The organism is Erwinia sp. Leaf53, assembly GCF_001422605.1.
In the GTDB taxonomy this organism is placed as follows: Bacteria; Pseudomonadota; Gammaproteobacteria; order Enterobacterales; family Enterobacteriaceae; genus Erwinia.
In genome coordinates this window covers 456,206-512,674 of the sequence record NZ_LMLK01000012.1, presented here as the reverse complement: position 1 = coordinate 512,674, position 56,469 = coordinate 456,206, and the positions used below count along the sequence as shown (strand labels likewise).

The 56,469-nt window shown below is 59.7% G+C and carries 57 protein-coding genes and 1 pseudogene (1 of these 58 running past the window's edge); 33 read left to right on the top strand and 25 right to left on the bottom strand.

Annotation, left to right across the window (positions count from 1 at the left end):
* Positions 1-180: 180 nt before the first annotated feature.
* From aroP to ASF13_RS11075, 3 genes are all read left to right on the top strand, one after another.
* A complete protein-coding gene (gene aroP / locus ASF13_RS11085; RefSeq protein WP_056236131.1) occupies positions 181-1,536 on the top strand; it encodes an aromatic amino acid transporter AroP in 1,356 nt (451 codons plus the stop codon).
* Positions 1,537-1,706: 170 nt separating this feature from the next.
* Positions 1,707-3,122, top strand: a complete 1,416-nt coding sequence (locus ASF13_RS11080) for a glycoside-pentoside-hexuronide (GPH):cation symporter (RefSeq protein ID WP_056236129.1) — start codon at positions 1,707-1,709, stop codon at positions 3,120-3,122.
* Positions 3,119-4,090 (top strand): family 43 glycosylhydrolase, encoded by a 972-nt coding sequence (locus ASF13_RS11075; protein ID WP_056236127.1) that lies wholly within the window; start codon positions 3,119-3,121, stop codon positions 4,088-4,090. Before ASF13_RS11080 ends, ASF13_RS11075 begins: the two co-directional genes overlap by 4 nt.
* Here the strand turns inward: ASF13_RS11075 and ampE are convergent.
* Together ampE and ampD are read right to left on the bottom strand one after the other, a co-directional pair.
* On the bottom strand, positions 4,064-4,918 hold the full coding sequence (ampE, locus tag ASF13_RS11070; protein ID WP_056236124.1) for a beta-lactamase regulator AmpE: 855 nt from the start codon (positions 4,916-4,918) through the stop codon (positions 4,064-4,066). The genes ASF13_RS11075 and ampE overlap by 27 nt on opposite strands.
* Positions 4,915-5,487: a 1,6-anhydro-N-acetylmuramyl-L-alanine amidase AmpD gene (ampD, locus tag ASF13_RS11065; protein WP_056236121.1), complete on the bottom strand. Its 573-nt coding sequence runs from the start codon at positions 5,485-5,487 to the stop codon at positions 4,915-4,917. The genes ampE and ampD overlap by 4 nt, the downstream gene beginning before the upstream one ends.
* Positions 5,488-5,670: 183 nt before the next feature.
* Here ampD and ASF13_RS11060 point away from each other — a divergent pair, with 183 nt between their 5' ends.
* The 12 genes from ASF13_RS11060 to yacG all read left to right on the top strand — a co-directional run bounded on the left by ASF13_RS11060 (position 5,671) and on the right by yacG (position 14,851).
* A complete protein-coding gene (locus tag ASF13_RS11060; protein ID WP_056236118.1) occupies positions 5,671-6,228 on the top strand; it encodes a fasciclin domain-containing protein in 558 nt (185 codons plus the stop codon).
* Between the two features lie 129 nt (positions 6,229-6,357).
* Entirely contained in the window at positions 6,358-6,906 is a 549-nt protein-coding gene (locus tag ASF13_RS11055; RefSeq protein ID WP_056236114.1) for a sigma-70 family RNA polymerase sigma factor, read from the top strand.
* On the top strand, positions 6,903-7,568 hold the full coding sequence (locus ASF13_RS11050) for an anti-sigma factor domain-containing protein (protein ID WP_056236112.1): 666 nt from the start codon (positions 6,903-6,905) through the stop codon (positions 7,566-7,568). The genes ASF13_RS11055 and ASF13_RS11050 overlap by 4 nt, the downstream gene beginning before the upstream one ends.
* Positions 7,569-7,747: 179 nt before the next feature.
* Positions 7,748-8,638, top strand: coding sequence for a carboxylating nicotinate-nucleotide diphosphorylase (gene nadC / locus ASF13_RS11045; protein WP_056236109.1), 891 nt, complete (start codon positions 7,748-7,750; stop codon positions 8,636-8,638).
* A gap of 324 nt (positions 8,639-8,962) precedes the next feature.
* A complete protein-coding gene (locus tag ASF13_RS11040) occupies positions 8,963-9,223 on the top strand; it encodes a type II toxin-antitoxin system RelE/ParE family toxin (RefSeq protein WP_056236104.1) in 261 nt (86 codons plus the stop codon).
* A 34-nt stretch (positions 9,224-9,257) separates the two neighbouring features.
* On the top strand, positions 9,258-9,623 hold the full coding sequence (locus ASF13_RS11035; RefSeq protein ID WP_056236101.1) for a helix-turn-helix domain-containing protein: 366 nt from the start codon (positions 9,258-9,260) through the stop codon (positions 9,621-9,623).
* Between the two features lie 265 nt (positions 9,624-9,888).
* Positions 9,889-10,335 carry a prepilin peptidase-dependent pilin gene (ppdD, locus tag ASF13_RS11030; protein WP_056236097.1) on the top strand — a complete coding sequence of 149 codons (447 nt, stop codon included), beginning with the start codon at positions 9,889-9,891 and terminating at the stop codon, positions 10,333-10,335.
* Positions 10,332-11,735 (top strand): type II secretion system protein GspE, encoded by a 1,404-nt coding sequence (gene gspE / locus ASF13_RS11025; RefSeq protein ID WP_056236096.1) that lies wholly within the window; start codon positions 10,332-10,334, stop codon positions 11,733-11,735. Before ppdD ends, gspE (ASF13_RS11025) begins: the two co-directional genes overlap by 4 nt.
* Positions 11,736-11,878: 143 nt before the next feature.
* Positions 11,879-13,078 (top strand): protein transport protein HofC, encoded by a 1,200-nt coding sequence (gene hofC / locus ASF13_RS11020; RefSeq protein ID WP_056236093.1) that lies wholly within the window; start codon positions 11,879-11,881, stop codon positions 13,076-13,078.
* A 199-nt stretch (positions 13,079-13,277) separates the two neighbouring features.
* Positions 13,278-13,889 carry a dephospho-CoA kinase gene (gene coaE, locus ASF13_RS11015; protein ID WP_056236090.1) on the top strand — a complete coding sequence of 204 codons (612 nt, stop codon included), beginning with the start codon at positions 13,278-13,280 and terminating at the stop codon, positions 13,887-13,889.
* 4 nt (positions 13,890-13,893) lie between these two features.
* A complete protein-coding gene (gene zapD, locus ASF13_RS11010; protein WP_056236088.1) occupies positions 13,894-14,637 on the top strand; it encodes a cell division protein ZapD in 744 nt (247 codons plus the stop codon).
* A gap of 10 nt (positions 14,638-14,647) precedes the next feature.
* Positions 14,648-14,851 carry a DNA gyrase inhibitor YacG gene (gene yacG, locus ASF13_RS11005; protein ID WP_056236084.1) on the top strand — a complete coding sequence of 68 codons (204 nt, stop codon included), beginning with the start codon at positions 14,648-14,650 and terminating at the stop codon, positions 14,849-14,851.
* Positions 14,852-14,884: 33 nt separating this feature from the next.
* Here yacG and mutT read toward each other — a convergent pair whose 3' ends face one another.
* The gene (gene mutT / locus ASF13_RS11000; protein WP_056236081.1) at positions 14,885-15,277 is read right to left on the bottom strand and encodes an 8-oxo-dGTP diphosphatase MutT; all 393 of its coding nucleotides are present in this window, start codon (positions 15,275-15,277) and stop codon (positions 14,885-14,887) included.
* A 234-nt stretch (positions 15,278-15,511) separates the two neighbouring features.
* Between mutT and ASF13_RS10995 the strand changes: the two genes are divergently transcribed.
* From ASF13_RS10995 to gbpA, 15 genes are all read left to right on the top strand, one after another.
* Positions 15,512-16,021: a cytochrome b gene (locus ASF13_RS10995; protein ID WP_056236079.1), complete on the top strand. Its 510-nt coding sequence runs from the start codon at positions 15,512-15,514 to the stop codon at positions 16,019-16,021.
* Positions 16,022-16,272: 251 nt separating this feature from the next.
* Complete coding sequence (locus ASF13_RS10990) at positions 16,273-16,815, top strand: hypothetical protein (RefSeq protein ID WP_056236076.1); 543 nt, start codon at positions 16,273-16,275, stop codon at positions 16,813-16,815.
* A complete protein-coding gene (locus ASF13_RS10985) occupies positions 16,812-17,345 on the top strand; it encodes a type II secretion system protein N (RefSeq protein WP_082502337.1) in 534 nt (177 codons plus the stop codon). Before ASF13_RS10990 ends, ASF13_RS10985 begins: the two co-directional genes overlap by 4 nt.
* A 23-nt stretch (positions 17,346-17,368) precedes the next feature.
* The gene (gene gspD / locus ASF13_RS10980) at positions 17,369-19,309 is read left to right on the top strand and encodes a type II secretion system secretin GspD (RefSeq protein ID WP_056236392.1); all 1,941 of its coding nucleotides are present in this window, start codon (positions 17,369-17,371) and stop codon (positions 19,307-19,309) included.
* Positions 19,306-20,760 carry a type II secretion system ATPase GspE gene (gene gspE, locus ASF13_RS10975; protein WP_056236070.1) on the top strand — a complete coding sequence of 485 codons (1,455 nt, stop codon included), beginning with the start codon at positions 19,306-19,308 and terminating at the stop codon, positions 20,758-20,760. The genes gspD and gspE (ASF13_RS10975) overlap by 4 nt, the downstream gene beginning before the upstream one ends.
* A gap of 1 nt (position 20,761) precedes the next feature.
* Positions 20,762-21,967, top strand: coding sequence for a type II secretion system inner membrane protein GspF (gene gspF / locus ASF13_RS10970; RefSeq protein WP_056236068.1), 1,206 nt, complete (start codon positions 20,762-20,764; stop codon positions 21,965-21,967).
* Between the two features lie 6 nt (positions 21,968-21,973).
* Positions 21,974-22,441, top strand: coding sequence for a type II secretion system major pseudopilin GspG (gene gspG / locus ASF13_RS10965; protein WP_056236065.1), 468 nt, complete (start codon positions 21,974-21,976; stop codon positions 22,439-22,441).
* A complete protein-coding gene (gene gspH / locus ASF13_RS10960) occupies positions 22,441-22,929 on the top strand; it encodes a type II secretion system minor pseudopilin GspH (protein WP_056236061.1) in 489 nt (162 codons plus the stop codon). The genes gspG and gspH overlap by 1 nt, the downstream gene beginning before the upstream one ends.
* Positions 22,926-23,288 (top strand): type II secretion system minor pseudopilin GspI, encoded by a 363-nt coding sequence (gspI, locus tag ASF13_RS10955; RefSeq protein ID WP_056236057.1) that lies wholly within the window; start codon positions 22,926-22,928, stop codon positions 23,286-23,288. Before gspH ends, gspI begins: the two co-directional genes overlap by 4 nt.
* The gene (gene gspJ / locus ASF13_RS10950; protein ID WP_056236055.1) at positions 23,285-23,851 is read left to right on the top strand and encodes a type II secretion system minor pseudopilin GspJ; all 567 of its coding nucleotides are present in this window, start codon (positions 23,285-23,287) and stop codon (positions 23,849-23,851) included. Before gspI ends, gspJ begins: the two co-directional genes overlap by 4 nt.
* Positions 23,848-24,864, top strand: coding sequence for a type II secretion system protein GspK (locus ASF13_RS10945; protein ID WP_056236052.1), 1,017 nt, complete (start codon positions 23,848-23,850; stop codon positions 24,862-24,864). Before gspJ ends, ASF13_RS10945 begins: the two co-directional genes overlap by 4 nt.
* Before the next feature lie 4 nt (positions 24,865-24,868).
* A complete protein-coding gene (gspL, locus tag ASF13_RS10940; RefSeq protein ID WP_056236048.1) occupies positions 24,869-25,942 on the top strand; it encodes a type II secretion system protein GspL in 1,074 nt (357 codons plus the stop codon).
* Positions 25,939-26,409, top strand: a complete 471-nt coding sequence (gene gspM, locus ASF13_RS10935) for a type II secretion system protein GspM (protein WP_056236045.1) — start codon at positions 25,939-25,941, stop codon at positions 26,407-26,409. Before gspL ends, gspM begins: the two co-directional genes overlap by 4 nt.
* The gene (locus ASF13_RS10930) at positions 26,402-27,190 is read left to right on the top strand and encodes an A24 family peptidase (RefSeq protein WP_056236043.1); all 789 of its coding nucleotides are present in this window, start codon (positions 26,402-26,404) and stop codon (positions 27,188-27,190) included. The genes gspM and ASF13_RS10930 overlap by 8 nt, the downstream gene beginning before the upstream one ends.
* Positions 27,191-27,695: 505 nt before the next feature.
* On the top strand, positions 27,696-29,207 hold the full coding sequence (gbpA, locus tag ASF13_RS10925) for an N-acetylglucosamine-binding protein GbpA (RefSeq protein ID WP_056236039.1): 1,512 nt from the start codon (positions 27,696-27,698) through the stop codon (positions 29,205-29,207).
* Between the two features lie 174 nt (positions 29,208-29,381).
* On the opposite strand, the pseudogene ASF13_RS23485 reads toward gbpA, so the two are convergent.
* From ASF13_RS23485 to secM, 3 genes and pseudogenes are all read right to left on the bottom strand, one after another.
* Positions 29,382-29,659: pseudogene (locus ASF13_RS23485) on the bottom strand (transposase); the annotation flags it as partial.
* Positions 29,660-29,789: 130 nt separating this feature from the next.
* Complete coding sequence (secA, locus tag ASF13_RS10920) at positions 29,790-32,495, bottom strand: preprotein translocase subunit SecA (protein WP_056236036.1); 2,706 nt, start codon at positions 32,493-32,495, stop codon at positions 29,790-29,792.
* 72 nt (positions 32,496-32,567) lie between these two features.
* The gene (gene secM / locus ASF13_RS10915) at positions 32,568-33,071 is read right to left on the bottom strand and encodes a secA translation cis-regulator SecM (protein ID WP_056236032.1); all 504 of its coding nucleotides are present in this window, start codon (positions 33,069-33,071) and stop codon (positions 32,568-32,570) included.
* 21 nt (positions 33,072-33,092) lie between these two features.
* On the opposite strand from secM, the gene ASF13_RS10910 reads away from it, so the two are divergent.
* Positions 33,093-33,602, top strand: coding sequence for a DUF721 domain-containing protein (locus tag ASF13_RS10910; protein ID WP_056236029.1), 510 nt, complete (start codon positions 33,093-33,095; stop codon positions 33,600-33,602).
* Positions 33,603-33,656: 54 nt separating this feature from the next.
* On the opposite strand, the gene lpxC is transcribed toward ASF13_RS10910, so the two are convergent.
* From lpxC to ilvI, 19 genes are all read right to left on the bottom strand, one after another.
* On the bottom strand, positions 33,657-34,574 hold the full coding sequence (lpxC, locus tag ASF13_RS10905; protein ID WP_056236391.1) for a UDP-3-O-acyl-N-acetylglucosamine deacetylase: 918 nt from the start codon (positions 34,572-34,574) through the stop codon (positions 33,657-33,659).
* A gap of 103 nt (positions 34,575-34,677) precedes the next feature.
* Complete coding sequence (gene ftsZ, locus ASF13_RS10900; protein ID WP_056236026.1) at positions 34,678-35,832, bottom strand: cell division protein FtsZ; 1,155 nt, start codon at positions 35,830-35,832, stop codon at positions 34,678-34,680.
* A 73-nt stretch (positions 35,833-35,905) separates the two neighbouring features.
* On the bottom strand, positions 35,906-37,162 hold the full coding sequence (gene ftsA, locus ASF13_RS10895) for a cell division protein FtsA (RefSeq protein ID WP_056236023.1): 1,257 nt from the start codon (positions 37,160-37,162) through the stop codon (positions 35,906-35,908).
* Positions 37,159-38,001, bottom strand: coding sequence for a cell division protein FtsQ (gene ftsQ, locus ASF13_RS10890; RefSeq protein ID WP_056236022.1), 843 nt, complete (start codon positions 37,999-38,001; stop codon positions 37,159-37,161). The genes ftsA and ftsQ overlap by 4 nt, the downstream gene beginning before the upstream one ends.
* A 1-nt stretch (position 38,002) precedes the next feature.
* Positions 38,003-38,923, bottom strand: a complete 921-nt coding sequence (locus ASF13_RS10885) for a D-alanine--D-alanine ligase (RefSeq protein WP_056236018.1) — start codon at positions 38,921-38,923, stop codon at positions 38,003-38,005.
* Positions 38,913-40,376 carry a UDP-N-acetylmuramate--L-alanine ligase gene (gene murC / locus ASF13_RS10880; protein WP_056236015.1) on the bottom strand — a complete coding sequence of 488 codons (1,464 nt, stop codon included), beginning with the start codon at positions 40,374-40,376 and terminating at the stop codon, positions 38,913-38,915. The genes ASF13_RS10885 and murC overlap by 11 nt, the downstream gene beginning before the upstream one ends.
* A gap of 70 nt (positions 40,377-40,446) precedes the next feature.
* A complete protein-coding gene (gene murG, locus ASF13_RS10875; RefSeq protein ID WP_056236013.1) occupies positions 40,447-41,505 on the bottom strand; it encodes an undecaprenyldiphospho-muramoylpentapeptide beta-N-acetylglucosaminyltransferase in 1,059 nt (352 codons plus the stop codon).
* 3 nt (positions 41,506-41,508) lie between these two features.
* Positions 41,509-42,729, bottom strand: a complete 1,221-nt coding sequence (gene ftsW / locus ASF13_RS10870) for a cell division protein FtsW (protein ID WP_056236010.1) — start codon at positions 42,727-42,729, stop codon at positions 41,509-41,511.
* On the bottom strand, positions 42,729-44,045 hold the full coding sequence (gene murD / locus ASF13_RS10865; RefSeq protein ID WP_056236006.1) for a UDP-N-acetylmuramoyl-L-alanine--D-glutamate ligase: 1,317 nt from the start codon (positions 44,043-44,045) through the stop codon (positions 42,729-42,731). The genes ftsW and murD overlap by 1 nt, the downstream gene beginning before the upstream one ends.
* A gap of 2 nt (positions 44,046-44,047) precedes the next feature.
* Positions 44,048-45,130 carry a phospho-N-acetylmuramoyl-pentapeptide-transferase gene (gene mraY, locus ASF13_RS10860; protein WP_056236003.1) on the bottom strand — a complete coding sequence of 361 codons (1,083 nt, stop codon included), beginning with the start codon at positions 45,128-45,130 and terminating at the stop codon, positions 44,048-44,050.
* Positions 45,124-46,485 (bottom strand): UDP-N-acetylmuramoyl-tripeptide--D-alanyl-D-alanine ligase, encoded by a 1,362-nt coding sequence (gene murF / locus ASF13_RS10855; RefSeq protein WP_056236000.1) that lies wholly within the window; start codon positions 46,483-46,485, stop codon positions 45,124-45,126. Before murF ends, mraY begins: the two co-directional genes overlap by 7 nt.
* On the bottom strand, positions 46,482-47,969 hold the full coding sequence (murE, locus tag ASF13_RS10850) for a UDP-N-acetylmuramoyl-L-alanyl-D-glutamate--2,6-diaminopimelate ligase (protein WP_056235995.1): 1,488 nt from the start codon (positions 47,967-47,969) through the stop codon (positions 46,482-46,484). The genes murF and murE overlap by 4 nt, the downstream gene beginning before the upstream one ends.
* The gene (locus tag ASF13_RS10845) at positions 47,956-49,722 is read right to left on the bottom strand and encodes a peptidoglycan glycosyltransferase FtsI (RefSeq protein ID WP_056235992.1); all 1,767 of its coding nucleotides are present in this window, start codon (positions 49,720-49,722) and stop codon (positions 47,956-47,958) included. Before ASF13_RS10845 ends, murE begins: the two co-directional genes overlap by 14 nt.
* A gap of 15 nt (positions 49,723-49,737) precedes the next feature.
* Entirely contained in the window at positions 49,738-50,058 is a 321-nt protein-coding gene (ftsL, locus tag ASF13_RS10840) for a cell division protein FtsL (RefSeq protein WP_056235989.1), read from the bottom strand.
* Positions 50,055-50,996: a 16S rRNA (cytosine(1402)-N(4))-methyltransferase RsmH gene (gene rsmH, locus ASF13_RS10835; protein WP_056235985.1), complete on the bottom strand. Its 942-nt coding sequence runs from the start codon at positions 50,994-50,996 to the stop codon at positions 50,055-50,057. Before rsmH ends, ftsL begins: the two co-directional genes overlap by 4 nt.
* A 2-nt stretch (positions 50,997-50,998) precedes the next feature.
* Positions 50,999-51,457: a division/cell wall cluster transcriptional repressor MraZ gene (gene mraZ / locus ASF13_RS10830; protein WP_056235982.1), complete on the bottom strand. Its 459-nt coding sequence runs from the start codon at positions 51,455-51,457 to the stop codon at positions 50,999-51,001.
* Between the two features lie 553 nt (positions 51,458-52,010).
* Complete coding sequence (gene cra, locus ASF13_RS10825; RefSeq protein ID WP_056235979.1) at positions 52,011-53,030, bottom strand: catabolite repressor/activator; 1,020 nt, start codon at positions 53,028-53,030, stop codon at positions 52,011-52,013.
* A 197-nt stretch (positions 53,031-53,227) separates the two neighbouring features.
* Positions 53,228-53,719: an acetolactate synthase small subunit gene (gene ilvN, locus ASF13_RS10820; protein WP_056235976.1), complete on the bottom strand. Its 492-nt coding sequence runs from the start codon at positions 53,717-53,719 to the stop codon at positions 53,228-53,230.
* 2 nt (positions 53,720-53,721) lie between these two features.
* Complete coding sequence (gene ilvI / locus ASF13_RS10815) at positions 53,722-55,446, bottom strand: acetolactate synthase 3 large subunit (RefSeq protein ID WP_056235973.1); 1,725 nt, start codon at positions 55,444-55,446, stop codon at positions 53,722-53,724.
* Between the two features lie 722 nt (positions 55,447-56,168).
* Between ilvI and leuL the strand changes: the two genes are divergently transcribed.
* The gene (leuL, locus tag ASF13_RS25310) at positions 56,169-56,252 is read left to right on the top strand and encodes a leu operon leader peptide (protein WP_099753877.1); all 84 of its coding nucleotides are present in this window, start codon (positions 56,169-56,171) and stop codon (positions 56,250-56,252) included.
* A gap of 94 nt (positions 56,253-56,346) precedes the next feature.
* Positions 56,347-56,469, top strand: the beginning of a protein-coding gene (leuA, locus tag ASF13_RS10810) for a 2-isopropylmalate synthase (RefSeq protein ID WP_056235966.1). Its footprint extends 1,449 nt past the window's final position; only the first 123 of its 1,572 coding nucleotides appear in the window; it begins with the start codon at positions 56,347-56,349; its stop codon lies off the right edge, out of view.

The following is a 56,469-nucleotide window of genomic DNA, read 5'->3' as shown; positions in this document are numbered from 1 at the left end:
TTTTAGTCGATTATGCGTGGTATGAACAGAAAGCGAGTGCAAAGCACTGGGCATAGCACTATTCTCATGCTGAGGCTATGTTAAGACTCACATTTGCTTACATGACAGCGTAAAGTTTACGATACAGCGGGATAACAGGGCCTGCTGAACACACAATAAGAAAACATCACGAGGTTACACATGGGACAACAGCAGGGCGAAACGCTGCACCGTGGCCTGAAGAACCGCCACATCCAGCTGATCGCATTGGGTGGGGCCGTCGGTACCGGCCTGTTTCTGGGCAGTGCATCGGTTATTCAGTCGGCCGGGCCAGGGGTTATTCTTGGCTACGCCATTGCCGGTTTTATTGCCTTCTTAATTATGCGCCAGCTGGGTGAGATGGTCGTGGAGGAGCCGGTTGCCGGTTCATTCAGCCATTTTGCCTATAAGTACTGGGGTAACTTTGCCGGTTTTGCCTCCGGCTGGAACTACTGGGTGCTCTACGTGCTGGTGGCGATGGCCGAGCTGACCGCGGTCGGCAAATATATTCAGTTCTGGTACCCGGAGATCCCCACCTGGGCCTCTGCCGCCGCCTTCTTTGTGCTGATCAACGCCATCAACCTGACCAACGTCAAAGTGTTCGGTGAGATGGAGTTCTGGTTCGCCATTATCAAAGTAGCAGCGGTAATCGGTATGATCCTGTTCGGCGGCTGGCTGCTGTTCAGCGGCAACGCCGGCCCGCAGGCCACCGTGCGCAACCTGTGGGAACAGGGCGGCTTCCTGCCTCACGGCTTTACCGGGCTGGTGATGATGATGGCGATCATCATGTTCTCCTTTGGTGGCCTGGAGCTGGTCGGTATTACCGCCGCCGAAGCCGATAACCCGGAAACCAGTATCCCGAAAGCCACTAACCAGGTGATCTGGCGCATCCTGATCTTCTATATCGGCTCGCTGGCGGTGCTGCTGTCGCTGCTGCCGTGGACCCGCGTCACCGCCGATACCAGCCCGTTCGTGCTGATCTTCCATGAGCTGGGCGATGCGCTGGTAGCCAACGCGCTGAACGTGGTGATCCTCACCGCCGCGCTGTCGGTGTACAACAGCTGCGTGTACTGCAACAGCCGTATGCTGTTCGGCCTGGCGCAGCAGGGCAACGCCCCGAAAGCGCTGCTGAAAGTTGATGGCCGCGGCGTGCCGGTGCTGTCAATCGCCTTCTCAGCGGTGGCTACCGGGCTCTGCGTGCTGCTCAACTACCTGATGCCGGGTGAGGCCTTTGGCCTGCTGATGGCGCTGGTGGTCTCGGCGCTGGTGATTAACTGGGCGATGATCAGCTTGGCACACATCAAATTCCGTCGTAAGAAAGACCAGCAGGGCGTGAAAACCCGCTTCCCGGCGCTGTTCTACCCGCTGGGTAACTGGATCTGCCTGCTGTTCCTCGCCGGTATCCTGGTGCTGATGGCGATGACCCCGGGGATGGCGATCTCGGTGTGGCTGATCCCGGTGTGGATCGCGATTCTGGCGGTGGGTTACGTGATTAAGAACCGCAGCCAGCGCGCTTAATCATTACCTTTGCTTCTGTTTCGGCCAGCGCCCGCTGGCCGAACTGTTAACTGCTTCACACTTTCCCCCCGGCAGCGGTTTTGTCCATTTCTGCGACGCTTTCCCCCAGCGATACCTCGACGTAAAGCGTAAATACTGTTCTGAACCTTAACAGAGCAGGAGATACGGCCATGCAGGGCGAAAAGCTGTCCGTCAGAGAGAAAATCGGTTACGGCATGGGCGACGCGGGATGCAATATGATCGGCGGCGCAATCATGCTGTTCCTTAACTATTTCTACACCGATGTGTTTGGCCTGGCCCCGGCGCTGGTCGGCATACTGCTGCTGTCGGTGCGGGTGCTGGATGCGGTGACCGATCCGATTATGGGCGCGATTGCCGATCGCACGCAGAGCCGCTGGGGACGTTTCCGCCCCTGGCTGCTGTGGGTCTGCGTGCCCTACGTGCTGTTCAGCGTGCTGATGTTCACCACCCCGGAGTGGAGCTATAACAGCAAGGTGATCTGGGCGTTTGCCACCTACTTCCTGATGTCGCTCACCTATACCGCCATCAACATTCCCTACTGCTCGCTGGGTGGCGTCATCACCAGCGATCCGGGCGAGCGCGTCTCCTGCCAGTCGTACCGCTTTGTGATGGTTGGCGTGGCCACGCTGATCCTGTCGCTGACCCTGCTGCCGCTGGCCGACTGGTTCGGCGGCGACAATAAGGCGCGCGGCTATCAGATGGCGATGGGGGTAATGGCGCTGGTGGCGCTGCTGATGTTCCTGTTCTGCTTTGCCACGGTGCGCGAGCGCATCCGCCCCGCCGCCCCGACCAACGACGATATCAAAAATGACCTGCGCGATGCGTGGAAGAACGACCAGTGGGTGCGCATCCTGCTGCTGACGCTGTGCAACGTCTGCCCCGGCTTTATCCGTATGGCGGCCACCATGTACTACGTCACCTGGGTGATGCAGCAGTCCACCCACTTCGCCACGCTGTTTATCAGCCTTGGCGTGGTGGGCATGATGATCGGCAGCACGCTGGCCAAGGTGCTGACCGACCGCTGGTGCAAGCTGAAAGTGTTCTTCTGGACCAATATCGTGCTGGCGGTATTCTCCTGCGCGTTTTACTTCGTCAATCCGCAGGCGACGATGATGGTGCTGGTGCTCTACTTCCTGCTCAATATCCTGCACCAGATCCCCTCCCCGCTGCACTGGTCGCTGATGGCGGACGTCGACGATTACGGCGAATGGAAAACCGGCAAACGCATCACCGGCATCAGCTTCTCCGGCAACCTGTTCTTCCTTAAGGTCGGGCTGGCGGTGGCCGGGGCGATGGTCGGTTTTCTGCTGTCGTGGTACGGCTACGATGCCGGCGCGAAACAGCAGAGCGCCAGCGCCGTTAACGGCATCGTGCTGCTGTTTACCGTCATTCCCGGCATTGGCTATCTGGTAACCGCCGGTGTGGTACGCCTGCTGAAAGTTGACCGCACGCTGATGCTGCAGATCCAGCGTGACCTGGCACAACGCCGTGCCGATGCCCCGCACGCGGCCCCCGCTGCCGCCCTACAACCACAGGGTACTGACCCGCAAGGAGCCTCCCGATGAGCCACTGGCCAAACCCGTTGATCGAACAGCGCGCCGACCCGTTTATCCTGCGCCACGATAACCACTACTATTTTATCGCCTCGGTGCCCGAGTACGACCGGCTGGAGATCCGCCGCGCTGCGACGCTGGCCGGGCTGGCGACGGCCGCGGCCAGCGTGGTGTGGCGCAAGCCCACCAGCGGCCCGCAGAGCGCGCTGATCTGGGCACCGGAGCTGCACCGCATCGACGGACGGTGGGTGATTTACTACGCCGCCGCACCGTCGCAGGAGATCAAAGACGGCCTGTTCCAGCACCGTATGTACACCCTGACCTGCGACGATGCCGATCCGCTCAGCGGCCGCTGGGTCGATCGCGGGCGCATGGCGACGCCGATCGACAGCTTCTCGCTGGATGCCACCCACTTTGTCCATCAGGGACGCAACTGGTATCTGTGGGCGCAGAAAGACCCGGCGATTCCCGGCAACTCGAACCTCTATCTTGCCGGGCTGGCCACCCCGTGGCAGATCGCAGGACAGCCGGTAATGCTCAGCCGTCCACAGTATGAGTGGGAGTGCGCAGGTTTCAGCGTCAACGAGGGGCCGGCGGCGATCCGCCACGGTCAGCGCCTGTTCATCAGCTATTCGGCCAGCGCCACCGATGAAAACTACTGCATGGGGCTGCTGTGGATTGATGCGGATGCCGATCCGCTGATCGCAGAGAACTGGCAAAAATCGGCCGCGCCGGTGTTCAGCACCAGCTGGCAGAATCGTCAGTACGGACCGGGGCACAACAGCTTTACGCAGGGGGAGAACGGTGAGGACCTGCTGGTGTATCACGCACGCAACTACACCGAAATCGAGGGGGACCCGCTGTACGATCCAAACCGCCATACGCGGGTGAAAGCATTCACCTGGGACGCGGACGGCATGCCGGTATTTGGCACCCCGCCCGCGGATACGGCGTCAGACCAGCGTGCCGTAAATGGTTAGCAGCGCCACCACCACCACCAGCACCAGTGAAACCTTCTTCGCCAGCGCAACCGCCACGCGCGGAGTCTCCACCTTGTCCTGGTGGGGATCGCGCGCCAGCGAAAACTGTGCCAGCCGGGTCAGCACCTGATACTGCGGGGTGTGACGATCGCCCAGCGAGGCAAACCACGCCGGCAGCGCCCGTTCACCGTGGCCGAGCAGCGCGTAGGCCACGCCGGCGAGGCGCACCGGGATCCAGTCCAGCCAGTGCAGCAGCGCATCAATCCCGGACTGCGCGCGCGCCAGCGGCGTCTGCCGCTTCGCCAGCCAGCTCTGCCAGGCGCGCAGGAAGGCATAACCCACCAGCAGTACCGGCCCCCACGGGCCGCCCACCACAAACCAGAACAGCGGCGCGAGGTAGAAACGGAAGTTGATCCACAGCAGCGCGTTCTGCAGCTCGCACAGGTATTCACGCTCGCTGCACTCGCCCGGCAGCCCGTGGATCAGCGCCAGCTCTTCGGCCATCGCATTGTGCGCATCGGTATCGTTGCGGCCTGCGGCCTTCAGGTAGGCGTGATAGTGCAGCCGTACCGACCCGGCACCGATGCACAGCAGCCCGACGACGATCCAGAACAGCAGCTGCGGCAGGCCGAAGAACAGCCCACGTAGCGCCAGCAGGCAGAGCGCGGTCAGCGCCATCGCCAGCAGCACCATCAGCAGCGTGCGCAGCAGCGAAAAACGCTGGCGCGGGCGGAACAGCGGCTCCAGCAGGTGGTCCAGCTGCCAGTGTTCCCCCAGCTTAAACAGCCGTTCCCAGCCTAATACCAGTAATAAACTAAACAGCGTCATGGCTGAACCTCCGGTAAATGTGCCACAGGCTGCGCCAGCGCCGCGCGGAAACGACCCCAGTCAAAGGCCGGGCCGGGATCGGTTTTACGTTCGGGGGCGATATCGCTGTGGCCGGTAATATGTTGCGCCAGCGCAGGATAGTGGCCGATCAGCAGTTGGGTCACCGCCAGCAGCGCCTGATACTGCGCGTCGGTATAGGGCAGCGTATCGGTCCCCTCCAGTTCGATGCCAATCGAGAAGTCGTTACACGCCTCGCGCCCCTGATAGCAGGAGACGCCCGCGTGCCACGCGCGCAGATCGAAAGGGACGTACTGGACGATCTCGCCGTCACGGCGGATCAGACAGTGGGCGGCCACCTGCAGGTGGGCGATGGTGGCAAAATAGGGATCGGCGGTGGGATCGAGCGTACCGCTGAACAGCTGGTCAATCCACGGGCCGCCAAACTGGCCCGGCGGCAGGCTGATATTGTGAATAACCAGTAACGACGGCGTTTCATTGTCCGGACGCGGGTTAAAATGCGGCGAAGGTACGTGCCTGATGCCCGTGATCCAGCCCTGTTGCAACTGCATGCCCTGCTCCTCTGTGGTCAGATTGCCCTCAGATTAGCATGATTTTTTTCGGGCTAAGTAAACTTCTCCGCCGCGTCTGGCACCACAGAAAAAAATTTCTTTTTTTCTGCATCCGTTTTGCCTCCTCAACCGTAGATAGCAGTACAGGGCACGCCGTGCCTTCTTTCCCCAGAGGAACTGCTTATGAAAACGCTTATCTGCTCAGCCGTTTGTGCCACATTACTGTTCAGCACCGCATCAATGGCAGAAATGACCGCTAACACCGTGATGGTCGGCGGAGCGTCAATGTATCCGTCGCGCAACATCGTCGAGAATGCCCTGAATTCCAAAGACCACACCACGCTGGTAGCCGCCGTGAAGGCCGCGGGTCTGGTGGATACCCTGCAGGGTGCCGGCCCCTTCACCGTGTTTGCCCCCACGAATGCCGCCTTCAGCAAACTGCCGGCCGGCACCGTGGACAATCTGCTGAAACCGGAAAATAAAGCCATGCTGACCAGCGTGCTGACCTACCACGTGGTGGCGGGTAAATACGATATGAAAGCGCTGATGAAAAAGATTAAGCAGGGCAACGGCCACGCCGAGCTGAAAACGGTGAACGGCGCGCCGCTGTGGATCATGCAGAACGGCCCGCACAATATTCAGCTGAAAGATGAAAAAGGCAACGTCGCCAGTATCAGCACCTATGACGTACAGCAGAAAAATGGCGTGATCGACGTCATCGATACCGTACTGATGCCGTAAAACGTTATTGCGCCAGCACCTTAAGGGAAAGAATAAATATACCCGCTGAAGTCAAAATAATGGGTATACACTTTGTGCAGGGGGAATTCTGGATTTCCCCTCCCTCTGCACTTTTTTTCAGGACGCCTGATGACGGACGAGACCATAGACAGCCAGGTTCTGCTGCTGCAGGCCGTTGCTGCCGGGGATAAACGCGCATTTGAGGCCGTTTACCGCCGCTACTCACCCTGGCTGTTTGCTATCGCCCTGCGTATGGTTCGACGACGCGGCTGGGCCGAAGAAGTGCTCCACGACAGCTTCCTGATCGTCCTGCAGCGTGCCGCCAGCTATGACCCGGCGCTCAGCGCTCCGCAAACCTGGCTGACCCATATCGTCCGTAACCGCGCCATCGACTATCTGCGGCTGCAGGATAACCGCGCCCTTGAGCTGGAAGAGGAGGAAACCGTTATGGTGGAAACTGAATCCGGGGCGGAGCGCGAGGCCTTCAGCTCGGAGTCGCTCAGGCTGACGAATTGCCTGGCGCAGCTGTCAGCGGAGCAGCGGCAGAGCGTGACGCTGGCGTATTATCAGGGGCTGTCGCACGGTGAAATTGCGCTGCATCTGCAGCAACCCGCCGGCACGGTGAAAAGCTGGATCCGGCGCGCATTAATGCAACTGAAAGCGTGTGTGGGCCTATGAAAAGCAGACAGGATTATGATTCAGCGCTGGCCGCGGAATATGCCCTCGGCACCCTGCGCGGCGCGGCACGCCGCCGTTTTGCCCGCCGCCTGCCTCAGGAGCCGGCGCTGGCGGCCGAAGTCAGCCGCTGGCAGAACGCGCTTGCCGAACTCGACCGTAATCTCACCCCGGTGCAGCCCCCGGAGGCGGTGTGGCAGCGCATCGTTCGTTCGCTGCCCGCTGACCCCGCAGTACGGCGGCGCGTCAGCTGGCCGTGGCTCGGCTGGGCGCTGGCGGCCTCGTTTGCCGGCGCGCTGGTCTGGGTGCAGCTCAGCCCCTCCCCTGCGCCGGCACCGCAGGCGGTGGCGGTACTTAACGGTAGCCAGCAGGCGGGCAGCTGGGTGGTCAGCCTGAGCGCCGACCGTCGTCAGCTGACCGTGCAGGCGCTGGGCACCGCGGCGATACCGCCGCAGCACAGCCTGCAGCTGTGGCTGATCCCACCAGGGGAAAAACCGCAGTCGCTGGGTCTGCTGGCCGCCGATATCCGGCGACAGCAAACTCTTACCGCGCCTGAGCTGGCCGGGCAGCCGCTGCTGGCCATCAGCCTCGAACCGCAGGGCGGCTCCCCGACCGGGCTGCCGACCGGCCCGGTGCTGTTCAGCGGGCCGGTGACCCGGTTGTAGCCACTGCAGCAGGCAGGATGAGTGCCAGGGATGTAAAGGTGACGCTGAGTTTCACCCGACCGGAGGAGTGGGCATTTGCCAACGGCGAGATGTTCAGTCCGGCTCAGGCGACTGCTGACAACGGGGCGGCAACCAGGCTAGCATGTCGCCACTGTTAGCCGACCTTTCGGAGTTAAGCCATGACATCCCGCCGTTACGATCCGGACCACCGCCGCACGGAACTGATGGAGCGCATTGAGGACGATATCCCCCCCGCCGTGGCCCAGGCGCTGCGGGAAGACCTGGGCGGGGATGTCGATGCCGATAACGACATCACTGCCAGCCTGCTCAGCGCCGATACCCCAGCCCACGCGGTGGTGATTACCCGTGAACCCGGCATTTTCTGCGGCAAGCGCTGGGTGGAAGAGGTCTTTATCCAGCTGGGCAATAAAGCGAAGCTGGTCTGGCACGTGGAGGATGGCGATAAGCTGGTTGCCGACCAGCCGCTGTTTGAAATCACCGGCCCGGCACCGCTGCTGCTCACCGCCGAGCGCACCGCGCTGAACTTTGTGCAGACGCTCTCCGGCGTGGCCACCGAAGTCAGCCGCTATGTCGCACTACTGGAAGGCACCCGCACTCAGCTGCTGGATACGCGCAAAACCCTGCCGGGGCTGCGTACCGCGCTGAAGTACGCCGTGCTGTGCGGCGGCGGTGCCAACCACCGGCTGGGGCTGTCGGACGCCTTTCTGATCAAAGAGAACCACATCATCGCCTGCGGCTCGATTAGCAAAGCGGTGGAGAAAGCCTTCTGGCTGCACCCGGACGTGCCGGTAGAGGTAGAAGTGGAGTCGCTGGAGGAGCTGGAGCAGGCGCTGCAGGCCGGGGCCGATATCGTGATGCTGGACAACTTCAGCGTGGAGCAGATGCGTGAAGCGGTGAAGCTGAGCGATAACCGGGCGCTGCTGGAAGTCTCCGGTAACGTCACCGACCAGACGCTGCGCACCTTTGCCGAAACCGGCGTGGACTATATCTCGGTCGGCGCGCTGACCAAGCACGTGCGGGCGCTGGATCTATCGATGCGCTTCCGCTAACCGCCGCGGTTTACGCTCCCCCCTCTGCTGGCCAGCCGGCGTGATGCTCACCTCACGCCGGCTGGCCTTTTTTGTCTGATTCTGCGGCGCGCCTCCTTTCCTCGCTGTACCCCGCTGCAACCGGTAAAATAGCCTGTGCCCTGCCTCTGAACCCGATGCCGTCCCGCTGGCCTCTCCCCGGGTTTGCGCTGACCCTGTCCCACACCGAACGCCAGCGGGGAGCACAAATGACATTAGATAATTAGATTTTAAATTTGAAATAATCAGATTTAAGGCCTACTATCTAATTACCCCGTCTGGCGACCTGACGCCAATGGGGGAAGAATGGGAAACGTACTCTGGTCCAAGCGGGCCTTAAAGCAGCTGCTGACGATCGATCGTCGCTATCGACAGGCCATCAAGGATAAGACCGCCCAGCTGGTGGCCTTCCCGCCGGTGATCCTCGATGTGAAAAAGCTGGAGGGGGAAGAGAACTACCACCGGCTGCGGGTGGGCGACTACAGAGTGATTTTTGAACTGGTACAGGGTAAGCCACTGGTGCTGCTGATCCAGCAGGTGAAACGCCGAACCAGCCGGACTTACTGAAACGCCGGTATTACCGGTTGAGAAAGGAGGCGCAATGTCCAAACAATATATCTATGACGGCCTGGGCAACATCCAGTTTGTGGTGCTGCCCGTTACCGACTACGAACAGCTGCTTGCCGCCGCCGGGCCAGGCTGGGCCAACCTCGATTACGCGGCGGCTGCCGACGATAATGAAACCGTACCGCAGGAGGTGGTGAGCATTATGGTCGATCAGGACGTCAGCCTGCAGGCCGCCTGGCGCATCCACCGCGGGCTGTCACAGTACGAGGTGGCGGAAAAACTCGGCACTACCCAGTCCGCGGTTTCTCAGTGGGAGCGTGCCGACAGTAAACCGCAGAGAAAAACCCGCGAGCGTCTGGCACGGCTCTACGCCTGCCGCCCGGAGCAGCTGCTGCTGTGACCCGCTGACGCCGCCGGCTTTTTCCCGGCAGCGCTGACAGATCTGCCCACCTGCGTTGCTGTAAAACAGAACCGCCCCGCTCCGGCGACCGGCGGTTTTTTTGCGCCTGCGGTTCTGTTTTTGTGCGCCCTGTTCCGCTATGAGAGTGAAAGCTGCAAGCTACAAATTCTGTTTGCGCAGCGCCTCTGAACCCCGCAACCGGCCGCTGGCTGCCCCCTTTTCCCGGCGCTATGGTGCCCTTCTGTTAACCACAAGGAGGTTTACCATGCGTCTGCAACAGGGCTTTACCCTGATTGAACTGATGATCGTCATCGCGATCGTCGCCATTCTCAGCGCCATCGGGCTGCCCGCTTATCAGGGCTATCTGCAGAAGGCGGCGCTGACCGATATGCTGCAAACCGCGATGCCGTATAAAACCGCCGTTGAGCTGTGCGCCATTGAGCACGGCGGTGCCGGCAGCTGCAGCGCCGGGACCAACGGTGTTCCGGCCGCGCGCACTTCCCGCTACGTGTCACAGCTGACCGTGGTGGCAGGTACCCTGCTGCTGACCGGCCAGGAGAACCTGCAGGGCCTGAGCGTCACGCTGAAACCGCAGTGGCACAGCGAAGACGGCATGCTCAGCTGGCAGCGCAGCTGCGCCAGCGACAACGGCAGCCTGAAAGAGGCCTGCCAGGCGCTGTTCCGCTTCGATGACGTGGAGGAGAAACCATGAGCCCCGCTACCCGTCGCGCCGTTGAATCGATCTGCCAGCGCTATCAGGCGGTAATCGTCGAGTGTACCCCGCAGCGGCTGCATATCGCGCTGGCCGAAACGCCCTCGAACGAGATGATGACCGCGCTGCGCTTCGCCACTAACTGCGCGATTGAAGTGGAGTGCTGGCCGCAGGCCCGACTGGAGCAGTTCATCCAGCGGGAAGCTCCCGCCGCCCGCCACGTGGCAAAAGAGCAGCATCAGGAGCACGACGGCAGTACCGTGGATAAGGTCAACGCGCTGCTGCAGATGGCGTTACAGAAGCGAGCTTCCGACGTGCATATTGAACCGCAGGAGAGCGGCGTGCGCATCCGCCTGCGGGTGGACGGCGTGCTGCAGCCGTTGCAGGGCAGCGGCAACGCCGGCAGCGCGCCGCTGATCGCCCGGCTGAAGATCCTCGCCAGCCTCGATATTGCCGAACGCCGGGTGCCGCAGGACGGGCAGTTCTCGCTGCCGATGAATGAGTCCACCGCGTCGTTTCGGCTGTCGACGCTGCCCACCCGCTTCGGTGAGAAAGCGGTGGTGCGGCTGCTGCAGAGCGACGCGCAGGCGATCTCGCTGGACAAGCTGGGGATGCCTGCGCCGTTGCTGAAGCGCTACCGCGAGGCTCTGTCACGGCCGCAGGGGCTGATTCTGGTCACCGGCCCCACCGGCAGCGGCAAGACCTTTACCCTTTACAGCGGGCTGAGCTGGCTCAATATCGCCTCGCGCAACCTGTGCAGCGTGGAAGATCCGATTGAGATCCCACTGGCCGGCGTCAACCAGACCCAGATCCACCCCAAAGCCGGGCTGGATTTTCACCGGGTGCTGCGATCGCTGCTGCGCCAGGATCCGGACGTGATCATGATCGGCGAGATCCGCGACGGCGAAACCGCCGAGATCGCGGTGAAGGCCGCGCAGACCGGCCACCTGGTGCTCTCCACCCTGCACACCAACTCCACCACCGAAACGCTGGTGCGTCTGGGGCAGATGGGGGTGCCCGGCTACCTGTTGGCCTCGGCGCTGAAGCTGGTGATTGCCCAGCGGTTACTGCGGCGGCTCTGCCCGCACTGCCGCCAGCCGGCGGAGGCCACCGGGCATTTCCCCGCGCATATCTGGCCGGGGACGGTGCAGAACTGGCGGGCGGTGGGCTGCGAGCGCTGTTTTTCCGGCTACTACGGCCGGCTGGCGCTGTTTGAGCTGCTGCCGGTCAGCGGGCGGCTGCAGAACGCGCTGGCGCAAAACGCCAGCCCGGAGACGCTGGCGGAAATTGCCCGCCAGCAGGGTATGAACACGCTGTTTACCGAAGGGCTGCACTGCGTCAACCGCGGCGACACCACGCTGGAGGAGCTGAACCGGGTGGCGGGAAACGGAGGAGAATAGATGGCTTTCATGCGGCTAAAAACCTGCGGGCATCCTGTTAAACCTACCTTTACTGCATACACCGGCTGCACCTGGCCAGCCCTGCCCGTATCGGTAAGCGGCGCAAAACAGGCCGCGTCGGCCTGGTCTGCAGGGCTGTTGCGATGATCCCGCGCATGCTGTTCCGCTGGCAGGCGCTGGATGCGGCAGGTGCCCTGCACCAGGGGGCTGTTTTTGCCGCCAGCGCGGTTGAGGTGACCGAACGGCTGGCCGCTGCCGGGCAGCTGCCGCTGCATATTTCGCGTGGCCGCCGTTACCGCAGCGTCAGCTGGCGCTGGCAGCAGAAAACGGCGTTTATCCGCCAGCTGGCGACGCTGCTGAAGGCCGGTATGCCGCTGGCGGGCGGGCTGCTGCTGCTGGCGGAGGGGCACCCGGAAGCGGGCTGGCAGGCGTTGCTGATGCAGTTGCAACAGCGCATCAGCAGCGGTGCCCCCTTCTCTGAGGCGCTGGAAGCCTGGCCGGACGTGTTCCCGCCGCTCTACCCGGCGCTGATCCGCATCGGTGAACTGACCGGGGAGCTGGATGCCTGCTGCCTGCAGCTGGCAGAACAGCAGGAACGCCAGCAGCAGCTGCAGCAGAAGGTTAAGAAAGCGCTGCGCTACCCGCTGCTGGTGCTGGCCGTGGCGCTGCTGGTTACCGGCGGTATGCTGCTGTTTGTACTGCCGGAGTTTGTGGCGATCTACCGCACCTTTAACGCGCCGCTGCCGCCGTTTACCGCTGCGGTGATCGCCCTCTCCGGCCTGCTCAGCCGCCAGGCCCCGCTGCTGGCGGGCCTGACGCTGGCCTGCGGGCTGGCCTGGCGCTGGCAGCGGCGGCGATCGCCCGCGTGGCGCAGGGGCGAGCAGCGGCTGCTGCTGCGGCTGCCGCTGGTTTCACCGCTGTGGCGCGGCAGCCAGCTCAGCCAGATCTTCACTACCCTGGCGCTCACCCAGCACGCCGGGCTGACGCTGCTCGACAGCCTGCAGGCGGTGGAAAAAACGCTGCGCGCCGGCCTGTGGCGTGAGGCGGTTCAGCAACTGCAACAGCATATTGCCGAAGGTCACCCCCTGCATCAGGCGTTGCGGGGGCATACGCTGTTTACGCCGCTCTGCTGCCAGCTGATTAAGGTGGGCGAAGAGTCCGGTTCGCTGGATGCGCTGCTCGCGCGGCTGGCCAGCTGGCATGAAACCCGTTCCCACCAGCTGGCCGATGCGCTGGCGGCGGCGCTGGAGCCGCTGATGATGCTGGTAACCGGCGGTATCGTTGGTACCCTGGTGGTGGCAATGTATCTGCCGGTGTTCAACCTGGGGGACGCACTGGGGTAAAAGGCTGCCTGTCAGAATGTTACAAATGCCGTCAAAAACGCGCCGCCAGGACTGCGAAAATTTAACGAATTACGCTACAATCGGCTAAATCTTTCTGTAACCCTGTCCTGTGATGTGTGCCCCGATTTTGCTGACGTCCGCACGGAAATCCCCTGTTAACGCCGCACGCAGCCCTTCGCAGGACGACGGGAGGTAACCTGTGCGCTATATCGTGGCGCTGACCGGCGGCATCGGCAGCGGAAAAAGTACCGTCGCCAACGCCTTTGCGGCGCTGGGCATTGATATTGTCGATGCCGACATCATTGCACGCCAGGTCGTTGAGCCCGGCCAGCCGGCGCTGGCCGCTATCCATGCGCGCTTCGGCGATGCGATCCTGCTGGCCGACGGCGGACTAAACCGCGCCGTTCTGCGACAGAAAATCTTCAGTTCGCCAGAGGATAAACGCTGGATTAACAATCTTTTACATCCACTGATTCACGCGGAGACGCAGCGCCAGTTAGCATTAGCGCGTTCAGCCTGGTGCCTGTGGGTGGTGCCGCTGCTGGTTGAGAACCATCTGCAGCATCTGGCCAGCCGGGTCCTGGTGGTTGACGTGGACAGAGAAACTCAGCTATCCCGCACTATGGCGCGCGACGGCATTGGCCGGCAACAGGCCGAAAATATTCTGGCTGCCCAGGCAACGCGCGAAGCGCGCCTGGCGGTGGCCGACGACATTATTGATAACGGTGCCTCACCGGATGCGGTGAAAGAGCACGTTGCCGAACTAAACCAGCGCTATCTGGCGCTGGCGGCGGCAAGCGATCGGGATTAACAGCATGAGCACAACGGTTCTTTTTGAGTACCCTTTAAACGAAAAAATGCGCACCTGGCTGCGCATTGAGTTTTTACTCGCCCAGCTGGTCGCCAGCCAGCAGGTTACCGACCATCTGAGCGCGCTGACCTTCTTCCGCAACGCGGCCGAGCTGCTGGACGTGTTTGAGCGCGGCGAGCTGCGTACCGATATTGTGAAAGAGCTGGACCGTCAGCAGCAGAAACTGCAGCAGTGGACGGACGTTCCCGGCGTCGATCTCAGCCGGATTGACGGGCTGCGCCAGGATCTGAAAAGCCGGGCCACCGCGCTGATGGCGGCACCGCGCATTGGCCAGCAGCTGCGCGAAGACCGGCTGATTAGCCTGGTGCGCCAGCGCTTAAGCATTCCGGGCGGTTGCTGCAGCTTCGATCTGCCGACGCTGCACATCTGGCTGCACGTCGACCAGCAGGTTCGCGATGAACAGGTGGCGCGCTGGATGACCTCTCTGGCGCCAATCCGTGAGGCGCTGACGCTGATTCTGGATCTGATCCGTCAGTCCGGCAGCTTCCGCAACCACACCAGTCTGAACGGTTTTTTCCAGGATAACGCCGAAGGTGCCGATCTGCTGCGCCTGCAGCTGCAGCTGGAAGATTCACTGTACCCGCAGGTTTCCGGCCATAAGAGCCGCTACGCGATCCGCTTTATGCCGCTGGACAGCGAGCGCGGCGAAGTGCCCGCGCGGCTCGATTTTGACCTGGCCTGCTGTTAAGGAGCAAAGAATGAGTAATGTTACGACGGTAAACTGCCCGACCTGCCAGAAGCCGGTAATCTGGAATGAACAAAGCCGCTGGCGTCCGTTTTGCAGCAAGCGCTGCCAGCTGATCGACCTCGGCGAATGGGCGGCGGAAGAGAAGCGCATTGTCAGCAGCGGCGATCTTAACGAAAGCGAAGACTGGAGCGAGCAGGAAGGGTTCCGAGACTGACTCTGCAGGCCGCCTGGCGCGGCCTGTTTTCGGCTACATACCGCGCTGCAGGCGCGCAATGACCTCAGCGTTGGCCGGTGAAAACTCGGCGGCGTCCAGCTCACTCTGTGCTACCCAGCGCTGCGGCTGCCCTTCCCGGCCGTACGGCTCGCCCTGCCACTGCTCCACCAGGAAGAAGTGCAGCGTCACGTGCCGGTCATTAAAACTGTGTTCGACGGTGGTGTAGGGCTGATAGCCCGTGACCTCAATACCGACTTCTTCATTCAGCTCACGCTTCAGCGCCTCGCCGGCGCTTTCACCCGGCTCCAGCTTACCGCCGGCGAACTCCCATTTGTTTGCCATATGTGAATCAGCAGCACGTTGGGTCAAAAAAATACGCTGTTGTGCATCGCGGATAATCCCCACCGCGACCTGTAACTGTTTCATTATTTTCACTCGATTAAGACCAGTAGGCGAATCTACCATTCTCTCCTCTGGCGATGCAACAGGCCGCCGGGCCGCGCGTGCAGACAACGGATTAATCCCTGTGCCAGTAGCCAATTCACTTATCACTATTAAAATAAGAGAAAATAAGTCAATCATATTTGGCAAGCGGCAGATAAAAAAATAGAGTGAGCTCGAATAATTAATCACACTCAATTTTTATATCAGGAACAGATCATGGATAAGAAATATAGTCTGCCGCGAATTTACCTACACTGGCTGTCAGCCATTGTGATCGTCTGGGCAACTATCAGCGGTTTTTACATTCCTCTGGGCAGGCCGTCGGCCGCCACCGCAGAACTGATCGGGTTTATCAACGTCTCGCTCACCACCTGTTTTATTCCCTTCTTTATCCTGCGTATTATCTTCTGCCTGAAGCATAAGGACCCGGCGGTCGCCCCGGCACAGCGCAAAACGCATAAAATAGCCAAAGCCGTACATCTTATTCTCTACACCAACATCAGCGTAGTGCTGGTCACCGGCGTTCTGATGATGGAGCGCAGTATTAATGTATTCAATCTTTTCAGTATTCCGGCACCCTTAACCGACCCGCAGTTGACGCATTTCTTCCACAGCGTGCATATGGCTTCCTGCACCTCGCTGGCACTGCTGGTCATCATGCATATTCTTGCGGTGATCAAACACCAGCTGGCAGGCCATGGCATCATGCGCAGAATGCTGCCCTGACCATCAACCGCCAATACACTGACAGGGCACGACAGAGTGTATGACAGGTGTTAATGCTGGGAAAAAGGGATCCCCGATGTTTAACTCCTTTTTAATTCATTAAAAATGACAGCAAAACCAAAAATAAAACCCTTCAAAAACATCATGATAGATATTTTAAGGCATTTCACATGCTGGCCATTACCTTGCAGACTGACTGACACCAAATTAGCATCTACAGCCCGAAAAGACACACGGAAAAAGGATAAAAGATGCTGAGCGTCGAAGAGTGCATGGAATTACTCGATGTAGAAACTCTGTGCTTTGAAGAATTTATGGTTATTGATTGCAACATGAACACCATGGCGATCCCTTCAATGGGAATCACCCTCGATCTGAATGAGTCACAGAAAAGGCTGTTAATATGCCTGATCAAGAAAGTGAATGCCAAGCGCGAAATCATTAATATCGTCTGGTATGAAAACCATCAGCGGATCAGTGATAACAATTATCACCAGCTGACCTTCCAGTTGCGCTCGCTATTTCAGCGTAATGGGCTACCGGCAAACCTGCTGGTTACCATACCCTATTACGGTCTTAAGCTTAATGAAAACCTGTGGCGAACGGTGGTGAGGGATAGTCATTCTGATGTCGCGAAAGATGAAAAAAAAAATTACGCTGGCAAAGAAACGCCCCAGCAGGAAGAAAATAAAGAACAGCCTGTAGAGAAAAAAACGCGTCCCGGTGATACGCCACCTTACATTTTCATGTTTTCTTTCTTCATGCTGTCTCTGGCCGTTTACTGGTTTAAATGATGTTAAGCAAAAGGCATTTATCGCTCTCTGTGCTTTCGGCTAACTGGCAGCTTTTCATGCTGGTTGCCTTGGGCATCATTATGTTGTGCTGCGCACTGTTTCTGGCTGAGCGATCGGTGCACCTGCATTTTAATACGCCCTTCGCCACCCCGGAAGCATTCCACCTGCCGGAACAGAACCAGGATTATTCAGGTGATGTAGAAAAAATACAGCATTTATTTCAACCCGATGACCCGACGCCGGGCGGCGGTGACGACAGGTGGCTCCGCCGCGACGATGCGCTGATGAGCAGCGACGATGCCCGTCTGTTCAATGCCCCCGCCAGCAACCTGCCAGTGCAGGTTACCGGCATTATCAGTTCAAGTCTGCCACAGCGCTCGCTACTGATTGTACAAAGCAACAGCAGGCAATACAGCCTGAGCCCGGGCGACCCGCTGCCGGAAAGCGGCGCAGAGCTTATCCGCATTTTCCCTGACCGGGCCATCATCCACTACCAGGGAAAATACGCCTCGCTAAAGATGGCGGACTAACCAGGACGTTATGAGTGTACATCATGCAACTATTCTCTTTGCCCGGCTGGCGACATGCCCGCCGAGCGCCGCGCGTTGCGGCCGTTACTCTGGCGCTGCTGCTGGCGGCTAATGCACAGGCCGAAGGACTGAAAGCCAGTTTTCAGCACACCGACATTAATGAGTTTATCAATACGGTCAGCAAAAACCTCAGTAAAACCATCATTATCGATCCCGCCGTACGCGGGCAGATCAGCGTGCGCAGCTACGATGAGCTGGACAACGAGCAGTATTATCAGTTTTTCCTCAGCGTGCTGGAAGTTTATGGTTTTGCCGCCATTGAGATGAAAAATGGCGTCACGAAAGTGATCCCGTCTAAAAATGCCAAAGGTTCCGCCGTCCCCTTTATTGCCGGACAGCAGGGCGATGCCGGTGATGAACTGGTGACCCGGGTAGTACAGCTGCAGTACGTCACCGCCAAAGAACTGGCCCCGCTGCTGCGCCAGCTAAACGACAGCAGCGCGGGCGGCGTGGTGCATTTTGATCCGAGCAATGCGCTGCTGATGACCGGACGTGCTGCGGTGGTCAGGCAGCTGATGGCGATTGTAGAGAGCGTCGATCTGCCCGCCGATAACAGCCTGGAAAACGTGCCGCTGAAACATGCCTCTGCCAGCCAGGTGGCGGAGATCCTCAACGGCATTTCCCGGCCGAACGGCCAGCAGCAGGATAAACACGCTGCCAGAGCCGTCGCGGATCCGCGCACCAACACGCTGTTAATTAGCGGTAGCGAGCAGGCACGCCAGTCGCTGCGTGATACCGCGCTGTCACTGGATGCTGAAGAACAGCACCGCAGCAACTCCAGGGTATTTTACCTGCAGCATGCTAAAGCCGAAAACCTGGTGGAAGTGCTGACCGGGGTCAGCACCAACCTGCAGAACAAGACGGACGGTAAATCACCGACGGTCAGCATGATTCAGGACATTGTGGTGAAAGCCGATGCGCACACCAACTCACTGATCGTCAATGCACCACCCGATGTGATGAGCGAACTGCAGGAGATCATCACCCGGCTGGATATCAGCCGTTCTCAGGTGCTGGTGGAAGCCATTATCGTGGAGATGCAGGATGCCGATGGCATGGCGCTGGGCGTGCAGTGGTTTAATAAATTTGGCGGTGGCACGCAGTTTACCAATACACACGTACCGATTGGCGGCCTGAATCCGGGGGGGTTCGCTAAGGCAATGAAAGGCGTGAACGGCCTGGCCGCCGGCTTCTACCGCGGTAACTGGGCCGGGCTGTTTACCGCGCTGCAAACCAACAGCCAGAACAATATCCTCGCCACGCCGAGTATCGTTACCCTCGACAATATGGAAGCCGAATTCACCGTAGGCCAGAACGTCCCCGTGCTCAGCGGCAGCCAGACCACCTCCGGCGATCATATTTTCAACAGCGTCGAACGCAAGGACGTCGGCATCAAGCTGAAGGTTAAGCCGCAAATTAATCAGGGTGAATCGGTGATGATGGAGATTGAACAGGAGGTCTCCAGCGTAAGCGAAGGCAGCGGCGACGATAAATTAGGCGCAACCTTCAATACCCGTCTGGTGAAAAATGCGGTGCTGGTCGGCAGCGGCCATACGGTGGTGGTTGGCGGGCTGCTGGACAGCAGCAACAGCAACAGCCAAAGCAGCGTGCCCTTCCTTGGCCGTATCCCGCTGCTGGGCAAATTATTCAGCTCTGACAGCGACAAGCGCAGCAAGCGCAACCTGATGCTGTTTATTCGTCCGACCATTATTCGCCAGCAGGAGAACTTCGACCGCACCAGCGACCAGCAGCTGGCGAAATTCCGTCATGAAGAAGCGAAAGTCCGCCCGGACAGTCTGGCAGACAGCGCGCTGAACGATCGGCTATCGGCGAGCCTTAACAACCAGGCGTTGAAAGAGATACGTGCCAGCATCGCTGATTTTTATGCCGCGGAGCAGCCATGATGCCGCAGCCGTTTCCGTACAGCTGGGTACAGCAGCATCAGGTGGTGGCCGATACTGCCGCCACGCCAGCGCAGATTGGTTATCGCCAGGAGAGCGCACTCACCGCCGTGCTGGAAGCCCTGCGCGTGCTGCCGGAAGCCAGCCTGCAGCTGTTAACCGCAGAAGCCTTCGCGCAGCAGGTGCTGCAGATCTACCAGCAGAATACGCAGTCTCGTGAGATTGCCGACACGCTGAGCGACGAATTCGACCTGCACCAGCTGGTCGATACGCTGCCGCAGGATAACGATCTGCTCGACAGCGACGACGGTGCACCGGTGATCCGCCTGATTAACGCCATCCTCAGCGAGGCGATTAAGGAGGGGGCCTCCGATGTGCATATTGAGCCGTTTGAGAAACGACTGAATATCCGCTTCCGCATCGACGGCATGCTGCGCCCGGTCCTGTCACCGCCGCCGCAGCTCAGCCGCTTTTTGCTGTCGCGCATTAAGGTGATGGCCCGGCTGGATATCGCCGAGAAACGCATTCCACAGGATGGCCGTATTTCGCTGCGTCTCGGCGGCAGAAGCGTCGACGTGCGCGTCTCCACCCTGCCTTCAAACTACGGCGAACGCATCGTGCTGCGCGTGCTGGACAAGCAGAGCGTCAAGCTGACGCTGGCGGATATCGGCATGACCGGTGAGATCTGTACGGCGCTGAGTAAGCTGCTCAGTTCGCCGCACGGCATTCTGCTGGTCACCGGGCCAACCGGCTCGGGAAAAAGCACCACCTTATACGCCGCGCTGCGCCAGGTGTGGAGCGAAGAGAAAAACATTATGACCATTGAAGATCCGGTGGAGTACGAACTGGACGGCATCGGTCAGACACAGGTCAACAGCAAGGTCGATATGACCTTCTCGCGCGGCCTGCGGGCCATTCTGCGTCAGGACCCCGACGTGGTGATGATCGGTGAAATCCGTGACAGCGAGACGGCACAGATCGCCGTGCAGGCCTCGCTGACCGGCCACCTGGTGCTCTCAACGCTGCACACCAACAGCGCGCCCGGCGCCATCGAGCGCCTGCAGGATATGGGCGTGGAGCCCTTTCTGCTGGCCAGTTCGCTGCAGGGCGTGCTGGCACAGCGGCTGGTGCGCAAGCTCTGCCGCCACTGCCGCCAGCCACGGGCCATCAATGCGGCCGAGTATCCGCTGCTGAGCCAGGTAATGAACGCCACCGACAGCGGGCTGTATGCCGCCAGCGGCTGCGAGCAGTGCCACCACACCGGCTACCGCGGGCGCACCGGCATTCATGAACTGCTGGTGCTGGACGACGCGCTGCGCCAGGCCCTGAGCTGCGGGCAGAAAACGCTGCCGCTGCCGCACTACACCACGCTAAAGCAGGATGGCCTGCGCAAGGCGCTGGACGGCATCACCACGCTGGAAGAAGTGCTGCGCGTCAGCCAGGAAGGTAGCTGAGATGCGTTTTCACTACCGCGCCGTCAACGCACAGGGCGTGCGCCAGCGCGGCGAAATCGACGCGGACAGCCCGCGCGATGCGCGCCAGCAGCTGCGAGATAAACAGCTGACGCCGCTGGTGCTGAAACCCACCGATTCTGCGCTGTCGTCACGCTTTTCCCGCCAGCGTAAGCCGTTCTCCGGCAACGAACTGGTATTGCTGGTACGCCAGCTGGCCACCCTGACCGCTGCCCGGCTGCCGCTGCCGCAGGCGCTGCAGGCGCTGGCAACCCAGAGCGAAAAACCGGCGCAGCGGGCACTGCTCAACCATCTGCGACAGGCGCTGCTGGAAGGGGCGTCACTGGCCGAGGCGGTGGCGCTTTACCCACGAATTTTCACCCCGCTGTACCGGGCGATGATTGCTGCGGGCGAAGCCTCCGGCAATCTGCCCCGGGTGCTGGAGCAGCTGGCCGACTACTGCGAAAAAGCCCATCAGCTGAAGAGCAAGCTGACCCAGGCGATGATCTATCCGCTGCTGCTGACCACGGTAGCGATCGGCGTGGTGGCGATTCTGCTCACCGCCGTGGTGCCCAAAGTGGTGGAGCAGTTTTCTCATATGCAGCAGGCGCTGCCGCTCTCTACGCGCCTGCTGATGACCCTCAGCGACGTGACCCGCGCAGTCGGGCTGCCGCTGCTGGCGGGCGGTTTGCTGCTGATGCTGCTGCTCCGGCTGGCAGTGCGCCACCCGCTGCGCCGCCTGCGCTGGCACCGCCTGCAGCTTCGGCTGCCGCTGCTGGGCCGCATCATGCTGGATCTGAATATGGCGCGTTACGCCCGCACGCTGAGCATTCTGACCAACAGCGCGGTGCCGCTGCTGGAAAGTATGCAGATCGCTGCCACGGTGCTGAACAACGACTATATCCGTCAGCAGTTGCAGGAGGCAGGTCAGCGGGTGCGTGAAGGCAGCGCCTTTACCCAGGCGCTGGAACAGACCCACCTGCTGTCGCCGATGATGCGCCATATGATCGCCAGCGGCGAGCAGAGCGGTGAGCTGGACAGCATGCTGACCCGCGCCGCAGAGATGCAGGATCGGGCGTTTATCGGCCAGATGACGCTGGCGGTCAGCCTGTTTGAACCCCTGCTGGTGGTGGTGATGGCTGGCGTGGTGCTGTTTATCGTCCTTGCCATCCTGCAGCCGATTTTACAACTTAACAACCTGGTAGGTTAATACGTGATGAAAAACCCAAAACAGACACACCCCTCTTCACTTTCCCGGCAACAGCGGGGTTTTACCCTGCTGGAGATCATGGTGGTGATCGTGATCCTCGGTATTCTCGCCAGCCTGGTGATCCCCAGCCTGATGGGCAATAAAGACCGCGCCGACCGGCAGAAAGCGGTCAGCGATATCGTCACGCTGGAGAACGCGCTGGATATGTACAAGCTGGATAACGGCCGCTACCCCACCAGCGCACAGGGACTGCAGGCGCTGGTCCGCGAGCCTCAGCTGGCCCCACAGCCGCGCAACTATCGCAGCGATGGCTATATCCGCCGCCTGCCTGAAGATCCGTGGGGCAACCCCTATCAGCTGCTCAGCCCCGGCGAGCATGGTGCCGTTGACGTGTTCTCCGCCGGGCCGGACGGCGAACCCGGCACCGACGATGACGTGACCAACTGGCAGCCGGAAGGGCAAGAGGAGGGCTAATGGCGCAGCGCGCAGCAGGCTTTACCCTGCTGGAGATCATGCTGGTGATGCTGTTGCTGGGGGTGGTTGCCGGGCTGATTGTCGCCACGCTGCCCTCGCAGGACGCCCGTCAGCAGGCCGGCAGGCTGGCCCTTACCCTGAATCATGCCGCCGGACAGGCGGCCACAGAAGGCCAGTTTTTACGCCTTGAAGTCAGAAGCGACGGCTGGCAGCTGCAGCGGCTGGCGCAGGGAGCGGGTCAGCATGCCGCCTTTCTGCCCGGCTATCACTGGCAGCCGCTCAGCCACAGGCTGAGCCATTTCAGGCTGCCGCAGACCATCCGTCTGCGGCTGCTGCATCAAGGCCGCCCGCTGAAGCTGCCTGCCACACTGCTGTTTTCACCCGATGGCGATACGCCCGCGCTGACGTTTGAACTGCAGGCGCAGGATGCTGCGTCACGATTTATCACTTGGCATAACGGCCGGGCATCAGAGGAGCTGAATGAATGAACTGTCGTGGCATGACGCTACTGGAGGTACTGGTCGCGATGGCGCTGCTGGCAATTGCCGGGCTGGCGCTGCTGCGAACCAGCAGCGGGCAACTGCACCACCTGGGACATCTGGAGCACCAGCAGCTGGCGTATCAGGTGGCCGATTATCAGTTGAAACGCCTGCAGCTGGATGCGCAGTGGCCCGCAGAAAACTGGCATAACGGCGATATGACCATGGCCGGCGAGCAGTGGTTCTGGCGCTGGCGCGGGGTCAGTACCGCCGATCCGCAGATCCGCGCTCTGGAGGTGGAAGTACGACTTAACCGTCAGGCTCCCCAGGCACTGGCCCGGCTGCACGGCTGGCGAAGCCGGCCATGAGGCGCATTCAGCAAGGCTTTACCCTGCTGGAGATGATGGTAGCCCTGGCCATCTTCTCGGTGGTCGGTCTGGTCGGCTATCAGCTGTTGCAGGGGATGCTGCGCAACGGTGAACAGCTGAAGGAGCACAGCTCGCGCCTGAACGATGAGGAGCGGATTATTGCCCTGCTCAGCCGCGATCTGGCACAGGCAGCGATCCCGGCACATCCGGCGCAGGTGCCTGCCGGTGACGTCCCCTTTTTCACCAGTAATCACGATGAAGAACGGCTGCGTCTGACCCGCCGCAACTGGCTGAATCCGCTGCAGACGCAGCGTTCCTCACTGCAGCGTGTTGCCTGGCGTTTTTCTGCCGGGACGCTGACGCGGGTCAGTCTCAGCGACGGGCAGACAGGCGCACAGTTCAGCGGGATCAGCTCGCTGCAGCTGCGCTTCTGGGCCGGCGGCAGCTGGCATACCGACTGGCCCGCCACCCACAGCCTGCCGGAGGCGATCGAAGTGACGCTGACGATGCAGCCCTGGGGTGAGTTCAAACATATCGCGCTGCTACAGGAAAACCACGGATGAACAAACGCCAGCGGGGAATGGCCGTACTCACCGTGCTGCTGCTGATTGCACTGATGACGCTGCTGGCGGTGACCGCGCAGGATCGCTTTCAGCAGGCGCTGCACGGGGCATACAGCGGACGCTTTATGCTGCAATCCGCCTGGTCGCTGCGCGGGGCGGAAGAGTGGCTGTTGCTGCAACCCCCGCCGCCCAGCGCGCAGCAGCCGCAGCAACTACAGCTTGAGGATAGTGTGATCCACTACCAGTGGCGCGATCGTCAGGCCTGCTTCAACCTCAACGCGCTGGGCCGTAAAAGCAACGCCGCTCCGGCAAACGGCCTGAACAACAGCGCAGCCGCTACCGTATTGCAGCATGCAGGCGGCGCACAGAGAGAGGACAAGTCCACGGCGGGTTCAGGTAATCCTGTCACGCCTGCGGTGCCGGGCAACGAGCTGAACAGCACGGCGCACTCCTCCGTTGATTCGCCGCTGACGGCAGCACAGCGCCTGTTTATCCGCCTGCTCCGGGAACTTGACGTACTGCCCGACAAAGCACGGCAACTGACGCTGGCGCTGAGCGCGCAACTGCACAAGGGGGCGTTTATTGAACCCAGCCAGCTGCGCGACCCGGCCAGCAGCATCGACGCCGCGCTTTGGGCCAGGCTGGCTCCGCTGGTCTGTACCCTGCCCTCTGACAGACTGCGGATCAATATTAACGGACTGACCGAAGAGCAACTGCCGCTGTTTACCGCCCTGTTTGACGGTGCACTGTCTGCGGCCCAGGCTGGCGAGTTGCTGAGCCGGCGCCCCCCGGCGGGCTGGAAGACGCTGACCGCCATGCTGGCTGCCTCCGGGCAGAACAATGCAGCAGATAATCCGGCCCTGCTGCTGAGCACCGTGGACACCAAAAGCACGGCCTGGGAGCTGCTGATGTGGACCGGAGAAGCGCAATACAGCAACAGTCTGCGTAGCCGGTTACTCCTGCGCGACAAGCGTCTTCATGTTTCTGACCGACTTTATGGACTAAGCGATTAAAAAAATGGATAAGTCCCGCTCTAAAGACCCGCGGCCGCTGGTTATTCACTGTACCAGCCACGATCCCAGGTGCTTCACCTGGTATTACCGGGAGGTGGATGGCCGCCTGCACAGCGGCGATCAGCACACCCCGCTACCCGTCGCCGTTTCCGGCACGGTGCTGCTGCTGCCCGCCAGTCAGATTATTTTTCACCAGGCCACGTTACGCCATATCACGCCGCAGACGCTGAGCTGGCAGCTGGAAAACCAGGCGCTGAGCGAACCGGAGATGCTGCACACCGTGGTGCTGCAGCAGGAAGGTGAGCAGGTTCATCTGGCTGCCGTTGACCGCCAGTGGCTGCATCAGCTGCTGGCTCACCTGCGCAGCCGGGGAATTGCAGTGACCCGTGCCCTGCCCGATGCGCTGGTGCCGGGTGAACACCAGGCGCTGAGGCTGGGCGATCGCTGGCTGATCCGCCATCATCGCTGGCAGGGCATCAGCCTGAATGAACAACAGCTGGCCCCGTTACAGCTGCACGCACCGCTGCTGGCCACCCTGGTGGCCGACAGCGGGCAGCAGGCAGCTGACGGGCCGGCGTCGGCCGGGCAGCTGTATCAGCTGGCGTGCCAGCAGCGGATCAATCTGCTGCAGGGTGAATTTGCCGTCCGGCTGCCGCTGCGCCCTGCCGGTACCTTCGCGCTGGCCTGCGCACTGTGCAGCGTCCTGCTGCTGCTGATCCCGCCGCTGTGGTCCGGCTGGCAGGCCGGCACCCAGCTGAAACAGGCCGGGCGGCAAAGCCTGGCGCTGTACCAACGCTATTTCCCGGACGAAAAGCCGGCACGACCGGCGGCACGCATGACGGAACGGCTGAATGCCCTCAGCGCGGCACCCGCTGCAGACGGACCGCTGCGGCTGCTGGCCGACGCTGCGACCACGCTCGCAACGCTGCAAGATAATCCGCTGCAAACGCTGCGCTGGGATGAAAAGCAGCAGCAGCTTCATTTAAGCTTTGCCAGAACGCTGCCCGCTGCGTTAAGCGACGATGCGCTAATGATACAGATTCAGGAGAACATCATGACCATTGGCAGGAAACCATGAGCAAAAGCCTGCAAAAGATTTTGTCCCGCCCGCCGCGTGAACGCGGGTTGTTGCTTCTGCTCGCCGCTGTTGCCTTACTGGCCCTGCTGTGGCTCAGCTTACAGGCTGCCCGGCACTATCAGCTTGACGCCCGGCAGCAGGCCCGGCGTGCGCAGACTGAGCTGGCCGGAATGCAACAGCAGGTCGCGGCGCTGGAGCCGCTGCTGGCACGCCAGCAGCGCCAGCGCAGCCCGGGCTGGCAGGATGAGGTACTGGCGCTGGCAGCAGAACAGGAGCTGCCCCTGACGGTGGCCGGACGCGATGCCCGCCAGCTGCTGTTCAGCCCGGGCACCACTGACCTGCCGCGCCTGAGCCGCTGGCTGCAGCAGCTGGAGCAGGAGTATTACGTACGCGCCGTGCGGCTGCAGCTGGAAAACGGACCAGAAGGCATCACCCTGGTTCAGCTGGTACTGCAGCGCCATGAATGAGATCTTCCTGCCGATCGCCCTGCTGGGTGCCTGTGCGGGCAGCCTGATGAATATGGTGGTGTGGCGGCTGCCGCGCATGGTGCTGCAACAGGAGGGGCCGGAATTTAGCCTGTGGCTGCCAGCATCACACTGCCCACGCTGCCGCGTAGCCCTCGCCTGGTACGACAATCTGCCGCTGCTCAGCTGGCTGTGGCTGCGCGGTCGCAGCCGCTGCTGCGGGCAGCAGATTGGCCTGCGCTATCTGCTGATCGAACTGGCCTGCGTGCTGCTGAGCCTGCTGATGGCCTGGGTTTTTCCCGCAGATGGACGGCTGGCCGCCGCACTGTTACTGGGCTGGTTTTTACTCGCGCTGTCGCTGATTGACCGCGATCACCAGATGCTGCCGGATGCGCTGACGCTGCCGCTGCTGTGGCTGGGGATAGTCTGCCAGCTGGCGGGCTGGCTGCCTGATATCACGCTTGAACAAAGCGTGACGGGAGCGATGGCCGGTTATCTCTCGCTTTGGCTGCTGGCAACCAGCTACCGGCTGCTGCGAGGTAAGGAAGCGCTGGGAATGGGCGATGCCAAGCTGCTGGCCGCGCTGGGTGCCTGGCTGGGCTGGCAGCCGTTGCCGCTGCTGCTGCTGCTGGCTTCTGCCAGCGGTATTGTCTGGCTGGCTTGTTCACACCTGCTGAGCCGTCGCTCGTTCAATGCACCGCTGCCCTTTGGCCCCTGCCTCGCGGCGGCGGGCGGGTTGCTGTTTATTGCAGAAAATAGCGATCTGCTGCCCTTCTCCCTCTGAAACCATACCTTCCGCTGACACAACGCCCGCCAGGGGCGTTGAGTTCAGCCTGCTGTACCAGACCCGTTATGCCGTTAACCCTGTCACTCTGCCGGCGTGCATCCACTGCTGTGGCCAGGCCACTGGCTGGCTGAAGTTATCCCGGTAGCTGCGTGACAAAAAGCGGGTGGATATGGCAGGCGGTGTAATCGAACCCTGCTTCCGTGACGTCTGAACAGTACTTTCGCTCTTCTCGCCCAAACGTCTTCCATTGCATGATTCCAGATAATATCCCTTATCCTGCTTTAAGCAGGCATTAATACCCCTGTCGAGCCAATAACGTTTGACGACAGCCATTGATTAAGCCTCTCCCACCTGGAAAAAAGCATTAAAAACCTCACCATGGGAATAATTAAGACACTGATAAAAAACAACTAATTTAGAAATCACCCTGAATAAAGACTCTAAGTTTTGTTAAGTATCCCTTTTAGCAAGGTACTGATTATTCTGGTCCGGCAAATTAGCGATGCATCTCGTAAAAGCGAAGATGCTTTTTATTTTCATTATCTTACAGAGAATGTTTTTTATTATGAAACTCAGTAAAGTTGCTCTGGCGGTCTCCGCTCTTCTGATCAGTGGCAGTGCGCTGGCACACGGTTACATCAGCAATCCACCTTCCCGTGACTATATGTGTAAGCTGAACAACGATCAGTCCTGTGGTGGCGTAATCAATGAGCCACAGAGCGTGGGCGAGTCTGAAAAAGGCTTCCCTAAGCCAGGCACGCCACCAGACGGTCAGCTGCCAAGCGGTGGAAAATACCTGGGGCAACCACTCGATGTGCAGACGCCTGTTCGCTGGGAAAAAAACAGCATGCACGCGGGTAAAAATAACTTCACCTGGACTTTTACCGCTGAACATAACACGACAGACTTTAAATATTTCATCACGAAACAAGACTGGGATCAGTCCAGCCCGTTAACCCGTGACTCCTTTGAACTGACGCCATTCTGCGTAGTTCCGATGGGCGGTCAGCTGCCTAATGGCAAGCCAGGCCCGAATGGTACAGAGGTCACACATGAGTGTGACGTTCCCGAGCGTAGCGGCTACCAGGTTATTTACGCCAGCTGGGAAGTTGATAACACCGCCATGAGCTTCTACAAAACCATCGACGCAGACTTTGGTAATGAAGTGCCGTCCATCTGGGAAAATGACATCGGGAAAATCCAGGCGAATAAAGATCTGTACGCTGGCGACTACGTCGATGCACGCTTCTTTGGTAAAAGCCTGGGGTTAAACGATCAAACCATCAGACTGAAAATTAACACCGATGCCGAAGGCAAAAAAGAGGTGTGGGCAAAAGCACTGGCAGAGTTAATTAACGCAACGTATCCGGATGAGATTCGTGCAGGCGTTAAAAACAGCAAAGGTGAAGTTAATCCGATCGCTGGCGTTAACCATATCTTCGTGAAGAAAGGCAGCAAGGTCACCAGCGCTCAGGTCTCTCCACATTCTGAGCATAAGGATCCTGCTTCAATTGAGCTGAGCAATATCAAGGACAGCTACCAGCTTGATGATGGCGCAGCAAACGTGACACTTGATGTCACTGCGACAGGAAAACTGGCGGTCAACGCTCAGGTGTTCGATAAGGACGGTAACCAGGTTGGGCTGGGTTCTGCCATTATCACCGACGGTACTGCAAGTGTGACTGCTAAAGTGCTTAACGCTTCGGCAGGCATGCACAAGCTGGTAGTACTGGCGACGGAAGAAGGTAAATCAACCGTTATTCAGAAAGAGCAGGATATCATGCTCAAAGCACCTGTCTCCGGTGACGTTGATTTTGAGTTCCCTGATGGCCTGGGTAAATACAAATCCGGTACCAAAGTGCTGCAGCCGAAAAATAATACCGTGTACGAATGTAAGCCTGGTGCCGTTGGCGGCTGGTGTAACATCTATTCCGCCAGTGCAAACCACTACGAGCCGGGTATCGGTTCAAACTGGCAGGACGCCTGGAATGAAGTCGGTCCGGTGAAGAAGTAACCTCCCCCTCACCAGATTAAGTTAATCTATATGGCAGCCCTCACCGGCTGCCTTTTTTTATTTCCTGACGCGCTGGTTTGAGATAATGACTACTTTTAAGCGCTCGATATCACTTCCTCGACCTGCGCACAGTAACAGATACAACCATCAGTTAGTGGTATCGGTTTGTTTACCTTAAGATTTTCCGTTTCGCCGGGCTGCTGCAAATTCTGATGGCGTATGATATTTCAGGGCTGAAAGGTGACTGCGTTCATTACAGTCCTGCCGCCAGTCATTAATGATTTTCCTGGCGTGAATGATATCGATGAACCAGCACTCATTCAGACATTCATCATGAGAGCCTCGATCAAGGCTCTCAATAACCCCGTTCTGTGTTGGTTTTCCCGGCTGAATAATCCCCAGCTCATACCATGTTCAAAGGCCCACTTGCCCAGGACGCGGCAGGTAAACTCAGACCACCGCTGGAGAGTGCATCCATGAAAAAACCCATTGGCCAGGTCAGGTTGGGTTGTCGCCAGACGCAGCACCAATAAAAAAGGGCCGGATTTTCATCCGGCCCTGCTTTAGCACACGCTGAGGAGATTAGCTCAGACGGCCGTGGCACTGCTTATATTTCTTACCGGAACCACACGGGCACAGGTCGTTACGGCCGACCTTGCGTTCACCGGTCTGCGCGGCCAACGCCTGCGCTTCCTCGGTTGCATCGTCAACGTGGCTCAGGTGCTGCTGCTGCGCCAGACGCTCGGCTTCCTGGCGGCGCTGCTCTTCCATCTGCTCCACCTCTTCCGGCATACGCACCTGTACCTTGCTCAGGGTGCTGACCACTTCATACTTCAGTGATTCCAGCATCGCGGCGAACATGGCGAAGGATTCACGCTTGTACTCCTGCTTCGGATCCTTCTGCGCATAGCCGCGCAGGTGGATACCCTGGCGCAAGTAGTCCATCGCCGCCAGGTGCTCTTTCCACAGCGAATCCAGCGTCTGCAGCATCACGCCTTTTTCGAAGTTGCGCATCATCTCGGTGCCGACAACCTCTTCTTTGCGCAAGTACTGCGCCTTGGCTTCATCCATGATGCGCTCGCGCAGCGTCTCTTCATGCAATTCCGGCTCTTTCTCCAGCCATTCACCGATCGGCAGGTCGAGATCGAAATCGTTTTTCAGGCGCTCCTGCAGGCCCGGCACATCCCACATCTCTTCCAGCGACTCTGGTGGAATCGAACCGTCGATGGTGGCTTTGAAGACATCTTCGCGAATGCTGCTGATGGTTTCAGAGACGTCCGACACGTCCAGCAGCTCGTTACGCTGGGTGTAGATAGCGCGGCGCTGGTCGTTAGCCACGTCATCATACTCCAGCAGCTGCTTACGAATATCGAAGTTGCGGCTCTCCACCTTGCGCTGCGCGTTGGCAATCGCCTTGGTCACCCACGGGTGCTCAATCGCTTCGCCCGGCTTCATGCCCAGCTTACGCATCATGTTGGAGACGCGGTCCGAGGCAAAGATACGCATCAGCGCATCTTCCATCGACAGGTAGAAGCGGGATGAACCCTGGTCACCCTGACGGCCGGAGCGGCCGCGCAGCTGGTTATCGATGCGGCGCGACTCATGGCGCTCGGTACCGATAATGTGCAGGCCGCCGGAGGCCAGTACCGCTTCATGGCGTACTTTCCACGCGCTCTTGATCGCTTCAATCTGCTCGGCGGTGGGGTCGGTCAGGTCGGCAATCTCTGCCTGCCAGCTGCCGCCCAGCACGATATCGGTACCACGACCGGCCATGTTGGTGGCGATGGTGACCGCACCCGGCTGACCGGCCTGCGCCACGATATCCGCTTCGCGGGCGTGGAACTTGGCGTTCAGCACTTCATGTTTGATGCCGGCGCGGGTCAGTTCGTTGGACACCACTTCCGATTTTTCAATCGAGATGGTACCGACCAGGATCGGCTGACCGTTGGCGGAACGTTCACGGATGTCTTCGATAATCGCTCCGATCTTCTCCAGCTCGGTCATATAGACCAGGTCCGGCAAATCTTTACGCTGCATCGGGCGGTTGGTCGGCACCACAATGGTATCCAGCTTGTAGATTGAGCTGAATTCAAAGGCTTCGGTGTCGGCGGTACCGGTCATCCCGGCCAGTTTGTTATACAGGCGGAAGTAGTTCTGGAAGGTGATCGAGGCCAGCGTCTGGTTCTCGTTCTGAATATCCACGCCCTCTTTGGCTTCCACCGCCTGGTGCAGGCCGTCAGACCAGCGGCGGCCCTGCATGGTACGGCCGGTGTGTTCATCAACGATGATCACTTCGCCGTCTTTGACGATGTAGTCTACGTCGCGGGTGAACAGCACGTGGGCGCGCAGCGCGGCGGTCACGTGATGCATCATCATAATGTTGCCCGGCGAGTAGAGCGACTCGCCCTCTTCCATGATGCCTTCGCTGACCATCAGCCCTTCAATCGCCACCAGACCGCGCTCGGTCAGGTGCACCTGGCGTGATTTCTCATCCACCGAGAAGTGGCCTTCGCCCTGGAAGCTGTCGGAGTCTTCTTTTTCCTGACGGATCAGGTTAGGGATAATCTTGTTAACCTTGATATACAGCTCGGAGCTGTCTTCCGCCGGGCCGGAGATGATCAGCGGGGTACGCGCTTCATCGATCAGAATGGAGTCAACCTCATCCACCAGCGCATAGTTCAGCTTGCGCTGTACGCGCTCTTCCGGGCTGAACGCCATGTTATCGCGCAGGTAGTCGAAGCCGTATTCGTTGTTAGTACCATAGGTAATATCGGCAGCGTAGGCGGCACGTTTGGCCGGTGCCGGCATGCCCGGCAGGTTGATGCCGACGCTCAGGCCAAGGAACTCGAACAGCGGACGGTTGTTTTCGGCGTCACGCTGGGCCAGATAGTCGTTGACCGTCACCACGTGCACGCCTTTGCCGCTCAGGGCATTCAGGTAGGCAGGCAGGGTGGCGGTCAGGGTTTTACCTTCACCGGTGCGCATTTCGGCGATGCAACGGTCATTCAGTACCATACCGCCCAACAGCTGCACGTCGAAGTGGCGCATGCCGAAGACGCGTTTACTGGCTTCGCGCACGGTGGCGAAGGCTTCCGGGATCAGGCTCTCCAGCGATTCGCCTTTCTCCAGGCGGGCACGGAATTCGTTGGTTTTTGCCTGCAGCTCTTCATCCGTCAGCCTGACGAAATCCGGCTCCATCTTGCCAATCTGCTCAACCACTTTGCGCATACGGCGCAGGGTACGGTCATTGCTGCTGCCAAAAACTTTGGTCAATAATTTGCTAATCATAATAGATACATTCTCTCTGCCATCGCGATATGCGACGGTCACTCAAAAGGGGTTAACGATCGTTCGGGTGAGTTAAGCCAGAGAAGAAGGTCCGGCACGAATGCCGCGCACCTGCGCCAGCCACAGGCCGGGCTGATGCTGAGGGGAAACAGAGACCTCGCGCTCGGCGGTACGACGGATAATCACCGGCGGCCGCGCTTCGTGGGTCAGTAAGGCATTTAAGGTATCCAGCAGCGCCAGCTTGTGGGCTTCCAGCGGCTGTTCAGCGGTGGCTACCGGGGAAACAGAGGGTGTCAGGGTAAACGAGAGGTGGCGGATAACCGTGCGGATCGCGTGCTGATGCCAGTAATCGACGCTAAACGACGGGCGACGTACGCTCTCCTGCAGCAGCGCCAGATGGTGGCTGCGCGCCACGCTGCTGATATTCAGGCTGCGCGATGAGGTTTCTGATAAAGTAGTGTGGTCGTGTGCGGACGCCTGCGGCAGGCCGAGACTGGCCGCGACCATCCCCAACAGGAGATGTGGCCAGAAGTAGCGTCTGCCAAATTGTCGCCAACGACTCAGAATACCGATCACTGTGTTCCGCCGGAGCTAACTATGCGTGATAGTCGCCCACAATCAATTGAAAATTTTTTCGACCAGGCTTCCGAGCGAAGCACCCTGCAGCAGGTGCAGCAGCGCGCCATTGTGCTTAATAAGCTGAATCGCGCCGTTCAGGGGGTCCTGCCTGCTCAACTGCATCCCTGGTGCCGCGTGGCTAACTTCCGCCAGGGAATTCTGGTTATCGAAACGGCTAACGCCAGCTGGTTGATGCGTCTACGCTATGAACAATCCAGCCTGCTGTCAGCTTTACGTGCGCAAATATTACCATCATTGACGGCGATCGACATCAGGATTAATCCGTCGCTGGCCTCAAAAGGGCTTAAAACCGTACAAGAAAACAGCGCTCAGGCAGCGACCGAGGAAAAACCGGTACTGAGAAAGATGACGGAACAGAGTGCGGAAAGTTTGCGAGCGGTGGCCAGTAACAGCCCGGAAAAACTGAAGAAAATTTTAGAACGACTGGCCTCGCTGGCCGGAGAGAGTACCCGCTCAACCAGTCGTTAATTTACCCGTTGACCACACAGCCTGTGTCAGTCACCAGATACTACCGGTTCTGGCTTAGGCCAGAACCAGGTTAGGTGCCTTGAACGTCACCGGAAGTTCAGCTTCGTCTTCGAACGTTGCCCATTCCCAGGCTTCCTGCTTCGCCAGAACCGCCTGCAGCAGTTTATTGTTAAGCGCATGGCCAGACTTAAACGCCGTCAGTGCACCGATAATGTTGTGGCCGCACATATACAGGTCGCCGACGGCGTCGAGCATTTTGTGGCGCACGAACTCATCTTCAAAGCGTAAGCCGTCTTCGTTCAGCACGCGGTAGTCATCGACCACGATGGCACAGTCAAAGCTGCCACCCAGGCACAGACCACGCGACTGCAGCGCTTCAATATCGCGCATAAAACCGAAAGTACGAGCACGGCTGAGCTGGCGCGTAAAGGCTTCGGCAGAGAAGTCCATACGGTAGCGCTGGGTGCTGGCGTCGATCGCAGGATGGTTAAAATCAATGGTGAAATCCAGTGAGAAACCATTATGCGGGGTCAGTTCAGCCCATTTGTCGCCATCTTCAACCCGGACAGGTTGTTTGATGCGCACAAATTTCTTCGCGCTGTTCAGCTCTTCGATGCCGGCATCCATCAGCAGATAGATAAAGGGCGCGGCGCTGCCATCCATAATCGGGATTTCAGGCGCGTTAACTTCCACCACAATATTATCGATGCCGAGTGCTGCCAGAGCGGCGTTCAGGTGTTCGACTGTCGAAATACGCACGTCATGCTCATTGACCAGGCAAGTACAGAGCATGGTATCACGCACGGATTTGGCATCAGCCGGGAAATCAACCGGTGGATTCAAGTCAGTGCGACGATAGATGACCCCGGTGTTAGCCGGCGCAGGGCGTAACGTCAGCGTGACTTTTTTGCCGGTGTGTAAACCGACGCCGGTCGTCTGAACAATACGTTTTAATGTCCGTTGTTTGATCATCGCATTATCTCGCAAAAAAATTACCATCCGACCACCAGTTTAGCTTACTGGCGGGCGAACAGTTTAGCACAAAGAGTGCAAATTCCCTACTATCAGGAAATTCTTAGTCCGCCTGCTTGCGCAGGAAGGCCGGAATATCCAGATAATCAGGCTCTTTGTTAGTCTGGGTAGCAGAGTCGTTGACCACTTTGGCCGCCGGGTTCTGTTCCTGCGGCAGCGGTGCCATACCGTGCTGCTGGTAACGGCGATCCATGGTCGGCTGTGCAGACTGCTTGTTGGTGACCAGGGTAATTTCTGGACGTTTGTCCATGCCGATGCCGGTTGCCACCACGGTGACGCGCAGTTCATCATTCATTTCCGGATCCAGTGAAGTACCAATCACCACGGTCGCGTTATCCGATGCAAAGGCACGGATGGTGTTACCCACGGTTTCGAACTCATCCAGACGCAGGTCGAAGCCGGCGGTGATGTTGACCAGTACGCCACGCGCGCCGGAAAGGTCGATATCTTCCAGCAGCGGGCTGGAGATCGCCATTTCAGCGGCTTCTTCCGCACGGTCTTCACCGCAGGCGACGCCGGAGCCCATCATCGCGTAGCCCATTTCGGACATCACGGTGCGCACGTCAGCAAAGTCGACGTTCATCAGACCCGGACGGGTAATCAGCTCGGCGATACCCTGCACCGCGCCCTTCAGCACGTCGTTGGCCGCGCCAAAAGCGTCCAGCAGTGAAATACCACGGCCCAGCACCTTCAGCAGCTTGTCATTGGGGATGGTGATCAGTGAGTCAACGTGCTTGGACAGCTCGGCGATCCCCTGTTCAGCAAACGCCATGCGCTTTTTGCCTTCGAAGTTGAACGGCTTGGTCACTACCGCCACGGTCAGAATACCGAGCTCTTTAGCCACCTCAGCCACGACCGGAGCTGCACCAGTACCGGTGCCGCCACCCATACCTGCGGCGATAAACACCATGTCCGCGCCATCCAGTGCCTGACGCAGTGCTTCACGATCTTCTTCAGCCGAGTTACGGCCCACTTCCGGGTTGGCACCGGCACCCAGACCTTTGGTAATCCCGTTACCGATCTGAATGGTCTGGCCAACGGCCGTTTTACGCAGTGCCTGAGCGTCGGTGTTTACGGCGAAGAACTCTACGCCTTCAATACGTTCACGCACCATATGCTCTACGGCATTACCGCCGCCGCCGCCGACGCCGATGACTTTAATCACCGCGTCATTGGTTAATTCCATTGGTTCAAACATAATTTCTCTCCGTTTATGTGCCTGTACGCCTGGAGATCACGCATTGCTCTAGCATGATCGCCTTTAGTAATAATTAAAACTCTTTTCTCAGCCAGCTGTTGATTTTTTTGAACCAGTTACCCACTGAGGCTCTTTTTTCAACTTCCGCCTCACCGCTGAGGTGAGATTCTTTTCCGTAATGCAGCAGGCCTACCGCCGTCGAGTAGTAAGGCTCCTGCGCGTAATCCGTTAATCCTGTGATATTCAGCGGCTGTCCGATACGCACCTGGGTGTGGAACACCCGCTGCGCGCAAGCCGCTAATCCTTCAATCTGTGCCGCGCCGCCGGTCAGTACGATGCCGGCCGCGAGGTGGTGTTTAACGCCCTGCTGGCGAAGCTGCTCCTGCAGTTGCAGGATCTCGTCGTTCACCAGGTTAAGCAGTTCGGTGTAGCGTGGCTCGATCACTTCCGCCAGCGTCTGACGCTGCAGGCTGCGTGGAGGCCGGCCACCGACGCTCGGCACCTCAACATTCTCATCTTTACCGACGATAGCCCCGAGCGCACAGCCGTGGCGCACTTTAATCGCTTCAGCATCCGTCGGCGGCGTACCAAAAGCGTAGGCGATGTCGCTGGTCACCACGTTGCCCGCATAAGGGATCACTTTGGTATGACGCAGTGCGCCGCCGGTGTAGACGGCGATATCCATGGTGCCACCGCCGACGTCGACCACGCAGACGCCCAGCTCACGTTCGTCTTCGGTCAGCACCGCAAAGCTGGACGCCAGCCCGGCAAAGATCAGTTGATCGACCTTCAGGCCACAGCGCTCCACCGCTTTCACGATGTTCTTCGCCATATCATTGTGGCAGGTAATCAGGTGCACCTTAGCCTGCATGCGCACGCCGGACAGACCCACCGGATTTTTGATCCCTTCCTGATAGTCGATGGCGTACTCTTGCGGGATCACATGGAGAATGCGGTGCTCGTCGCGCACGCGTACCGATTTGGCAGTGTGCACTACGTTCTCGACATCTTCCTGGGTTACTTCCTCTTCGGAAATAGGAACCATCCCTATTTCGTTCTGGCAGCTGATGTGTTTACCCGATAATGCGAGGTAGACCGAGGAAATCTGGCAATCCGCCATCAGCTCCGCCTGATCGATGGCGCGCTGCACGCACTTCACCACCGACTCAAGGTCGTTCACGCCACCTTTATCCATGCCACGAGACGGGCAGCTGCCCACCCCGATAATATTGACCATGCCATCGGGCAGAACTTCCCCTACCAGGGCGGCAACCTTCGCGGTGCCAATCTCGAGTCCAACTACCAGTTTTCTGTCCGTCGACTTGATCATTGTTGTTTAGCCTGTGCCTGAGTCTGCTGCTGTTCGCCGTCAGCACTCGTAGTAATTATCGGTGTCCATCCTACTGCCGCGCCAGAGTCGTAACGCAGGTCAACGTAGTTGATACGCGTATTTTCTGCCTGCCCCTGCTGCTGCAGCGTCGGGTACAGGGTAATAAAGCGCTTCAGGCGCTTCATATCCTCGTTGCGCCCTAACTCCAGGCGGGTGTCATCACTCAACACCAGCTGCCAGGATCGCCGGGCGGTCATTGAGGCCGCCTTAAGCGTAAATTTGCTGGCCGCCAGCACGTCGCGCATCTCGTGATAGCCGGCTAACACCTCGGACTCGCTGCCCTCCGGGCCGTACAGCATCGGCAGACTCTCTTTGCCGAGGTGGCTGGCCGGCACGCTGAACGATTTGCCTTCAGCATCAACCATATGCACATCATTCCACCGTGCAACGGCGACATATTCAACCAGATGAATCTTTAATTCGTCCGGCCACTGCTTGCGCACGCTCACCTGCTGGATCCACGGCAGACGTTCGATCTGCTGCTGGATGATGTCGACATCCTGCGACATAAAGGTGCCGGGCTCGCCCAGCGACAAAATAGCCTGGCGAATATCATCGTTGGTGGTGTAGTGCGTCTTGCCGGTGACCACCAGCTTTGACAGCGGCTGCCGGGACGCATCGTTCATCCACTTCAGCACCACTACGCCCCCCGCCGCCATCACGCCAACCACCATCAGCAGGAACAGGATCCCCGCCAGCCGCGTGCCGTTACTGCGCCCGGTACGCGCCTTTTTTTCCTGCGCTTCCCGGTTACGAACGTTCAGAGCCGCCTGAGACATATCAGTCGGCCAGCTCCAGAATGCGCGCTACCAGCTGCGAGAAGCTCAGCCCGGCCTGTTTCGCCGCCATCGGCACCAGGCTGTGGCTGGTCATGCCCGGAGAGGTGTTGACCTCCAGCAGGTAGAAGCGTCCGTCGCCGCCCATCATCACATCTACGCGGCCCCAGCCGCTGCAGCCCAGCGCACGCCAGGCGGCCAGCACCAGGCTGTTCAGCTCCGCTTCCTGCTCCGCATTCAACCCTGACGGGCAGAAGTACTGGGTTTCGTCAGAGATATATTTCGCCTGATAGTCGTAAAACTCGCTGGCGGCCTGGATGCGGATCGACGGCAGAATTTCGTCGCCGATCACGCCTACGGTGTACTCCGGGCCGCTGAGGAAGGCTTCGACCAGCACTTCGTCATCGTGGCGGAAGGCTTCCGCCAGCGCCGCCGGCAGCTCCGTGGCCTGATTGACCCGTGAGATGCCGACGCTGGAGCCTTCACGGCTCGGCTTAACAAACAGCGGCAGGCCCAGCGCGGCGATGCGCGTTTCCAGCTCGCCGCTGATGCCCGCGTCCATCTGCTGACGGGTCAGCGCCACGTAGGGGGCGATCGGCAGGCCACAGCCGGCCCACAGATATTTGGTGCGCAGCTTGTCCATGGTGATCGCCGAAGCCATCACGCCGCTGCCGGTATAGGGGATCGCCAGGTACTCCAGCAGCCCCTGCAGGGTGCCATCTTCTCCGCCGCGACCGTGCAGCGCGATAAAGGCTCTGGTAAAGCCCTCTTCCTTCAGACGCGTCACCGGGAAATCACGGATGTCCACCGGATGGGCGTTAACGCCCGCCTCCTGCAGACCGGCGGTTACCGCCGCACCGGATAACAGTGACACATCACGCTCGGCCGAGGTGCCGCCCAGCAATACCGCTATTTTATCCGCCATGATGTTCCTCACCGTTGTTCTGCAACGTTAATTTTAGTTCAGACAGCGTGCGGGCGATGCGGCCAACGTTGCCCGCCCCCTGCACCAGAATCAAATCGTTGCCGGTCAGCTTCGGCAACAGCATCTCCAGCACCGCATCGTGGTCAGAGACCAGAATCGGGTCAACTTTGCCGCGGCCGCGAATGGTGCGGCACAGCGAGCGGCTGTCGGCGCCCGGGATCGGCGCTTCACCGGCGGCATAGACGTCCAGCATCAGCAGCACGTCGACCTGCGACAGCACGTTAGCGAAGTCGTCATACAGGTCGCGGGTACGCGTGTAGCGGTGCGGCTGGAAAATCATCACCAGATTCTTATCCGGCCAGCCGGCGCGTGCCGCTTTGATCGTCACGTCCACTTCGGTCGGGTGATGGCCGTAGTCATCAACCAGCATCGCCTTACCGTTCTCAACCGGATACTCGCCGAGGAAGTCAAAGCGACGTCCGGTGCCCTGGAAGCTCAGCAGCGCGCTGAGGATATCTTCGTCCTCAATGCCCTCTTCGGTGGCCACCGCCACCGCCGCCGCCGCGTTCAGCGCGTTATGACGCCCCGGCGCGTTCAGCGTCACGTGCATCAGCGGCTTGTCATGACGTACCAGGGTAAAGTGGCCCTGTGCCCCACGCTGCTCGTAGTTCTCGACCCGCACGTCGGCGTCATCGCTAAAGCCGTAGGTGGTGATCTGCCGGCCAACGCGCGGGATCAGTTCACGGATCACCTCGTCATCAACGCAGAGCACCGCACGGCCATAAAACGGCAGGTTGTGCAGGAAGTTGATAAACGTCGTTTTTAACACCTCGAAGTCGCCCTGGTAGGTATCCATATGGTCGGCTTCGATATTGGTGACGATCGCCACCATCGGCTGCAGATGGAGGAACGACGCGTCGCTCTCATCGGCTTCCGCAATCAGGTAGCGGCTGCTGCCCAGACGCGCGTGGGTGCCGGCCGCCTTCACCAGCCCGCCGTTGACAAAGGTCGGGTCCAGGCCGCCCTCGGCATAAATGCCGGAGACCAGTGCGGTGGTGGTGGTCTTACCGTGGGTGCCGGCAATGGCAATACCGTGACGAAAGCGCATCAGTTCGGCCAGCATCTCGGCGCGGCGGATTACCGGGATACGCGCTTCACGCGCCGCCACCACTTCCGGGTTGTCCTGAGACACCGCGGTCGAAACCACCACCACGCTGGCGTCGCTGACGTTCTCCGGGCGATGGTTAAAATAGATGGTCGCCCCAAGGCCGGCCAGATGCTGGGTTACCGCGTTCGGCGCCAGGTCGGAACCGCTGATTTCATAGCCTTCGTTAGCCAACACTTCGGCAATACCGCCCATGCCGGCACCACCGATGCCAACAAAGTGAATGTGCCGGACGCGACGCATCTCGGGCACGATAGAACGCAGTTTTGCCAGTTGTTGTGTATTCATCTCTTCGCCTGCTGGTGCGTCACCGCACCTGTATTACGGGCCAGGCCTGCCTGACCCCTGCATAATCTGTTTAGCGCGCGGCCTTACTGACTTCAGCCGCCACGCGCTCTGTTGCGTCGGGGATCGCCACCGCGCGGGCTTTTTCAGCCATCTGCAGCAGCGTGACCCGATCCCAGCCCGCCAGCGTATCCGCCACGGCTGCCGCGGTGAACTGCGGCTGTTCATAAATTCTGGCGGCGCCGGCCTGCTCCAGCGGCAGCGCGTTCCAGTACTGCTGACGGTCTTTGTGCTGGAACGGCACGAAGATCGCCGGCAGGCCGGCGGCGGCCACCTCACTGACGGTCAGCGCGCCGGAGCGGCAGACGATCACGTCAGCCCAGGCATAGGCGCTGGCCATATCGTCAATAAACTCGGCCACCCGATGGCCGTTCTGGCCCAGCCGCTGGTACTCGGCGTTGACGCTGTCCAGCGATCCTTTGCCGACCTGGTGCCACAGGGTAATCTGCTCACCCAGCAGCGCGGCGACCTGCGGCAGCGTCTGGTTGAGCACCCGTGCCCCCTGGCTGCCGCCGATCACCAGCACACGGGTCGGGCCGCTGCGCCCGGCCAGCCGTTCGGCCGGCAGCGGCAGCGCCAGCACGTCGGTGCGCACCGGGTTGCCAACCACGTCGGCATGCGGGAAGGCTCCGGGAAACGCCTGCATCACTTTGGTGGCAATCTTTGCCAGCCACTTGTTAGTCAGCCCGGCGATGCCGTTCTGCTCATGCAGCACTACCGGCACACCGCAGCTCCACGCCGCCAGCCCGCCGGGGCCGGAAACGTAGCCACCCATGCCCAGTACCACGTCCGGCTGCCAGGCCTTAATGATCGCCCGCGCCTGCCGCCACGCGTTAAAGATGCGCAGCGGCGCCATCAGCTGGGCCTTCAGCCCTTTGCCGCGCAGGCCGCTGATGCGAATAAAATCAATGTCGATTCCGTGTTTTGGCACTAAATCCGCTTCCATCCGGTCAGCGGTTCCAAGCCAGCGTACCTGCCAGCCCTGCGCCATCAGATGGTGTGCTACCGCCAGCCCGGGGAACACGTGCCCGCCGGTTCCGCCAGCCATCACCATCAGTCGCTTTGCACTCATCGACTACCCTCGCGTAAACGCCTGGGCCTTGGCCAGACGCGTCTCATAATCAATACGTAACAAAAACACGATGGCGGTCGACATAATAATCAGACTCGAACCACCGTAACTGATCAGCGGCAACGTCAGGCCTTTGGTCGGCAACATCCCGGCCGCGGCACCGACGTTAACCAGCGCCTGGAAGCTGAACCACACGCCAATTGAGCAGGCGAGAAAGCCGGCAAAACGCTGATCGATCTCTAAAGCGCGGCGTCCGATGGACATCGCGCGAAAAGCGACGAAGAATACCATTAACAACGCCAAAACCACACCGATATAACCCAGTTCCTCACCGAGAATGGAGAAGATAAAATCGGTGTGCGCTTCCGGTAAATATTCCAGTTTTTGCACCGAATTTCCCAGCCCCTGCCCCCAGAATTCGCCGCGGCCAAAGGCCATCAGCGACTGGGTTAACTGGTAGCCGCTGCCGAACGGATCTTCCCAGGGATCGAGGAATGAGGTGACGCGGCGCATACGGTAAGGTTCGGCCACGATCAGCAGGCAAACCGCAAAAATTCCCGAGCCGATAATCGCCAGGAACTGCCACAGTTTCGCTCCGGCCAGGAACAGCATCGCCAGCGTGGTGACGAACAGCACCACCACCGTACCCAGATCGGGCTGCGCCAGCAGCAGTACCGCCAGCACCACCATCACGCCCATCGGTTTACAGAAGCCCCAAAAGTTCTGACGCACCTCTTCCACCTTGCGCACCAGATAGCTGGCGAGGTAACAGAACAGCGACAGTTTCGACAGCTCGGCGGGCTGAATACGCAGCGGGCCAAGTGCGATCCAGCGCGATGCGCCGTTAACCGAGCTACCGACCAGCAGCACCACCAGCAGCATCGCCACCGTCACCAGCAGCATCACGTTGCTGTAGCGTTGCCAGAAATCCATCGGGATGCGCAGGGTGACCAGCGCCATGCCGAATGCCAGCAGGATGTAGAACGCATCGCGCTTGGCAAAGTAGAACGGGTCGTCGTTCAGGCGCTGCCCGACCGGCATCGACGCCGACGTCACCATTACAAAGCCGACGATCGCCAGGCCAAAGGTCAGCCACAGCAGCGTGCGGTCATACAACACCATCGAGTTGGTGTCGCTCTCCCGCGTGCCCATCACCCAGCCTTTTATGCGGCTGGTAAGGCCACCGGCCAGGTATCCTGCGAAGCTCAGACCCGGTACGCGCATCAGCCTGCCTCCCGCGCCAGCTGAGCGAACAGGTCGCCACGCTGTTCAAAGTTCTTAAACTGATCGAGGCTGGCACAGGCCGGCGACAGCAGTACCATATCGCCAGGCTGAACCTGAGAGGCAATCTGCTGCACCGCTTCAGCCAGCGTGTCGGTCCGGGTGGCAATCTCCGGGCGCAGCGCGGCCAGTTCAGCACCGTCGCGGCCAAAGCAGAAGGTGCGCACGCGATCCCCCTGCAGATAGCGGGTCAGCGCGCTGAAGTCGGCAGCTTTGCCGTCCCCGCCCAGCAGTAGCCACAGGGTGCCCTTAATCTGTAAACCATTCAGCGCGGCTTCGGTGCTGCCGACGTTGGTGGCTTTCGAGTCGTTAATCCAGCGCACGCCGTTGTGTTCATGCACCAGCTGGAAGCGGTGCGGCAGCCCGCCAAAGGTGGTCAGCGCCTTCAGGCTGCTGGCGCGCGGCAGGCCGACGGCGTCGGCCAGCGCCAGCGCGGCCAGCGCGTTGGTGTAGTTGTGCTGGCCGACCAGGTGCATCTCGGCGGTATCCAGCACTTTTTCCCCGCGCGCGCGCAGCCAGACGCTGCCCTGCTGGCGGTTGAGGTGGTAGTCACCGACGTCGACGCCGAAGCTGACGCAGCGCGGATCGGCACCGCGTACCGGCATGCTCATCGCGTCGTCCGCGTTGACCACGCAGACCGCGGCACCGTCATAAATACGTAACTTGGCGGCGCGATACTGCTGCATCCCCAGCGGGTAGCGATCCATATGATCCTCGGTGACGTTGAGGATGGTCGCCGCGGCCGCCTGCAGGCTGGAGGTGGTCTCCAGCTGGAAGCTGGAGAGTTCCAGCACGTAGAGTTGTGCCGGCTGGGTCAGCAGGGTCAGCGCCGGCAGGCCGATATTGCCGCCCACGCCGACCTGCCAGCCCGCCGCCTTCGCCATCTCGCCCACCATGGTAGTAACGGTGCTTTTGCCGTTAGAGCCGGTGATCGCCACGATCGGCACCTGCGCTTCGCGGCAGAACAGCTCGATATCACCGACGATCTCCACGCCGGCATCCTGTGCCGCCGCCAGCGACGGGTGCGCCAGCGCCATGCCAGGGCTGGCGACGATCAGGTCAGCGTTCTGCAGCCAGTCGTCATTTAACGATCCGAGCCAGCGCTCCACTCCTTTCGGCAGCTTCTCCAGCCCCGGCGGCACGACACGGGTATCCATCACGCGGGGAGTGACTCCCCGCGCTAAAAAGAAATCAACGCAGGAGAGGCCGGTCAGCCCCAGCCCGATGATGACCACTTTTTTACCCTGATAGTCAGCCATGATTAGCGCACCTTCAGCGTTGCCAGGCCAATCAGCACCAGCATCAGTGAAATAATCCAGAAGCGCACGATGACTCGTGGTTCCGGCCAGCCTTTCAGCTCATAGTGGTGATGGATCGGCGCCATGCGGAAAATACGCTGGCCGCGCAGTTTGAACGAGCCGACCTGCAGGATCACCGACAGCGTTTCCACCACAAACACCCCGCCCATGATCACCAGCAGGAACTCCTGGCGCAGCAGCACGGCGATGGTGCCCAGCGCGCCGCCCAGCGCCAGTGAACCGACGTCACCCATAAACACCTGCGCCGGATAAGTGTTAAACCACAGGAAGCCCAGCCCGGCCCCGACGATGGCGGTACAGACGATCACCAGCTCGCCGGCATGGCGCAGGTAAGGGATGTGCAGGTATTCGGCGAACTTCACGTTACCGGTCGCCCAGGCCACCAGCGCAAAGCCGGCGGCAACGAATACCGTCGGCATAATCGCCAGACCGTCCAGCCCGTCGGTCAGGTTGACCGCGTTACTGGTGCCGACGATCACAAAGTAGGTCAGCAGCAGGTAGAGCAGGCCAAGCTGCGGCATCACGTCCTTAAAGAACGGCACCACCAGCTGGGTAGCCGGGGTATCTTTGCCGATGGCATACATGGCAAACGCCACCGCCAGCGCGATCACCGACTGCCAGAAGTATTTCCAGCGGGCAATCAGCCCCTTGGTATCCTTGCGCACCACCTTGCGGTAGTCGTCGACGAAGCCGACGATGCCGTAGCCAACCAGCACAAACAGCACGCACCAGACGTACGGATTAGAGGGATAGGCCCACAGCAGCACCGAGACGGTAATCGAGAAGAGGATCATAATGCCGCCCATGGTCGGCGTGCCGCGCTTGCTGAAATGCGACTCCGGGCCATCGTTGCGCACCACCTGGCCAAAGGACATCTGCTGCAGGCGGGCAATCATCCGCGGCCCCATCCACAGTGAGATAAACAGCGCGGTCAGCAGGCTGACAATGGCGCGAAACGTCAGATAGGAAAAGACGTTAAAGCCGGAATATAAAGAGACCAGATGCTCGGCCAGCCAGACTAACATGTGCCTTTCTCCTGTAAGCTGTGTACTACCTGTTCCATCGCGGCACTGCGGGAACCTTTCACTAATACGGTCATCGTTTTATGTTGTGCCAGCAGCTCGCTGACACGGGCTGAGAGCGCGGCTTTGTCACTGAAATGTTCACCCACGCCGCTGGCATCGCTGATGCCACGGCTGAGCGTGCCCACGCTCAATACTTTGTCGATCCCGGCCAGCCGTGCCGCTTCGCCCACCTGACGGTGGCATTCGGCGGCTTCCGCGCCCAGTTCACCCATATCGCCGACCACCAGCAGGCGGTAGCCGGGCATCTCACCCAGCACCTGCGCGGCGGCGGTCATCGAGCCGACGTTGGCGTTGTAGCTGTCATCCAGCAGCAGCTGCTGTTCATTGAGAACAATCGGGAACAGCCGCCCCGGCACCGCCTGCAGCTGGCTGAGCCCGCTTTGCACCGCGCTGAGCGGAGCACCGACAGAGAGCGCCAGTGCGGTAGCGGCCAGCGCGTTGGCAATGTTATGGCGGCCCGGCAGCGGCAGCGTAATCGCCACCTCGCCCTGCGGGCTGTGCAGCGTAAAGTGGGTGCCGCGCGGCGAGAAACGCACCTCGCTGGCGTAAAAATCGCTGTCGACCTGCGCGTCCGGCGAGAAGCGCCATACCGTTTTACCCTGCAGGCCGGCCTGCCAGTGTGGCCAGTCGTTGCTGTCGGCGTTGAGAATGGCGGTGCCGTGCAGCGGCAGGCCGTTAAAGATTTCGCCCTTCGCTTTCGCCACGCCGGCCAGCGAGCCAAACCCTTCCAGATGCGCGGCGGCGAGGTTGTTGACCAGCGCCGTTTCCGGGCGGGTCAGTTCGGTGGTGTAGGCGATTTCACCCTGGTGGTTGGCACCCAGTTCGATCACCGCGTACTGATGTTCGGCGGTCAGGCGCAGCAGGGTCAGCGGCACGCCGATGTCGTTATTCAGGTTGCCCGCGGTATAGAGGGTTTCACCACACTGGCGCAGGATCGCCGCGGTCATCTCTTTTACCGAGGTTTTGCCGGAAGAGCCGGTCAGCGCCACCACGCGGGCAGCGGACTGCTGGCGAACCCAGCCCGCCAGTTGCCCGAGGGCAATGCGGGTGTCGGCCACCACTACCTGTGAGGCGGAAACGGGTAAGCGCTTACTCACCAGCAGCGCCGCCGAACCGGCGTTCACCGCATCAGCGGCGAAGTCATGGGCGTCGAAGCGTTCGCCCTTCAGGGCGATAAACAGGCAGCCGGCGGTCACTTTACGCGTGTCGGTGGTCAACGCGTTGACGCTCAGGTCGCCGCCGTGCAGCGTACCACCGGCGATCTCTGCCAGCTGTTGCAGGGTAATGGCGATCATGCCAGCACCCCCAGCAGCCGCGCTACGGTAGCGCGGTCGGAGTAGTCAAAGCGCTGGCTGCCGACGATCTGATAATCCTCATGGCCTTTACCGGCCACCAGCACGATATCGCCCTCCTGCGCCTGCATCACCGCGTGGGTGACCGCCTGCGCGCGCCCCGGCATCGCCAGCGCGCGGCCGGGGTCGAGCAGGCCGCTCAGCACGTCGGCGATAATCGCCGCCGGATCTTCGCTTCTCGGGTTATCGTCGGTGACCACCACCACGTCAGCAAACTGTTCGGCAATCGCCCCCATCAGCGGACGCTTGCCTTTATCACGGTCGCCGCCGCAGCCAAACAGGCACCAGAGTTTACCGGTGCAGTGCAGGCGTGCCGCCGCCAGCGCTTTTTCCAGCGCGTCCGGCGTATGGGCGTAGTCAACCACCACCGTCGGTTTGCCGGGGGCGCTGAAGACTTCCATCCGCCCGGTCACCGGCTGCAGCTGGCCGGCGGTCGCCACCAGCGCTGCCAGCGGGTAATCCAGCGCCAGCAGGGTGCCCAGCGCCACCAGCAGGTTGCTGACGTTGAAGGCGCCCATCAGGCGGCTCTCAATGGTGGCGTCGCCCCAGCTTGAGCTGAAGGCGACGGTCGCGCCGCCGTCGTGATAGTCCACGGCGGTGGCCTTCAGCCAGCGGCCATGACAGCCCGGCTGCAGGTTATCTTCCATAGTGACGGCTACCGCATCCGGCAGCTTGCTCAGCCAGCGGCGCCCCACTTCATCGTCGGCGTTGATAATCGCCTGGCCGACCTGGTGTTCGGCAAACAGCAGCCATTTGGCGGCTTCATAGCCGGCCATATCGCCGTGATAGTCGAGGTGATCGCGGCTGAGGTTGGTAAAGGCAGCGGCGGCAAACGGCAGCGCCGCCACGCGGTGCTGCACCAGGCCGTGAGAGGAGACCTCCATCGCGGCCAGAGTCGCCCCCTGTTCTGCCAGCGACGCCAGCAGATGCTGCACGTCGACCGCAGAGCCGGTGGTGTTCTCCGCCGGCGTCAGCTGGCCGTACAGGCCGTTGCCGACGGTGCCCATCACCGCGCCGGTTTCTCCCAGCAGCTGCGCCCACTGTGCCAGCAGCTGGGTGGTGGTGGTTTTCCCGTTGGTCCCGGTAACGCCCACCAGCTTCAGTTTATCGCCCGGCTGGTCATAAAAGCGCCCGGCGAGGGCAGACAGGCGCTGGGAGAGCTGGGCCAGATAAATCACCGGCACGCCGTGCATCTCAACCACATCGCCATCGCTGGCCGCGCCTTCCGCTTCGGCCAGCACCGCCGCCACGCCCTGAGCAATGGCCTGCGGGATAAAACGGCGGCCGTCTGCCGCGTGCCCTTTAATCGCCACAAACAGATCGCCGGCAGCCGCCGCGCGGCTGTCCAGAATCATGTCACGCAGCGGGTGCGCTGGCAGACCAGGCACCCATGGAGCCAGTAAGTCGCGCAGGTTACGATCGGTCACTCGATCCCTCTTTCTTGTTAGTTACAATCTCGTTCTTTTCCGGGGTGGTGAGAGCATCCGGCTCGACGTTCATGGTGCGCAGCACGCCGCCCATAATCGCGCCAAATACCGGTGCAGAAACCGCACCACCGTAATATTTACCCGCCTGGGGATCATTAATCACCACCACCAGCGCAAAACGAGGATTGCTGGCCGGCGCTACGCCGGCGGTGTAAGCAATGTATTTGTTCACGTACTTGCCGTCCGGCCCGACCTTCTTCGCGGTACCGGTTTTAATCGCGATGCGATAGCCCTTAATCGCCGCTTTTACGCCGCCGCCGCCCGGCAGCGCCACGCTCTCCATCATGTGCATGACGGTGCGCACCGTGGCTTCCGGGAAGGCGCGTTGACCCGCCACCGGCGGGTCAACTTTGGTAATCGACAGCGGGCGATAGATGCCATAGCTGCCAATGGTTGCATAGACTCGCGCTAGCTGTAACGGCGTTACCATTAGCCCGTAGCCGAAAGAGAAGGTGGCCCTCTCTATGTCAGACCACCGTTGTTTTTGAGGATATAAGCCACTGCTTTCTCCGACCAACCCCAAATTGGTCGCTTTGCCCAGGCCAAAGTGAGAGTAAGTTTCTACTAACGCACTGGAGGGCATCGCTAACGCCAGCCGAGAAACCCCGACGTTAGACGACTTCTGTAGCACCCCGGTCAGGGTGAGTTCACTGTAACGCGCCACGTCTTTGATCTCGTGGCCATTAATTCGGTAAGGTACGGTGTTCAGTACGCTGTTTTCACGCACCACGCCGCGCTCCAGCGCGGTCATCACCACCATCGGCTTAACCGTCGAACCCGGTTCGAAGATGTCGGTGATCGCGCGGTTACGCATCACGTCTTTGGTGGTGCCGGTGAGATTATTCGGGTTGTAGGCCGGGCTGTTGGCCATCGCCAGCACTTCGCCGGTATTGACATCAACCAGCACCGCGGTACCCGATTCAGCCTTGTTAAAGGCCACCGCGTTGTTCAGTTCACGGTACACCTGCGCCTGCAGGCGTTCGTCAATGCTCAGCGCCAGGTTGTGTGCCGCCTGGCTGTCAACGGAGGAGATATCCTCGATTACGCGGCCGTAGCGGTCTTTACGCACGGTACGTTCACCAGGCTGGCCGGTCAGCCACTTATCGAAGCTCTTCTCAACGCCTTCAATGCCCTGGCCATCAATATTGGTAAAGCCGATCAGGTGAGAGGTCACCTGACCGGCCGGGTAGTAGCGACGGGACTCTTCACGCAGATAGATGCCCGGCAGCTTGAGCTTCTTGATGTAGTCGCCAATCGCCGGGTTGACCTGACGGGCCAGATAGACAAAGCGCCCGTCAGGGTTGGCATTGACGCGGGCGGCCAGCTGGTCGAGAGGAATGGAGAGCGCGTCCGACAGCGCTTTCCAGCGGCTGTCGAGCGTCACGCCGCCCTTCTGGTGCAGCTCCTTCGGATCGGCCCAGATGGCGTTAACCGGCACGCTGACCGCCAGCGGGCGGCCGGCACGATCGCTGATCATGCCGCGTGAGGTCGGTACGGCCTGCACGCGCAGCGAACGCATGTCACCTTCACGCACCAGCCGTTCAGGATTAATCACCTGCAGATACGCCGCGCGGGCCAACAGCCCGACCAGCGCCAGTAAAATACAGCCACACAGCAACGCAAAACGCCAGCTAACAAAGCTGGCCTGATCTTCCGTGCGTTTCGACTTCTGCGTCTTGGTTGCGGCTCTCATTGAGTCCGGATTTCCTTATTGTTCAACCACAATGTGTTCCTGCGAAGGATCAACATGCTGCATTTGAAGTTTCTCCGTTGATGTGCGTTCCACCCGGCTGTGATCGCCCAGGGCGTTCTCTTCCAGGATCAGGTTGCGCCATTCGATATCCAGCGCATCCCGTTCCAGCACCAGCTGTTCGCGCTGCGCGGTCAGCAGGCGCGTTTTATGAGCGGTGGTCACCACCAGCACTGAGGAAACCAGCACCGCGATCAGCAGGATCAGCGGGATCTTAGCGTGGCGAAGGATATCGCCGCCGATCACGCCGGGCAGGCTGTGCCGCTCATTACCGATCATGCTGAGGTCCTCTCCGCAATGCGCAGCACGGAACTTCGCGCGCGTGGGTTCTCAGCGACTTCCGCTTCACCCGGCATCATTTTGCCCAGCGCCTTAAGGTAACGCCCGCCCAGCTTGCTTAGCTGCTCTTCAGTCATCGGCAGGCCGTGTGGCACCTGCGGCCCGCGGCTCTGTTCACGCATAAAGCGCTTCACAATGCGGTCTTCCAGCGAGTGGAAGCTGATCACCGACAGGCGTCCCTCGGGTGCCAGCGCGGTTAATGCGCCCTTCAGCGCCCGCTCGATCTCTTCCAGCTCGCTGTTGACCCAGATTCGAATGGCCTGGAAGCTGCGGGTGGCAGGGTGCTTAAATTTGTCTTTCACCGGCGTGGCAACGTAAATCACATCGGCCAGCTCTTTGGTGCGCGTCATCGGCTGCTCGCGATTGCGTTCAACGATGGCGCGGGCAATACGTTTGGCAAAGCGCTCCTCGCCGAAGGTTTTCAGCACAAATGCGATATCGCTTTCGTCAGCCTGCAGCAGCCATTCGGCGGCAGACTGGCCGCGGGTCGGGTCCATACGCATATCCAGCGGGCCGTCGCGCATAAACGAGAAGCCGCGCTCGGCGTCATCCAGCTGCGGCGAAGAGACGCCTAAATCCAGCAGGATACCGTCGATCTTGCCGGACAAACCGCGCTCTTCCATGTACTCCGCCAGCGCAGAAAACGGGCCGTGGATAATGCTGAAGCGCGGATCGGTAATCTCAGCCGCGGCGGCAATCGCCTGCGGATCGCGGTCGATAGCGAACAGTTTGCCCTGCTCGCCCAGCTGGGAGAGGATCAGGCGTGAGTGACCGCCACGCCCGAAGGTGCCGTCAATGTAGATCCCGTCAGACTTCAGGTTGAGGCCGTTTACCGCCTCGTCTAACAGCACGGTGGTGTGTTTAAAATTATCCTGCATGACTATAGTGACAAATCCTGTAACCGCTCAGACAGCGCCTGCTGAGAGGTGTGCTCTGCGTCAATATCTTCCCTGACTTGTTGATACCAGGTCTGTTCATCCCACAGTTCAAATTTGTTGAACTGTCCAACCAGCATCACTTCTTTGGTCAGGTTCGCGTGCTGACGAAGGGTGTTCGCCAGCAGTAAGCGACCTGCATTATCCATCTGGCATTCGCTTGCATGCCCGAGTAACAGACGCTGAACGCGCCGTTCAGCCGGGATCATGCTGGATAAGCGAGAGAGCTTTTGTTCAATAATTTCCCATTCGGGCAGGGTGTAAAGCAGCAGACATGGCTGATGGAGGTCAATGGTACAGACCATTTGCCCTTCAGATTCCCCGATCAGCGTTTCGCGATAGCGCGTTGGCACGGCAAGCCGCCCTTTACTGTCGAGATTGACTAGCGTTGCCCCACGGAACATGCCCGTTTTAGTCCCCCATCGCCCCGGAACTCCACTTTACACCACAAATTCCCACCAAAAGAGTTTACGAAGGGGAGGAAAACATTGTCAAGCCGCAGGCCTGGCTCATTTTCATTATTTCTGCAAAACAGAAAATGCCGAATTAGTTAAAAAAAGCCTTAACCGGCTCAACACATAAAAATAAACTAATGAATAGTGGCAGGAAATTCGTCTGCAGCGGACGATTGCTCAAATTTATGCCAGTTTAATCGGATAAAAATGAGATCTCCGGCTTTGCGACCCAGGCGGCATTTTAGGTGTTTTCTTAAAATTTGCCCAGCCTTATGGCAGCAGGCCTCAGCGGCAAGGGCGGAGGCGGGCAGCGGATATATTTTGTGTCCATTCAGCCGCGCCGGAAATGACTTTCTTTTACCTGTTTATACCTATATTTACTAAAAATGCACGTAACCGGTTGCAGCAGAGTTAATAGGAACGGGTTGCCGATAAAATAGGTAACAAAAAGTAATAGTGAGCGAAAACAAAGGCAGCCGCAGCTGCCCTGAGAGGAGGGGAACTATTGCCCGGACGGGGACTTGCGGTTTAAACGGCCGCGGCGATAAAGATTACGGCGAATTCGCGTCAGGCCGGGTTTCGGCTTGCGCGGCTCATCCAGACTGGCCAGCACCAGTTCCAGTACCCGTTCAGCCACGTCGCGGTGGCGCTGGCCTACCGCCAGCACCGGGCACTCAAGGAAGTCGAGCAGCTCATGGTCGCCAAAGGTAGCGATCGCCAGATCCTGCGGCAGCCGCCCTTCCCGCTTCAGCGTCACGTCCATCACGCCCTGCAGCAGGCCAAACGAGGTGGTGAACAGCGCCTCCGGCATCGGGTGATCCTGCAGGTAGTTCTCAAACAGCGCCGCCGCCGCGTGGCGTTCGAAGCTGTTGGCGTAGATAAAATCGATCGGGCGTTCATCGCCCTGCCACGCGTCGCGGAAGCCCATTTCGCGTAAGAAACTGACCGACAGCTCCGGTAGCGCGCCCACGAACAGCACCGACTTCACCGGCTGGTTACGTAACTCGGCGGCCAGCGCCTGCGCATCGTCCTGATCGGCACCGACCACGCTGGTAAAATGCTCACGATCCAGCGCGCGATCCAGCGCAATAATCGGCAGCGGATCGTTGATCCAGCGCTGATAAAACGGATGCTCCGGCGGCAGCGACGTGGAGACAATAATCGCATCCACCTGGCGCTGTAACAGATGCTCCACGCAGCGCATTTCGTTGTCGGGCTGGTCTTCTGAGCAGGCGATCAGCAGCTGATAGCCGCGCTGGCGCGCCTGGCGCTCAAGATAGTTGGCGATGCGGGTATAGCTGGTATTTTCCAGATCGGGGATCACCAGACCGATCGAGCGGGTACGCCCGGCACGCAGGCCTGCAGCCACCGCGTTGGGGTGGTAATTGTGCTCCCGCACCACCGCCATCACTTTTTCAACGGTTTTATCGCTGACACGATACTGCTTCGCCTTGCCATTTATGACGTAGCTGGCCGTCGTGCGCGAAACACCCGCGAGGCGCGCAATTTCATCCAGTTTCACTCTAACCCCACACTTCAGACGCGGTAACGGCGGCAAATAGCCACATTACGGCTATGGATAACACATTAATACATCTAACCGCAGAAAAGTTTGGCGGGCAACCGCTTTTCACCGGCGACGAGTGCTTTAAGTAAAAAAATAAAAAAAACCCGGCATTTCGCCGGGTTAGTTCGCTTTAACGCAGAGGAAACCGCGCTTCAGCGCATAATGCGCTCGCCGCGTGAAACGCCAACGATACCGGAGCGGGCCACCTCAACGATTTCGGCCACTTCACGCACGGTGCTGAGGAAGGCGTCCAGCTTGTCGCTGGTGCCGGCCAGCTGAACCGTATAAAGCGACGGCGTGACGTCAACGATCTGACCGCGGAAGATCTCGGCGCTGCGCTTGACCTCTTCCCGGCCGTAGCCGCTGGCCTGGATTTTCACCAGCATGATTTCACGTTCCACGAACGCGCCCTGGCCCAGCTCGCTGACGCGCAGCACGTCCACCAGCTTGTGCAGCTGCTTTTCGATCTGCTCGATCACCTTCTCATCGCCGACGGTCTGAATGGTCATGCGTGACAGGGTTGGATCGTCGGTCGGGGCGACGGTCAGGCTTTCAATGTTGTAGCCGCGCTGGGAGAACAGACCCACCACGCGGGACAATGCGCCGGATTCGTTTTCCAGCAGAACCGATAATACACGACGCATACTTATGTCCTCTCCGTTTTACTCAGCCACATTTCGTCCATACCGCCACCGCGAATATGCATCGGGTAGACGTGTTCCGTCCCGTCGACGTTGACATCAACAAATACCAGCCGCTCGCGGCCCAGCTGCTCCAGCGCCTCGGTCAGCTTCGCTTCCAGCTCGTCCGGGCGGGTGATCGAGATGCCGACGTGACCATAGGCTTCTGCCAGCCGCACGAAGTCAGGCAGCGACTCCATGTAGGACTGCGAATGGCGGCCGGAGTAGATCATGTCCTGCCACTGTTTCACCATGCCGAGGAAACGGTTGTTGAGGTTCAGCACCAGCACCGGAATGCCGTACTGCAGCGCGGTGGAGAGCTCCTGGATATTCATCTGGATACTGCCGTCACCGGTCACGCAGACCACGGTTTCCTGCGGCAGCGCCAGCTTCACACCCAGCGCAGCTGGCAGGCCAAAGCCCATGGTGCCGAGGCCACCGGAGTTGATCCAGCGACGCGGTTTATCAAACTGATAGTAGAGCGCGGCAAACATCTGGTGCTGGCCAACGTCAGAGGTGACGTAAGCCTCGCCGTTGGTCAGGCGACAGATCGTTTCAATCACCGCCTGCGGCTTGATTTTATCGCTGGTACGATCGAATTCCAGGCACTGACGGGCGCGCCACTGCTCAATGCTCTGCCACCAGTCGCGCAGGCTGTCGTAGTTCTGCTTAACATCGCTCTGCGCCAGCAGCTCCAGCATCTGCTGCAGCACCTGTTTCGCATCGCCGACGATCGGCACGTCCGCGGCCACGGTTTTCGAGATCGACGTCGGGTCGATGTCGATATGCAGTACCGTGGCATTCGGGCAGTATTTCGCCAGATTGTTGGTGGTACGGTCATCAAAGCGCACGCCGACGGCGAAGATCACGTCGGAGTTGTGCATGGTCATATTGGCCTCATAGGTGCCGTGCATACCGAGCATGCCCACGCACTGACGGTGGGTGCCAGGGAACGCGCCCAGCCCCATCAGTGAGGTAGTCACCGGCACGTTAAGCTTCTCGGCCAGCTCGCGCAGCTCATCATGGCAGGCCGCGTTGATCACGCCGCCGCCGGCGTAAATCACCGGATGCTTCGCGTTCAGCAGCGTTTGCAGGGCGCGTTTGATTTGCCCTTTATGGCCCTGAGTGGTCGGGTTGTAAGAGCGCATGCTCACCGCATCCGGCCAGACGTAAGGCAGCTTGTTGGCCGGGTTCATCATATCTTTTGGCAGATCCACCACCACCGGGCCAGGACGGCCGCTGGCCGCCAGCCAGAAGGCCTTCTTCATGATGGTCGGGATCTCTTCGACGCTTTTCACCATAAAGCTGTGCTTAACCACCGGACGGGAAATGCCGACCATGTCGCACTCCTGGAAGGCGTCGTAGCCAATCAGGCTGGACATCACCTGGCCAGACAGCACCACCATCGGAATGGAGTCCATATAGGCGGTGGCAATGCCGGTAATCGCATTGGTCGCACCCGGGCCAGAGGTGACCAGCACCACGCCGACATCGCCGGTGGCGCGGGCATAGCCGTCCGCCATATGTACGGCACCCTGTTCATGGCGAACCAGGATGTGATCCACGCCGCCAACGGTTTGCAGAGCGTCATAAATATCAAGGACCGCTCCGCCGGGATAGCCGAATACATGTTTTACGCCCTGATCGATCAACGATCGGACCACCATCTCGGCTCCTGACAACATCTCCATTTTTGCCTCCAGGCTTTCAAGGTACTGATTTATCTGGGTTCGGCACTGTCTGGCCTGCAGATAAGGTCAAAACCTGTTTTTTTATCTGCTTGAAAAAATGGAACTCATTTCCATAATCCAGGTACAGGGTGACGCCTCAGATTTGAGGTTATGGCAAATACCATAACCGTAGAAAAGTTGGCAGGCAAACGTCAAACCCTGCCCACCGTGCGGAATAGTGTGAGTAAGGCTCTGCCGCGTTACCCCTGTCATCGACAATAACACTGAGATTGCGGCGTAATAAAAGCGAAAAGTACTGTAAGGCGGTTATTTTTCAGCGCGATCGTTTTGTTATTAAATCCGTGCACTGGTAAAACCACGGTGGGCCATTCTGACTGACGGTTTTTTTTAGTTTAATCTGCTGGCATTCAACCAGACAGTGAGATAAATCTCCAAATGAGAGTAAACTATCAGGCTCTCAACCCTCAGGTTGAAAATAAACAATAGCATTAAAAATCATAAACATAAATCAACAAAAAGACCGCCATCACGCCAGGAAACCGCCGCTGATTTTTCCCCAACCGCTGGCGACTTTCGCTATTCTTCTGATGCCTGCGCTATCTCCAGAATAATTTTCTTTACCCGCCCGGCACCACGCACTCATTGTAGGGTGATGAAAGTTGACAGCCCCCGCCCTTATCAGGTATCAATAAAGCCACTGTGAATTTACGAGGTCTGAGCCAATGATTCGTTCCACCCGCCTACTCGGTCTACTACTAAACGCATCCTCTTTGCGCGGTAGACTTGTGGGCGGAATCAATCACTGATTCAGACTTGCAAAACCTAAGAAACCCGCGCCAATGCGCGGGTTTTTTTATGCTCGCGGCAACCGGCGAAGCAGACAAGACAAGGAACTATCCAATGAGCCAACAAGTCATTATTTTCGATACCACTCTGCGCGACGGCGAGCAGGCGTTACAGGCCAGCCTGAGTGTGAAAGAAAAGCTGCAGATTGCCCTGGCACTGGAACGCATGGGTGTGGAC

Bases quoted from the DNA above. Each gene is read 5' to 3' on its own strand.
- aroP (WP_056236131.1), top strand. From the start codon at position 181: ATGGGACAACAGCAGGGCGAAACGCTGCACCGTGGCCTGAAGAACCGC.
- ASF13_RS11080 (WP_056236129.1), top strand. From the start codon at position 1,707: ATGCAGGGCGAAAAGCTGTCCGTCAGAGAGAAAATCGGTTACGGCATG.
- ASF13_RS11075 (WP_056236127.1), top strand. From the start codon at position 3,119: ATGAGCCACTGGCCAAACCCGTTGATCGAACAGCGCGCCGACCCGTTT.
- ampE (WP_056236124.1), bottom strand. From the start codon at position 4,918: ATGACGCTGTTTAGTTTATTACTGGTATTAGGCTGGGAACGGCTGTTT.
- ampD (WP_056236121.1), bottom strand. From the start codon at position 5,487: ATGCAGTTGCAACAGGGCTGGATCACGGGCATCAGGCACGTACCTTCG.
- ASF13_RS11060 (WP_056236118.1), top strand. From the start codon at position 5,671: ATGAAAACGCTTATCTGCTCAGCCGTTTGTGCCACATTACTGTTCAGC.
- ASF13_RS11055 (WP_056236114.1), top strand. From the start codon at position 6,358: ATGACGGACGAGACCATAGACAGCCAGGTTCTGCTGCTGCAGGCCGTT.
- ASF13_RS11050 (WP_056236112.1), top strand. From the start codon at position 6,903: ATGAAAAGCAGACAGGATTATGATTCAGCGCTGGCCGCGGAATATGCC.
- nadC (WP_056236109.1), top strand. From the start codon at position 7,748: ATGACATCCCGCCGTTACGATCCGGACCACCGCCGCACGGAACTGATG.
- ASF13_RS11040 (WP_056236104.1), top strand. From the start codon at position 8,963: ATGGGAAACGTACTCTGGTCCAAGCGGGCCTTAAAGCAGCTGCTGACG.
- ASF13_RS11035 (WP_056236101.1), top strand. From the start codon at position 9,258: ATGTCCAAACAATATATCTATGACGGCCTGGGCAACATCCAGTTTGTG.
- ppdD (WP_056236097.1), top strand. From the start codon at position 9,889: ATGCGTCTGCAACAGGGCTTTACCCTGATTGAACTGATGATCGTCATC.
- gspE (WP_056236096.1), top strand. From the start codon at position 10,332: ATGAGCCCCGCTACCCGTCGCGCCGTTGAATCGATCTGCCAGCGCTAT.
- hofC (WP_056236093.1), top strand. From the start codon at position 11,879: ATGATCCCGCGCATGCTGTTCCGCTGGCAGGCGCTGGATGCGGCAGGT.
- zapD (WP_056236088.1), top strand. From the start codon at position 13,894: ATGAGCACAACGGTTCTTTTTGAGTACCCTTTAAACGAAAAAATGCGC.
- yacG (WP_056236084.1), top strand. From the start codon at position 14,648: ATGAGTAATGTTACGACGGTAAACTGCCCGACCTGCCAGAAGCCGGTA.
- mutT (WP_056236081.1), bottom strand. From the start codon at position 15,277: ATGAAACAGTTACAGGTCGCGGTGGGGATTATCCGCGATGCACAACAG.
- ASF13_RS10995 (WP_056236079.1), top strand. From the start codon at position 15,512: ATGGATAAGAAATATAGTCTGCCGCGAATTTACCTACACTGGCTGTCA.
- ASF13_RS10990 (WP_056236076.1), top strand. From the start codon at position 16,273: ATGCTGAGCGTCGAAGAGTGCATGGAATTACTCGATGTAGAAACTCTG.
- ASF13_RS10985 (WP_082502337.1), top strand. From the start codon at position 16,812: ATGATGTTAAGCAAAAGGCATTTATCGCTCTCTGTGCTTTCGGCTAAC.
- gspD (WP_056236392.1), top strand. From the start codon at position 17,369: ATGCAACTATTCTCTTTGCCCGGCTGGCGACATGCCCGCCGAGCGCCG.
- gspE (WP_056236070.1), top strand. From the start codon at position 19,306: ATGATGCCGCAGCCGTTTCCGTACAGCTGGGTACAGCAGCATCAGGTG.
- gspF (WP_056236068.1), top strand. From the start codon at position 20,762: ATGCGTTTTCACTACCGCGCCGTCAACGCACAGGGCGTGCGCCAGCGC.
- gspG (WP_056236065.1), top strand. From the start codon at position 21,974: ATGAAAAACCCAAAACAGACACACCCCTCTTCACTTTCCCGGCAACAG.
- gspH (WP_056236061.1), top strand. From the start codon at position 22,441: ATGGCGCAGCGCGCAGCAGGCTTTACCCTGCTGGAGATCATGCTGGTG.
- gspI (WP_056236057.1), top strand. From the start codon at position 22,926: ATGAACTGTCGTGGCATGACGCTACTGGAGGTACTGGTCGCGATGGCG.
- gspJ (WP_056236055.1), top strand. From the start codon at position 23,285: ATGAGGCGCATTCAGCAAGGCTTTACCCTGCTGGAGATGATGGTAGCC.
- ASF13_RS10945 (WP_056236052.1), top strand. From the start codon at position 23,848: ATGAACAAACGCCAGCGGGGAATGGCCGTACTCACCGTGCTGCTGCTG.
- gspL (WP_056236048.1), top strand. From the start codon at position 24,869: ATGGATAAGTCCCGCTCTAAAGACCCGCGGCCGCTGGTTATTCACTGT.
- gspM (WP_056236045.1), top strand. From the start codon at position 25,939: ATGAGCAAAAGCCTGCAAAAGATTTTGTCCCGCCCGCCGCGTGAACGC.
- ASF13_RS10930 (WP_056236043.1), top strand. From the start codon at position 26,402: ATGAATGAGATCTTCCTGCCGATCGCCCTGCTGGGTGCCTGTGCGGGC.
- gbpA (WP_056236039.1), top strand. From the start codon at position 27,696: ATGCATCTCGTAAAAGCGAAGATGCTTTTTATTTTCATTATCTTACAG.
- secA (WP_056236036.1), bottom strand. From the start codon at position 32,495: ATGATTAGCAAATTATTGACCAAAGTTTTTGGCAGCAGCAATGACCGT.
- ASF13_RS10910 (WP_056236029.1), top strand. From the start codon at position 33,093: ATGCGTGATAGTCGCCCACAATCAATTGAAAATTTTTTCGACCAGGCT.
- lpxC (WP_056236391.1), bottom strand. From the start codon at position 34,574: ATGATCAAACAACGGACATTAAAACGTATTGTTCAGACGACCGGCGTC.
- ftsZ (WP_056236026.1), bottom strand. From the start codon at position 35,832: ATGTTTGAACCAATGGAATTAACCAATGACGCGGTGATTAAAGTCATC.
- ftsA (WP_056236023.1), bottom strand. From the start codon at position 37,162: ATGATCAAGTCGACGGACAGAAAACTGGTAGTTGGACTCGAGATTGGC.
- ftsQ (WP_056236022.1), bottom strand. From the start codon at position 38,001: ATGTCTCAGGCGGCTCTGAACGTTCGTAACCGGGAAGCGCAGGAAAAA.
- ASF13_RS10885 (WP_056236018.1), bottom strand. From the start codon at position 38,923: ATGGCGGATAAAATAGCGGTATTGCTGGGCGGCACCTCGGCCGAGCGT.
- murC (WP_056236015.1), bottom strand. From the start codon at position 40,376: ATGAATACACAACAACTGGCAAAACTGCGTTCTATCGTGCCCGAGATG.
- murG (WP_056236013.1), bottom strand. From the start codon at position 41,505: ATGAGTGCAAAGCGACTGATGGTGATGGCTGGCGGAACCGGCGGGCAC.
- ftsW (WP_056236010.1), bottom strand. From the start codon at position 42,729: ATGCGCGTACCGGGTCTGAGCTTCGCAGGATACCTGGCCGGTGGCCTT.
- murD (WP_056236006.1), bottom strand. From the start codon at position 44,045: ATGGCTGACTATCAGGGTAAAAAAGTGGTCATCATCGGGCTGGGGCTG.
- mraY (WP_056236003.1), bottom strand. From the start codon at position 45,130: ATGTTAGTCTGGCTGGCCGAGCATCTGGTCTCTTTATATTCCGGCTTT.
- murF (WP_056236000.1), bottom strand. From the start codon at position 46,485: ATGATCGCCATTACCCTGCAACAGCTGGCAGAGATCGCCGGTGGTACG.
- ASF13_RS10845 (WP_056235992.1), bottom strand. From the start codon at position 49,722: ATGAGAGCCGCAACCAAGACGCAGAAGTCGAAACGCACGGAAGATCAG.
- ftsL (WP_056235989.1), bottom strand. From the start codon at position 50,058: ATGATCGGTAATGAGCGGCACAGCCTGCCCGGCGTGATCGGCGGCGAT.
- rsmH (WP_056235985.1), bottom strand. From the start codon at position 50,996: ATGCAGGATAATTTTAAACACACCACCGTGCTGTTAGACGAGGCGGTA.
- mraZ (WP_056235982.1), bottom strand. From the start codon at position 51,457: ATGTTCCGTGGGGCAACGCTAGTCAATCTCGACAGTAAAGGGCGGCTT.
- ilvN (WP_056235976.1), bottom strand. From the start codon at position 53,719: ATGCGTCGTGTATTATCGGTTCTGCTGGAAAACGAATCCGGCGCATTG.
- ilvI (WP_056235973.1), bottom strand. From the start codon at position 55,446: ATGGAGATGTTGTCAGGAGCCGAGATGGTGGTCCGATCGTTGATCGAT.
- leuL (WP_099753877.1), top strand. From the start codon at position 56,169: ATGATTCGTTCCACCCGCCTACTCGGTCTACTACTAAACGCATCCTCT.